Raw genomic sequence first — 55,678 nt, 5'->3', positions numbered from 1 at the left:
TGCTGCGCGCGATGATCCCCGTCTCGGTCCGCGCAGACGCCGAGCACGGCGCGCTCGGCAACCAGGTCGCCGCGATCTGGGCCGGGCTGCCCGTCGGCGTGACCGACCCGATCGAGCGGCTGGAGCTGATCAAGCGCGAGATGGACGGGCTGAAGGAGTCCGGCCAGGCGGTCGGCGCGCGCGTGCTGACGGAGCTGACCGGCTTCGCCCCGCCGACGGTGATGGCGCAGGCCGCGCGGCTGCAGGCGCACCAGCGCTTCTTCAACCTCGTCGTCACGAACGTGCCGGGGCCGCAGCTGCCGCTGTACGTGCTCGGGCGCCGCATGCTGGCGATCTACCCGATGGTCCCGCTCGCGCAGAACCAAGCGCTCGGGATCGCGATCATGAGCTACGACGGGCGGATCTCGTTCGGCCTCAACGCCGACTTCGACGCGCTGCCCGATCTCGAGCTGCTCGCCGGGCAGCTGTCGGAGGCGCTCGAGGAGCTTGCGGAGGCGGCCGGGCTGCCGCCGATCGACAGCCCGCGCAGACGCCGCAACGGCGGTCCCGCCGGCCCAGGCAGCGCGGAGCGTGCTGCCGCCGGCCGCGCCGCCCAATAGCCTCTGCGGGCATGAGCGCCGAGCAGCCCCCTGCCAGACACCGCGCGCTGCGGCGGCTCGGCGGCGGCGTGATCTCGGTCGCGATCGGGCTCGGCGCGGTCGTTCTGCTGCTGCTGTTCCTCAACTCGCGCGACGACGCGCATGTCGACCCGGCCGCGCCGGCCGCCGCGCCCGGCGCGCTGTACAGAACGCCCGAGCAGCTGCTCGACGCGCAGCAGGTGAGACTGCTGCGAACCGGCGACGTCTACATGCTCTACGGCACGGCCAGAGCACCGGTCCAGCTGAGAGCGCTGCAGGATCGGCTGTCGGGCCCGCCCGACCCCGCGCTGGAGGAGGCCGGCCAGGCGGTCGTGCTGCTCAGAAAGCCCGGCACCGACGGTGTCGTCGCGCTCGGCGGCGATCGCATCGTGAGAGTCGCCGACCCCGCCGACGGCAGCCTGGAGACGTTCGCCTCCTACTGGCTCGGCGGCGGACCGGCGGCCTCAGGCGGCTGATCGCGGCGCACGCTGCGATCATGAGCGCCATGACGACGCCCCCAGGCCCCCTCCGCCTGGCGCTCTGCCAGATGAATGCCACGGTCGGCGACATCGCCGGCAACGAGCGCAAGATCCGCGACGGAATCGCCGCCGCGCGCGGCCAGCAGGCGCAGCTGGTGCTGTTCCCGGAGCTGGCGCTGACCGGCTACCCGCCCGAGGACCTGCTGCTGAAGGAGCACTTCCTGCGCGACACGCGCGAGGCGCTGGACCGGATCGCGGAGGAGACGACCGGGATCGTCGCGATCGTCGGCTTCCCCGAGCGCGACGACGACGTCTACAACGCGCTCGCGGTGCTCGCCGACGGCGCGATCCAGGCCGTCTACCGCAAGGTCTATCTGCCGAACTACGGCGTCTTCGACGAGCAGCGCTACTTCGCCGAGGGCGACGGCGGCGCGCTGATCGAGGTCGGCGGGATCAAGATCGGCCTGACGATCTGCGAGGACATATGGGAGCCGGGGCCGCCCGCCTCCGACGAGGCGTACGCGGGCGCGTCGGTGATCGTCAACATCAGCGCCTCCCCGTACCACGCCGGCAAGGGCGCCGAGCGCGAGCGGATGCTGATCCAGCGCGCGCGCGACACGATGTGCGTCGTCGCCTTCTGCGGCCTCGTCGGCGGCCAGGACGAGCTGGTCTTCGACGGCCACTCGCTCGTGCTGGACCACCGCGGCGAGGTTGTCGCGCGCGCCGGCCAGTTCACCGAGGAGCTGCTGGTCGCGACGGTCGACCCGCTCGCTCCGCGCACGTACCGCCTGCGCGACGCGCGCCTGCGCGCGGCCGGGCGCGCCGCCAAGCCGGTCCCGACGATCGCGCGGCTGGAGCTGCCGCCGGCGCCCGAGCCCGAGGAGCAGCTGCGCACCGGCGGGCCGATCGCGCCGATGCTGGAGGGCGACGCGGAGGTCTACGCGGCGCTCGTCGCCGGCCTGCGCGACTACGTCGGCAAGAACGGCTTCAGACGCGTGGTGCTCGGTCTCTCCGGCGGCGTCGACTCGGCGCTCGTCGCCGCGATCGCGGCCGACGCGCTCGGCCCTGGGGGCGTCGCGGTCGCGGTGATGCCGTCGCCGTACTCGTCGAGCGAGACGCAGGCCGACGCGCGGCAGCTGGCCGCCAACCTCGGCGTCGAGCTGTTCGAGTTCGACATCCGCCCGGCGATGGAGGCGTACGAGACGACGCTCGCGGGCGCGTTCGACGGCCATGCACCGGACCTGACGGAGGAGAACCTGCAGGCGCGCATCCGCGGCAACCTGCTGATGGGCCTCTCGAACAAGTTCGGCTGGCTCGTGCTGGCGACCGGCAACAAGTCGGAGATGTCGGTCGGCTACTCGACCCTCTACGGCGACCTCGCCGGCGGCTTCGCGCTGATCAAGGACTGCCCCAAGACGCGCGTCTACGCGCTCACCCGCTACCGCAACGAGCTGGAGGTCGAGACGACCGGCAGGGAGCTGATCCCGGTCGCGATCATCGACCGCCCGCCGAGCGCCGAGCTGCGCCCGGACCAGAAGGACGAGGACTCGCTCCCGCCCTACGCCGTCCTCGACCCGATCCTCGACGGCTACGTCGAGCAGGACCTCGGGCGCGCCCAGCTGATCCAGCGCGGCTTCCGCCCCGAGGACGTCGAGCACGTGATCAGGCTCGTCGACCGCGCCGAGTACAAGCGCCGCCAGGCCCCGCCCGGAATCAAGATCACCGGCCGCGCGTTCGGCCGCGATCGGCGCGTGCCGATCACGAATCGCTACTCCGGCTGACACGAATCTGAAACACCCCAGGTTCGCGAGAAGACGTTCATTTGCGTCGGATCGCGTTGGTTGATTAGGGTCGCACGGACCTAATCGATCACAGACGCGCATGCTTGTACGCGAGCGCGCGTCTGGCGTAGGAGGAGAGAACACCATGCAGCGAACCTCGGTTCGCCGGCTCGGGGGCCGGCGCCGATCGTCCCTGGGCGCGCTCGCCGCGACCGCGGGAACGAGCGCCGCGCTGGCCGCGCTCGCGATCGGCGCCGGCGCCGGCCCGGTGCTCGCAGCCGCACCGCCCCTCTCGATCGATCGCCTCACGGTCGATCGGACCGTCGCCCCGCTCGGGCTCGGCGACAGCGATCCCAACCTCGGCTGGCGGCTGTCCGGCGACGGGCGCGGCCGCGCGCAGTCCGCCTACCGCGTGCTGGTCGCGACCAGCCGCAGCGCGCTCGACGGCAACAGAGGCGACGTGTGGGACAGCGGCCGCATCAACGGCAGCGCTTCCGCGAACGTCGACTACGGCGGCCCGCAGCTGAGATCCGGCACGCGCTACCAGTGGAAGGTGCAGGTCTGGGACGAGCGCGGCCGCGCATCCGGCTGGAGCGCGCCGGCCGCGTTCGAGACCGGGTTGCTGAACCCGTCGGACTGGAGCGCGTCGTGGATCGCCGCCCCGGCCGACTCGCTCGACCTCAGCGGCGCGAACTGGATCTGGTTCGACGAGAACGACCCGACCACCGGCGTGCCGGCCGTCACGCGCTGGCTGCGCGGCACGGTCACGCTGCCGAGCGATCCGATCGCCACCGCGCGCTACCTCTTCAGCGCCGACGACGAGGCCGCGGTCTACGTCAACGGCACGCTCGTCGCCGACACCCACGAGCTGCGCGAGGGCGACCGCGACGCCTGGCAGAAGGCGCAGTCCGTCGACGTCGCGAGATACCTCAGAGCCGGCGCCAACACGATCGCGGTCGCCGCGAAGAACCGCCTCACGCAGGAGGACGGCAGCCCGTCGCCAACCGGCTTCATCGGCCGCCTGCGCGTCACCTACAGCGGCGACGCGACCGCTCCCACGACGTTCGACACCGGCGCGAGCTGGAAGGCGAGCGACACCGAGGCCAGCGGCTGGCAGCAGCCTTCGTTCGACGACAGCGCTTGGAGAGCCGCGCGCGTCGCCGCCGCCTACGGCAGCGGCCCGTGGGGCTCCAACGTCGCGCTGCCAGGCGGCACCTCGCCGTACCTGCGGCGCGAGTTCACGACGCCGAGAACGGTCGTCTCCGCGCGGCTGAACGTCTCCGCGCTCGGCCTCTACGAGATCCGCGTCAACGGCTCCAAGGTCGGCGACGCGCTGCTCGCGCCCGGCTGGACGGAGTACGACAAGCACACGCCCGCGCAGACCTACGACGTGACGGGGATGATCAGACCCGGCGCCAACGCGATCGGCGCGCTGCTGGGCGAGGGCTTCTACGCCGGCCGCCTGCAGGGCGGGCGCAGATGGGGATCGACCCCCGCGCTGCTGGCGCAACTGGAGCTGACCTACGCCGACGGCACGACGCAGCGGATCGTCACCGACGACAGCTGGCATGCCGGCAGCGGCGGCGTGCAGCAGTCGGGTATCTACGACGGCGAGACGTTCGACGCGCGCGCCGAGCCCGCCGGCTGGGACCGCCCCGGCTTCGGCGGCGGCTGGCCCGCCGCGATCAGACGGACCGAGAGAACGGTCGTCTTCCCGTCGCAGGCGCCGCCGATCCGCGTCACGAAGACGATCAGACCGGTCGCGATCACGCAGCCGGCAGCCGGCACGTACATCTTCGACATGGGCCAGAACTTCGCCGGCTGGGCGCGCCTGCACGTTCAGGGCGCCGCGGGCACGAGCGTCCGCCTGCGCTTCGGCGAGGTGCTCGACGACGACGGCTCGCTCTACCGCGCGCACCTGCGCAGCGCGCAGCAGACCGACACCTACACGCTGTCCGGCGCGGCCGACGGCGAGACGTGGGAGCCGCGTTTCACCTACCACGGCTTCCGCTACGTCGAGGTGACCGGCTATCCGGGCACGCCCGACCTCGACGCGCTCGAAGGCCGCGTCGTCACGACGGACGCGCCGAGATACGGCACGTTCAGAACGTCGGATCCGCTCGTCGACCGGATCCAGCAGAACATCGTCTGGGGCCAGTGGAGCAACTTCCTCGCGGTCCCGACAGACGCCTCCCAGCGCGACGAGCGCTTGGGCTGGACCGGCGACATCCAGGCGTTCGCCTCGACCGGCTCGTTCAACGGCGACTACGCCAACTACCTCGAGCAGTGGCTGATGACGCTGCGCGACAGCCAGAGCGACAACGGCGCCTACCCCGACGTGGCGCCGCGCACCTGCTGCGGCGACGGCAGCGCCGGCTGGGGCGACGCGGGCACGGTCGTGCCGTGGGCGCTCTACCAGCACTACGGCGACACGCGGATCCTGTCGGACAACTACGCGGCGATGCTGAGATGGATCGACTACCTGCGCGCGAACTCGACCGCGCTGATCCGCCCGGCGTCCGGCTACGGCGACTGGCTCGCCACCGCCTACACGCCGCTGGACCTGATCGGCACCGCGTTCTTCGCGTACTCGACCGACATCGTGCGCAGATCCGCGCTCGCGCTCGGCAAGGACGCGGACGCCGCGCAGCTGCAGCAGCTGTACGACCAGATCAAGGCGGCGTTCGCGGCGAGGTGGGTGCGCGCCGACGGCCGCGTCGGCTCCGGCAGCCAGACGTCGTACGTGCTGGCGCTGCACTTCGGCCTCGTGCCGGACGCTTTGCGAGGCGCCGCTGGAGACAGACTCGCCGCGAACGTCGCGGCGCGCGACGGACACCTGTCGACCGGCTTCCTCGGCACGCCGTTCCTGCTGTCGGTGCTCGCCGACACGGGCCACACCGCCGAGGCGTACCGGATCCTGCAGCAGAGAACGTACCCCTCGTGGGGCTACGAGATCGGCCTCGGCGCGACGACGATCTGGGAGCGCTGGGACGGCATCAGAGTCGACGGCGGCTTCCAGGACCCGGGCATGAACTCGTTCAACCACTACGGGCTCGGTTCGATCGGCGACTGGCTGTACGGCTCCGTCGGCGGCCTCGCGCCGGACGACGCCGCGCCCGGCTACCGCCGCATCGTCGTGCGCCCGACGCCGGGCGGCACGCTGACCGACGCCAGCGCCTCGCTCGACAGCGACTACGGCGCTGCCCGCAGCGCCTGGCGCCGTGACGGCGCGCGTGTGGAGTTGGATGTCGACGTGCCGGTCAACACGCTCGCCGAGGTGCACGTGCCGGTGTCGGCCGGACAGCGCGTGTGGGAGAACGGGCGTGCCGCGGCCGACCAGGACGGCGTCAGATTCCTGCGCCAGGAGAACGGCGCCGCGGTCTACGCGGTCGGCTCCGGCAGCTACCGCTTCAGCGCGGACACGCCGGCGCCGGGCGGCAGAGACCCGGGCAACCCGAGAGATCCGGGCGGCCCGGGTGGCAGAGATCCGAGAGGGCCGGGGTCGAGAGACAGAACGGCGCCACGCGTCTCGGGCGCGAAGCTGTCCCCCGCGCGGATCGTCGCCGGTCGCGGCGCGACGCTGAGCGTCACGTTGTCGGAGCAGGCGAGCCTGCGGATCGGCGTCGAGCAGCGCGTCGACGGCTGGCGTTCGTCTGCGAGACGCTGCGTGATCGAGGCGCGCGGCGCGTCGAAGCGCCGGGCGGTCAAGACGACGCACGGCACGCGCTGCCACGCGTGGCGCGAGCTGCGCGTCACGACGGTCAGCGCCTCCGCGGGCAAGACCCGCTGGACGCTCGACACCCGCCGCCTCGACGTCGGCGCCCACCGCCTCGCGCTCGTCGCGACCGACAGAGCCGGCAACCGCTCACGCGAGCGCTACGCCGACTTCACGGTCGTGAAGAAGCGCTAGGAGCGCACCTGAGCGGGGCGCGTGACGGTCGCGCCCCGCTCCACTCGCCCGCCCCGCTCTACTCGCGGGACATCATCGCGACGGCTTCGCGTTCGAGGTCGACGTACGGCTCACCGCTGACGTCAACGGCGACGCGCTTGATCGTGCCGCCGCTGAACGACCAGGGCGCGGCGCCCGGGTAGTCCTCCGTGACCGGGTCGCTGCTGTCGCGTCCGACGCACAGCCCCTCCCCGCCGAGCGAGAACTTGCCCGGCTGGGTGCGGATGCGGCCCTCGCCCACCTTCACGTCGCCATGGAACAGCGACAACGTCCCGGCCGCCACCCCGGGGGGATCCTCGCCGTCCTTCTCGAAGGCGGCGGACAGGATCAGGTCCTCACCGGTCGGCAGCTCGCGGTCGGCGACGATCTTCTGCTCGATGCTGCCGACGAAGCTGTAGACGTAGTGCAGGCGGTTGTCCTTGAGGTAGAGGGCGTGGCCGCCGTGGCGCGAGCCGTGTGCGAACAGCACGCCCGTGGCGCCGGGGTCCGGCAGGTCGACAAGCGCGGCGATCGCGTAGGAGCGGTTGCGGACGTTGGCCGCCTGCGACTCGGGCACGTCAGCGAGGTCCGCGTAGTAGACGTACCGGTTGCGGGGCGCGGACAGCACGGGCCGCGGGGTCGTGAGCAGCTCCAAAGGGGAGCGGTCGTCGAGCGGGAACGCGTCGTTGGCCCCCGCTTCGGCGTACCAGAGGTAGATCAGCTCGCGCAGGCGTTCGGGCTCCTGCGCGGCGAGGTCGTGCAGCTCGGAACGGTCGACGTCGGTGTGGTACAGCTCCCAGCTGTCCTGGGCGAAGTGCCCCCAGCCGCTCAGCGTCGGGTGCGTGCTGACGGCCTTCCAGCCGTCGTGCCAGATGCTGCGCGAGCCGAGCATCGAATAGAACTGCGTGGCACGGGCGCTCGGCAGCGGCGCGCTGTCGAAGCTGTAGCGCATGCTGATGCCGTCGAAGCCGCTCTGCTGGTGGCCGGCGATCATCTCTGGCGGCTCGACGCCGAGCACGTCGAGGATCGTCGGGACGAGGTCGATCGCATGGTGGTACTGCTCGCGCGTCTCGCCGCGCGCCGAGATGCCGCTCGGCCAGGAGATGATGCACGGGTCCGACGTGCCGCCGTTGAACTCGTAGCGCTTCCACATCTTGAACGGCGTGTTGAACGCCATCGCCCAGCCGTTGGGGTAGTGGTTGTAGGTCCGCGGGCCGCCGAGCTCGTCGAGCATCGCGAGGTTCTCCGCGATGTCGTCGGGGATCCCGTTGCAGATCTTGTTCTCGTTGACCGACCCGTTGGGCCCGCCCTCGCCGCTGGCGCCGTTGTCGGAGACGACGACCACGAGCGTGTTCTCGCGCTGGCCGCTCTCTTCGAGGTAGTCCAGCAGCCGCCCGAGCTGCGCGTCGGTGTGCGCGAGGAAGCCGGCGTAGACCTCCGCCATGCGGCTGAACAGCCGTTGCTCCTCGGCCGACAGCGAGTCCCACGGTCGGGTGACGTCGAGCGCCGGGAACGGCTCGCCGCCGGGCCCTCTGCGGGTCTCTGTCGTGCCGATCGGGTTCAGCGGCGGCAGCTCGGTCTCGGCCGGCACGAGGCCCATCTCCTTCTGGCGCGCGAGCGTCTGCTCGCGCAGTGCCTCGTAGCCCATGTCGAAGCGGCCCTTGAAGCGGTCGCTCCACTCCTGCGGCGCGTGGTGCGGGGCGTGGCAGGCACCGGGCGCGTAGTAGAGGAAGTATGGCTTGTCGGGCGCGAGCGCCTTCGCGTCCTTGATGAACTCGAGCGCCTTGTCGGTGAGGTCGACCGTCAGGTGATAGCCCTCTTGCGGCGAGCGCGGCGGGTCGACCGGGTGGCTGTCGTAGACCAGCTCCGGATACCACTGGTTGGTCTCGGCGCCGAGGAAGCCGTAGAAGCGCTCGAAGCCGCGGCCGGTCGGCCAGTTGCGCCGCGTCGAGGCGAGGTTCATCTCGGCCTCCGGGCAGAGATGCCACTTGCCGACCATGTACGTGTTCCAGCCGCGCTCGGCCAGAATCTGCTGGATCTGGCCGTTCTCCGGCGGGATCGCCCCGTTGGCGTTGGGGAACCCGCTGGCGCACTCGGTGATGCAGGCCATGCCGTTGCGGGTGTGGTTGCGGCCCGTCAGCAGACAGGAGCGCGTCGGTGAGCAGAGCGCCGTCGTGTGGAACTGCGTGTACCTGACGCCGTCGGCCACGATCCGGTCGATGTTCGGGGTCTCGACCGGACCGCCATAGGAGGCCATCGCGGAGAAGCCGACGTCGTCGAGCACGACGTACATCACGCTCGGCGCGCCGTCAGGCGCTCTTGGCGGCTCGAACGGCGACCAGTCCGGCACCGAGTCGCGGATGTCGACGTTGATCTTGCCCTTGAACGGCTCGCTCATGATCTGGCTCCTTGGCCTTCGCCGCGATTTCGGGCGCTCGGCAGCGCTCCCCGAAGATGTCTCGCACCCGAACACGGTCCTCGCAGCGCGCGGCCCGCGCACCATCCGGATCGGATGAAACGGCGCGCGCCAGCCGACGGAGCCGCAGCGCCCGGACGTCGAGCCCAGCTAACGGGCGGCTTTTCGCTCTGGTCGCCCGCCCGACAGCAGGGTCGCGAGTGCGGCCGCGTCCGTGTCGCCGAGCGGTCGCGAGGTCGTGAGCATGCGGTACCAGGTCGTTCCGAAGACGATGTCGGCGGCCAGTTCGCCGTCGATGCCGGGAGGCAGGTCCCCGCGGGCGTCGGCGCGTTGCACGATCTGCGCGAACGCGGCCCGGCGGCGGTCGAGGAAGCGCTCGCGGAAGCGGGCTCTGAACGCGTGGTCCTGCTGCGCCTCCGCCATCAGGCTGCGCGATGCGCTCACCACACCCGGCTGCGTCAGGACATCGAACGTCTCGCCCAGGAACGACTGCAGGTCGTCCGCGTAGGAGCCCCGATCGAGCGTGGAGATCTGGAGGTCGGCGCGATGCGCGAGCGCCTCCATCAGGACGTCGGCCTTGCTCGGCCACCAGCGGTACACCGTCTGCTTGCTGACCCCCGCCCGCGCGGCGATGCCCGCGATCGAGAAGTCCTGCTGGTCGTCGCTGGCGCCCACGTCGAAGGCGGCGGCCAGGATCGCCAGCCGGGTCTCCTCGCTGCGCGGACGTCCGCGTGGTCTCGGCTCGCTGTCGGCCATGAGCGCGAGTCTAGATGAAAAACGGTGCGCGGCGTCTCGTAAAGCCGATATAGTGGTCGCACAGTCTCGTAAATGGTCGGCGTGCGATCTGCGAGACGCATCGCGGACTCCCACCGAAAGGACGCTGGTCATGGCATCTGAGGCCCTCGACGGAACCGTCGCGCTGATCACCGGCGCATCCAGCGGCCTGGGCCGCGCGGCCGCTCACCGCCTGGCCGGCGCCGGCGCGAAGGTCGCACTCGCCGCCCGCCGGGCGGACAAGCTCGACGAGCTCGCATCGCAGCTGCGCGCCGACGGGCACGACGCGCTCGTGATCGCGGGCGACCTCACCGACGCAGCGGCCGCGCGCGAGGCGGTCGAGCGCACCGTCGCGCAGTTCGGCCGGCTCGACACGCTCGTCAACTCCGCCGGCGTGATGCTCAACGGGCCCTCGGAGGCGTCTCCGCTGGAGGAGTGGGACCGCATGGTCGACATCAACCTGCGCGGTCTCATGTACGTGACCAAGGCGGCGCTTCCACATCTGCTCACGGCCGCGCAGGACAGCCCGCGCGCGGTCGCCGACGTGGTCAACATCTCCTCCGTCGCGGGACGGTTCGCCGCGCCGACGGTCGCGATCTACAACGCGACGAAGTTCGCCGTGACCGGCGCGACCGAGGCATGGCGCCAGGAGTTCACGAAGCGCAACGTCCGCTTCTCCGTGATCGAGCCCGGCCGCACCCAGACAGAGCTGTTCGAGCAGAAGGCCAACTCCGACGCGGACTTCACCGCAGCCTTCGGCGAGGTCGAGCAGCTGCACGCGGACGACATCGCGGACGCAGTCGCGTACGTCGTCACCAACCCGCGCCGCGTCGCCGTCAACGAGATCGTCGTCCGCCCGACCGACCAGCCGTGACCCGATCCGCCGAGCATCCGCTCCACCTCGTCGACTTCGAAGATGGAGGAGCGGGGCGCGTGACGGTCGCGCCCCGCTCCGGTCCTGGTGTGCTGCTCGCAACCAGGAGGCTTGTGCGCTACGCCGCGACGGGCGCCAGCAGGTCGGCGATCTCCACGTTGCCGGCGCGCGTGTTGAGGCCGGCGGCGAGACGGGAGTCGTGCTCCAGCGCGGCCTCGACGCCGCGGTCGGCGAGCTGACGCAGGTACGGCATCGTCGCGTTCGTGAGCGCGCGCGTGGAGGTCGCGGGGACGGCGCCCGGCATGTTCGCGACGCAGTAGTGCAGGACGTCGTCGACGACGTACGTCGGGGCGTCGTGGGTCGTCGGTCTCGACGTCTCCGCGCAGCCGCCCTGATCGATCGCGACGTCGACTATCACCGAGCGCTCGCGCATCTTGCCGAGCAGCTCGCGCGTGATCAGCTTCGGCGCGGCGGCGCCCGCGATCAGGACCGCGCCGATCACGACGTCGGCGTTCGTGACCTCCTCCTCCAGCGAGAGCGGGTCGCTCATCAGCACGCGGATGCGGCCGTCGAAGCGGTCCTCGAGCTCGCGCAGGCGGCGCGGGCTGCGCTCGAGGATCGTCACCTCGGCGCCCATGCCGGCCGCGACGCGGGCGGCGTTGAAGCCGACGACGCCGCCGCCGATCACGACGACACGCGCCGGCGCGACGCCGGGGGCGCCGCCGATCAGCACGCCGCGCCCGCCGAGCGGGTGCTGCAGGAAGTACGCGCCGGCCTGGCCGGCGAGGCGGCCGGCGACCTCGCTCATCGGCGCCAGCAGCGGCAGCGAGCCGTCGGTCTCGGTGACGGTCTCGTAGGCGATCGCGGTCGTGCGGGCGGCGACGAGCGCGTCGGTCAGCGCCGGCTCGGCGGCGAGGTGGAGGTACGTGAAGAGCGCGGTGTCCTCGCTCAGCAGCGGGTACTCCGAAGCGATCGGCTCCTTCACCTTGACGATCAGCTCGGCATCCCCCCAGACCGTCTCGGCGCCCTCGACGAGCGTCGCGCCGGCGGCCGCGTAGGCGTCGTCGGGGAAACCGGAGCCGACGCCGGCACCAGCCTGCACGAGCACGTCGTGGCCCGCGCCCGCCAGCTCGGCTGCACCCGCGGGGGTCAGCGCGACGCGACGCTCCGACGGCTTGATCTCCTTCACGACGCCAACGCGCATCTGCCCAGCTCCTCTTGAATGTGGGTCGCCGCGTGACGGCGGCCACCTCGCTCGTGCCTGTGCGACGTAGGCTCCCGCCCGCAGCGGCCCGAAACAGCGGGACGCAACGTCGCACGTAGTGACAGAAGGGCAGACGTTCTGTCCTGTGATGGTCTGCCACCCTGTGTCGGAGATGACCGCCGCAGACCTTCCCCCGCGGATCACCGTCGCGCAGGCGCTGGCGCTGCCGGCCGTGCAGCGCGGCCTGCCGCTCGTGGTGGCCGGCGAGCGCAACCTCGACCGCCCGATCCGCTGGGTCCACGCGGGCGAGGTCTCCTACATCGCGTCGGTCCTGCTCGGCGGCGAGCTGCTGCTGACGACGGGCATGGGGATCGGGCGCAGAGCGGCCGAGCAGCGGCGCTTCGTGAAGGAGCTGGACGAGGCCGGCGCCGCGGCGCTGTTCGTCGAGTTGGGCGGCGCGCTCGACGACCTCCCGCCCGCGCTCGTCGGCGAGGCCGAGCGGCGCGGGCTGCCGCTCGTCGCCTTCCGCCGCGACGTGCGCTTCATCCCCGTCACCGAGGCGATCCACACCGAACTGGTCAACAGCCGCTACGCGGTGCTGCAGCGCTGCGACGAGATCCACGGCCAGCTGACGCAGATCGTGCTCGACGGCGGCGGCATCCCCGAGGTCCTGCGATTGCTCGCCGAGACGCTCGCGACGCCGGTCGTGCTGGAGGCCGCCAGCGGCCGTGTCCTCGCCCACGCCGTCCCCGGCGGCGACGAGCAGGGCGACGACGCGCTCGATGCGTGGGCGGCGGCGCGCGATCGCGGGGCGGGTGGGCGTACGGGCAGAGCGCGCGCGGCGAGCCGTGGCACGGCTGGACGCAAGACAGGCGGCGGCGCGAGCGGCGAGGGCGCCGCCGCCTGGCAAGCCGGCCTCTCCGCCCCCGTCCCGCTCGGCCACGGCGCGCCCGGCCGGCTCGTCGTGCTGCCGGTCAGCGCGCCGCTGGACGAGCTGGCGCGGCTTGTGCTCGATCGCGCGGCCGGCCTCGTCGCGCTGTCGCTGCTGCGCAGCCGCCAGGAGGAGGAGCTGGTCGCGCGCGAGCGCGGGAGCTTCCTGCTGGCGCTGTCGGGCGGCCGCGTGAAGGCCGCGGCCGCCCGCCGCCAGGCGCAGCTGATCGGCTTCGCCCCCGCCTCCGGGCAGCTGCTGGCGCTCGCCGCCGAGACGAGCGCGCAGGTCGAGCCGGCCGAGTGGAGCCTCGTGCTGCGCGACGCCCAGGTCGAGCTGGAGGGCCGCGGCACCCCCGCGCTGGTCGGCGAGCGCGAGCGGGCCGGCCGGATGCTGGCGCTCGTGGCCCTGCATGACAGCGAGCACGGCGCGAGCGGGCACGGCGCGAGCGGGCACGGCGCGAGCTGGCACGGCGCGAGCCGATCCGGCACGAACGAGCGCGGCCCGGGCGTCGGCGAGCGCGAGCGGGTCGCCGACCTCGCCGCCGCCGCTCTGCGCACGGCGGTCGCTCGTCGGCTCGGCGACGCCGAGCTGACGATCGCGGTCGGGCGGGCGACCGGCTGGGAGGGCGCGGGGCCGGAGCTGCGGCTCGCCGCCGACGGCGCCGCCAGCGCCGCGCCGCTGCCGCCGACCGCCTGGCACGACGCGCGCGCGCTGGAACTGCAGCGGCTGCTGTGGCACTGGCGCGAGGACCGCGAGCTGGCCGCGCTCGTGACGCGCCGGCTCGGCCCGCTGATCGAGCACGACCGCAGACGCAGACACGCCCTCCTCCCCACGCTGCAGACGCTCTGCGCCAACGGCGGCCACAAGGCCGAGACGGCGCGCGCGCTGCACCTCAACCGCCAGGCGCTCTACCACCGGATCGAGCGGATCGAGCGCCTGCTCGGCGTCGACCTGTCCGACCCGACCGAGCTGCTGACGCTGCATCTCGCGGTCGAGGCGCGGCGCTACGTCGGCTGACGCGGATGCGGGCCACGACGCCGCGGTGGCGTGGCACTGCGCCCGCGCTCCAGCTCAGCCGCGCGGATCCCGCACGGCGATCGTCATCCGCGTGACCGCGCAGAGGCGGTCCTCGTCGTCGCGGATCTCGACGTCCCACAGCCACGTCGTGCGGCCGCGGTGGAACGCTCTCGCGTGCGCGTTGACGTGGCCGGACGTGATCGGGCGCAGGAAGCTCGTGCTGTTCGACAGGCCCATCGCCTGTTTGCCGTCTTCGTGGACGCCGATGTAGGTGCCGAGCGACGCGAGCGTCTCCGCGACGCTGGCGTAGACGCCGCCGTGGACGAGGCCGAACGGTTGCAGCAGCTCCGGTCTGACGGGTATGCGCGCGCGCACTTCGCCGTCGCCGTGCAGCAGCTCCGAGTAGCCGAAGAGGCTGTCGAGGCCGCGATCGGGGAGTGGCAGTGGTCTGAGGCTCACGCGCGCAGACGTTAGTAGGCTTGGCAGTCGATGAGCGCCTTTCAGTCGCTTCCCCCAGATCAGCGTGCCGTCCTCCAGCTGATCCTCAAGCAGGGCCGCGGCTACGCCGACCTCTCCGGACTGTTGAGAATCGACGAGGCGGCCGTGCGCGCGCGTGCCCACGCGGGCCTCGAGGCGCTCGCGCCCGCCGGCACCGGCGCGGCGCTGTCGCCCGAGCGCCGCGGCCAGATCGCCGACTACCTGCTCGGCCAGCAGGACGACGCCGAGCGCGCCGTCACGCTCCAGCACCTCGACGACTCGCGCGCCGCGCGCCGCTGGGCCGGCGCCCTCCACGAGCGTCTCGCCCCGCTCGCCGACGTCGCGCTGCCGGATCTGCCGGCGCGCAACGGAAGCGCGCCGAGGCTCTCGCCCGCACCGCTCGAGCCAGCCGACGACGCGGACGGCGACGCGCTCGACGCCGACACCACCGACCTCGACGGCCTCGCGCGCACGACCGCGACGGATGCGGAGACCGACGACGCAGCCCGCGACGGCGCCTCCAACGCCGCCGCCGCACAGGCCTTCGGCTGGGACGAGCCGGACCGGCCGCGCCGCTCCTCCAAGCTCGGCGGCGCGCTGCTGCTGATCGGCATCGCCGCGCTCGTCGCGGTCGTGCTGATCGTCGTGCTGAACGGCGGCAGCGACGACGACTCGCCGTCGGCCAGTTCGGGCGCCGCGCCGCAGACGCAGGCGCAGACGCAGAGAACGACCGCTGACAGAGCCGCGGCGAACGAACCGACGTTCCTGCAGCAGGTCAACCTCAGACCGCCCGGCGGCGGCGAGAGACCGCTCGGAGTCGCGTTCATCCTGCTGAGAGACAACAGACCGGTCGTGGCGGTGCAGGTCCAGGACATCGCCGCCAACGGCGCGGACGACGTCTACGCCGCATGGCTGCGCCAGAGCAGCGACGGCAACGCCAGATTCCTCGGCTATTTCCCCGGTCGCGTCGGCCCCGACAGCAGATTCGCCGTCAGCGCGGACCTGCCGAGAGACACCGCGGACTACGACCAGGTCGTGATCTCGCGCGAGCCGCTGCCGCAGAGAGAGATCCCCGCCAGACCGGCCGAGATCCTGCTCGAGGGCCCGCTCAGAGTCAACAGAACGGGCTAGGTTGAGGAGCACCGTAGGCTTCGGCCGCGGAGCGACCGCTCGCTAACGACGACGAAGGAGCACGACATGCCTGCAAGAGGAACTGCTGAGTGGAAGGGCGACCTGAGAGCCGGCTCCGGCACCTTCACCGCCGGGGACACGATCAGCGGCGACTACTCGTTCAAGTCGCGCTTCGAGGACGGCCCGGGCGCGAACCCGGAGCAGCTGATCGCCGCCGCGCACGCCTCATGCTTCTCGATGGCGCTGTCGAACGCGCTCGCCACGGCCGGCACGCCGGTCGACTCGGTGCAGACGAGAGCGGTCGTGACACTGCGCCCGGTCGACGGCGCGCCGACGATCACGAAGATCGAGCTGACCGTCGTCGGCGTCGTCCCCGGCATCGACGAGGCCGCCTTCAAGGAGGCCGCCGCCGGCGCCAAGGCCGGTTGCCCGGTCAGCCGCGCGCTCGCCGGCGTGCCCGAGATCACGCTCGAAGCGACGCTCGCCAGCTGAGCTGATCCACCGCCGCGGGCCGGCTCCAAACCGGCCCGCGCTCAGCGGCTCACGCGACCGCCGCTTCGAGCCCGTCCAGCGCCTCGCCCAACTGCCGCTTCGCCGCGCCCTTGAAGAGGAAGGGCGCCAGTCGCGACCAGCCGCGCAGGCGCTGGACGTACTCGACGCTCACGAGCGTCGTCGTGGCGTCCGCGCCGTCCGCCCCGGGCGCGAGCTTGAAGGTCGTCACGGCCTCCTCCATCAGGCGCTCGAACGGCGAGCCCTCCAGCTCCTGCGACCACTGCAGCAGCTGCTCCTCGTCGCGCGCGAGGATCGCGAAGTCGGCCCGCACGCCCTTGCCTCTCTGCGTCCCCAGCACCTGCGTGAAGCGGTCCAGGTCGACGTCCTCGACGCGCCGCACGCGCGGCCACCAGCGCTGCTGCTGGTAGGGGTCGTTCAGCACCCGCCAGACGGCCGCGGGTGCGGCCGGGAGCGTGCGCTGGAGTCGGGTGGTCGGCATCGGAAGGAGCGAGCGAGCGTCGGGCGCTACTCCGCCTCGCTCGCGTACTGCACGAGCGCGTGGACGTCGTAGGGCGCGAGCCGCTCGCGGCCGCCGAGGAAGCTCAGCTCGGCGAGGAACGCGCAGCCGACCACGACGCCGCCGAGCTGCTGCACGAGGTCGCACAGCGCGCGCGCCGTGCCGCCGGTCGCGAGCAGGTCGTCGTGCACGAGCACGCGCGCGCCGTGGGCGAGCGCGTCGGCGTGCATCTCCAGCGCGTCGACGCCGTATTCGAGGATGTACTCGGCGCTGATCGTGCGCGCCGGCAGCTTGCCCGGCTTGCGCGCCGGCACGAAGCCCGCGCTCAGCTCGCGCGCGACCGCGCCGCCGAGGATGAAGCCGCGCGCCTCGGCCGCGACGACGAAGTCGATCCCGCCGCGGCCGGCGCCGTAGGCCGCGATCCGCCTGACGGCCTCCGAGACCGCCGCGGAGTCCAGCAGCAGCGGCGTGATGTCGCGAAAGACGATCCCCGGCTTGGGATAGTCCGGGATCTCGCGGATGCGGCTGCGCAATTCGACGCTCATCGTGGAAGAACGAGCCTCTAGGCGAGTTCTTCCGACCGGGTCAAGGCCGCGGGCCGCAGCATCCGGCGTGCTCAAGGCCCGGAGATTCTGCGCAGGTCGCGAATCAGCAGCAGGTGCTTGAGGTAGGTCGCGACCGCGGCGAGGTTCTCGAGCGTCTCGACGGCCTCTCTGCGGCGCTCCGGGTTGCGCGAGCGCAGTGCCGGGGCGAGGATCTGCTGCAGCAGCGCCGACTCGCGGTCGGCGGAGGTGCGGAAGACGCGCAGGTTGCGGCCGGCGACGCCGTATCTGGCCAGCTCGGTCGTCGCGCGGACGATCTCGCGGTCGGTCTCGTCGTAGTACTTCACGCCCGCGCGCTGCTCGCCGCGGATCACGCCGAACTCCTCCAGCTCGTAGACGAGTCTCGGCTCGGCGCCGGTCTCCTCGACGACGTCGTCGAGCGAGTAGAGCGCGCCGGGGCCTCTGACGGCGACCGCGGTGCGGCGCAGGTGGCGCACGTCGGGTCTGGACGGGCCGGGCGCGACGTCGTTCTCGGCGCGGCCGCCGGCCAGCTCCTGGCGGATCACTCTCAGCGGCAGGAACTCGTCGCGCTGCAGCCGCAGGATCGTCCGCAGCCGCTGCACGTCGGTCTGCTGGTAGACGCGGTAGCCGCCCTGCGTGCGGCGCGGCGTCAGCAGCTTCTGATCCTCGAGGTAGCGGATCTTCGAGATCGAGATGTCCGGGAACTCCTGCTTCAGCGCCTTGCAGACCGCGCCGATCGTGAGCGCCTTCTGTCGCGCCGGGCGCTTCTGCTCGGGCGCGTTGCCCGGCGTCGCGGGCACGGTTGCCGGCACGGCGACCGTCGCCGACCCACCGGCCTCGGCGACCGCGCCGTCCACAGCGACCGTCGCCGGCTCGCCGTCCGGCGGCGGCACGGCGCCTGCCGTCGCAGCCTCTGGCTCGACGTCGGGGTGAGGGATCTGTGAGGCCATCGTCGTCACCGGGAGAGATACGCCAGCTTGTACTTGCCGACCTGCAACTCGTCGCCGTCTTCGAGCTTGTGCGACTCGATCCGCTCACGGTTGACGTAGGTGCCGTTGAGCGAGCCGCAGTCGTCGAGGTACCACTCGTGGCCGCGCCGCACCAGCAGCGCGTGATCGCGCGAGACCGTCACGTCGTCGAGGAAGATGTCGCTGTCGGGACGACGCCCGATCGTCAGCTTCTCGCCGTCGACGACGAACGACTCGCCCGTGCGACCGCCGCCGGCGCGGATCACCAGCGCGGCGCCGCGCGCGACGACGTCCTCCAACTCGACCGGCTCGATCTCGCCGGTCTCGCCGATCCGGTAGGTCGCCGTCGTGTCAGCGGCCGCCGGCTCGGAGGTAGCGAGGAACGCGCCGCAGCGTTGGCAGTAGTTCGCTCCGACCGCATTGGCGAAGCCGCATTCAGGGCAGTGGAGCGCCACGTGCCTCTCCTTCGCCGACGAAGGTCAGCTTCCCTCTTGTCCCGGCAGTCGGCCGGACAAGATGTCGGTCAGCTTCTCGACGTCGGCACCGGAGATCACGTCTTCGCCGCCGTCGTGCTTCTTGCGCAGACGGTTGACGAGCTCGGCCCGGAGAATGTCGATCTTTCCATGCAGGATGCGCCGTTTGTAGGAGACCTCGATCTCCTCCTCGGTCATCTGCTGGATGAGATCCTTCAGCTCCTGATCCGTCAGTGAGCCGAGATCCGGGAAGGTGTCCATCACTGAGGTTGCTCCGTTCCAGGGTGCGCGCGGTGGCGAGACCGATCAGTATAGCCCTGCACGGGCCGGGTCTCAAGCTGAGCTTGAGGGTCAGCCCGTTGCCCGCCGCGCACGCAGCTGCGCACGGCCGCTGCGAACGTACAGGGCCGTCGCCGTTAGCGCCAGCGCGAGGCCGATGTAGAGCAGCACCTCGCCGAGCAGTTGCAGCCCGCACATCGGGAAGAACAGGCCGCCCATCACCGGCGCGACCGCAAGCCGCCCAGGCCAGTTGATCGCCAGGTCGATGCCGTGCCGCAGGCCCCATTGCGCGATCGACAGCATCGCGACCTCACGCGCGACCAGCAGCGCGATCGCCCAGCGCGGCAGCAGCTCGAAGTTCCACGCCACGATCACGCCGGAGATCACCAGCAGGCGGTCGGTGACCGGGTCCATCAGCGCGCCCAGGCGCGAGTACTGCCGCGTCACGCGCGCGGCGATCCCGTCGGCATAGTCGCCCCAGCCGATCACGCCGAACAGGAACGCGGGCCAGAAGCCGACGCCGTCGTCGCTCGACAGCGCGACGACGAGGAAGACCGGGATCAGCGCGATCCGCAAGAAGCCGATCGCATTCGGGATCGTCCACGGGTTCAGCGGCGCGCCGGCGACCGTCGCCGGCTGCGGCGGGCCCGAGCGGTCCAGGCCCGAGAGGCGCTTGAACGTGAGGCGCTGCCGCGGCGGGCGGTCGCCGCCGGGGACGCCGGGGGCGCCGCCGGCCGAGCGCGGCGGCTCGTCGCCGGAGCCGCCCCCGTCCGGGCGCCCTACGGGAGCGTCCGCCACAGCTCGCGCACCGCCTCCGCGGCACCGTCGAGCGGGATCGAGCGCGACTCGCGGCCGCGCCGCAGCTGCACCTCCAGCTCGCCCGCCGCGAGCGTGCGCCGGCCGACCGTCACGCGCAGCGGCGCGCCGAGCAGCTCGGCGTCGGCGAACTTCTCGCCGGGACCCGCGTCGCGGTCGTCGTAGAGCACGTCGAGGCCGATCTCCCTCAGCTGCTCGTAGAGGCCGTCGGCGTACGTGCGCTCCTCCGACTCGCCTCTGGAGATCACGACCAACTCGACGTCGAACGGCGCGAGCGCGCGCGGCCAGGCGATCCCGGCCTCGTCGTGGAACTGCTCGACGGCGGCGGCGGCGATCCGCGCCGGGCCGATCCCGTAGCAGCCCATCACGATCGGCTGCTGTCTGCCGCTCTCGTCGAGGTAATGCGCGCCGAGCGCCGTCGAGTATCTGGTGCCGAGCTTGAAGATGTTCCCGATCTCGATCGCCTTCTCGATCCGGATCGGGTTGCCGTTGACCGTGTCGCCCGGCTCGACCGCGCGCACGTCGGCGCGCTCGAACGGGAAGTCGCGGCCCGGCTCGACGCCGCGCAGGTGGTGGTCGGCGCGGTTGGCGCCGGTCACGTAGCCGCCGTCGCCGACGGCGTCGTCGAGCACGATCGGCGCGTTCGCGCCGACCGGGCCGATGAAGCCGGCCGGCCCGATCTTGCGCGCGAACTCGTCGGCCGTCGCGGGGCGGCATTCCGATCTCAGCGCGTTGCGCAGCTTCGTCTCGTTGACGCGGTGGTCGCCGCGCACCAGCACGAGCACCAGCCCGCGGCCCTCGGCGATCACCGGGTACGCCTTCAGCACTCCGCCGGCCGGCACGCTGAGGCGGCGCGCGACGTCCTCGACGGTCGTGATGCCGGGCGTGTGCTCCTCCTGCGGCTGCGGCAGCGGCGCGGGCAGCTCGACCGGCTGCGGGTCGGCGCTGGCGATCTCGACGTTGGCGGCGTAGCCGGGCGCCAACGCGACCTCGTCCTCGCCGGCCGCGCAGGGCGCCATGTACTCGTGCGCGGCGGTGCCGCCCATCATCCCGACGTCGGACTCGACGCGGTACCACTCCAGCCCGCTGCGGTCGAAGATGCGGTCGTACGCCGTGATGTGCGCCGCGTAGCTGCGCTCCAGACCCTCCTCGTCGCGGTCGAACGAGTAGGAGTCCTTCATGCGGAACTCGCGCGTGCGCAGGACGCCCGCGCGCGGGCGCGCCTCGTCGCGTTCCTTGACCTGTATCTGGTAGAGGATCTGCGGCAGATCGCGATAGGAGCGCACCACCTGCGCCACGTGCGTGGTGATGATCTCCTCGTGCGTCATCGCGAGCACCATCTCGGTGCCCTTGCGGTCGGCCAGCTTGAAGATCTCCTCGATCTCGATGCGGCCGGTGCGACGCCACGGCTCGGCGGGGTTCAGCAGCGGCATCAGCAGCTCCTGGCCGCCGATCGCGTCCATCTCCTCGCGGATGATCTGCTCGATCTTGCGGTGGATCTTCCAGCCGGCCGGCAGGTAGGTCCACAGTCCGGCGCCGAGCTGACGGATCAGCCCGGCCCGGACCATCAGCTTGTGCGAGATCGCCTCGGCGTCAGCCGGGGCCTGCTTCTCGGTCGGAAGGAGATAGGCGCTCAGACGGGTCATGGGCGCGGAAGCCTACCGGCCGGCCCCTCCGCGCCCGTCTCCCGCGACGTCAGCCGAAGTAGCGTCTGTACTTCAGCAGCGTGTCGTAGACCGGCCGCGGCTGGCCGTTGACGTCGAGCACGCCGGAGTCCCAGCGGTTGGAGATGCCGGCGCCGAACCAGTGGTAGATGTAGATCCGGTCGATCCGGCTGCGGTATTTGATCGCCTGCTTGAAGACCGCGTCCATCGCTCTCGCCTGCCGCTTGAGGTCGGGGCGGAACGTCTGCCGCGCGTTCTGCGGCTGGAAGCGGTAGAGACCGCCCGTCTCGGTCAGCCAGACCTTGCCCGGGAGTATCTTCAGCAGCTTCTTGACGCTGCTGTTGGCGTCCTGCACGAAGCGGTTGGCGTCGGTGTAGTTGTGCATCCCCCACACCTTCGGCGTCGGGATGCGGCGTCTTCTGAAGTTGTCCAGCAGCGCTCTGGTGTACGTGACCATGTTCGGCAGGTCCTGGATGTCGGCGCCGAGGATCGTGCAGCCGCGGCAGTTTCTGCGCACGATGTCGTAGTACGTGACGACCGCGTCGGGTCTGTAGACGGTCGGCTGCGTGAGGTTGTTGACCTCGTTCCAGGGCTGGAACAGGCGCACGTACGGGTACGCCTTGCGGAACGCCTTGAAGGCCTTCGTGTAGCTGGCGGAGCTGACCGGTCTGCAGCTCTTGGAGCCGTTCAGGTTCGGGCACGCCATCGTCGAGGGCGGGTTGAACGCGACGAGGATCTCCTGGCCCGCGGAGCGCGCGGCTCTCATCCACAGGTCGAGGCCGGCCTTCTCGTCCCTGTGCAGCACGCTGTCGTAGTTGACGATCAGGCGCGTGCGCTCGGAGCCGAGCGGGGTCAGCCACTCGTTCGTGAAGAGGTTCGGACTCTGGTCGCCGACTCCCACTACGAGGGCGCTGCTCGAAGCAGGCGCGAGCAGCAGGACGGCCAAGAGCAGGCCCGCCACTGTGGCGGCCAGCGAACGACGGGGCTTCACGTCGAAGTTTCCTTTCGGGGAATGAGCCGGGGGCCCGCGATACCTGGTCTGCATACGGACACCCCGAAACGGATCGGGGGACTGTAGCTGCTAACCCAGCGGCGCCGGTGACGATGCGGTTGCGGCGGGGATCCGCCGCCACGCGGCGGGCGCCGGCTGCACGCGGCGGGCGCAGGGCGCCCGCTTCAGGCGCCGCTGGAGCTGGCGACGCGCAGCAGCGCCGCGACGGCTTCTGGGTCGTCGCCCATCGGCAGGTGGCCGCAGCCGTCCAGCGGGACATGGCGGGCGTGCGGCAGCGCCGCCCTCGCGCGCGCCGGCTGGGTCGCGGCGATCAACAGCCGGTCGCGCGTGCCCCAGCCGATCGTGACCGGGATCGGATCGAGCTGCTCCCCGTGCGCGAACTGGTATCTCGCCAGCTCGGGCAGCGTCGCGTCCCAGCCGCTGGCGCCGACGAGTCTGTCGATGTCCATCCGCGCCGCGTCCGGATCGACGCGCGCCGGACGGCCGCGCATCTGGCCCAGCAGCAGCTGCCGGCCGAGTGCGCTGCCCATCCCACGCTTCAGCAGCCCGCCCGCGTGGACGGAGAAGAAGCGCGTGATCTTCAGCGCCGCGCGGCTGTACCGCTTCTCGGCCTCGTTCCAGAAGCCGATCGGCGACAGCGCGGTCGCGCTCGCGACGCAGCCGCGGCGCGCCAGCTCCAGCGCGATCCCACCGCCCATCGAGTTGCCCGCGACGTGCGGTCTGTCGAGCCCGGCGTCGGCGAAGAACTGCTCGACCGCGTCGAGGTAGGCCTCGATCGTCGGCACCGTGCCGGCCGGCAGCGGCGGCGAGTCGCCGAAGCCCGGCAGGTCGATCGCGATCGTCTCGCGCTCGGCGGCGAGCAGCTCGACGACCGGATCCCACGCCCCACGCCGCGCGCCGATCCCGTGGATCAGGACGAGCGGCGGCCCAGAGCCGCGACGGTCGTGGACGAGCATGGGCCGAGCCTAACCGACCTCCGTCGGACCCTGCGCCACCTTCATGGTCGTCTGAGACGCCGGATCGCGCCCAGCTCCGCGAGCCCGTGCTCTCAGGCGATCACGAGCGCGTGAAGCGACGGCCCGCCGTGGGCGACGCTTCCTCGTCCAACCGCGCCTTCGCGGCGACCACATCCAGCAGGCTGCCCGACATCTCCTCCAGCGAGTTGGAGTCGACCGCGTCGCTGGCGGCCTTCTCCAGCGCCGCGAGGCGCTCGGGCGTCATCTCGCCGGCGTTCTCCTCTTCGATCGCCTGCAGCCAAGCGGCGCCCTCGGCGGCCTCGCCGGCGTCGACGTCGATCTGCTTGCCGCGCGCGACGTACTTGTCGATCTCGGCGAAGAGGGTGTCGACGAGCTGCTCGGTCGGGACCTTGCGCAGCGCTCTGCCGCGGCTGAAGATCAGGCCCTCGTTCTTCGCCCCCGTGATGCCGAAGTCGGCGTGCGACGCCTCGCCGATGCCGTTGACGGCGCAGCCGAGCACGGCGACCTCGATCGGGTCCTCGTACGCCTCCAGCCGCTTCTCGATGTCGGCGACGACGGTGTCCATGTCGAACTGCAGGCGGCCACAGGTCGGGCAGGCGATCAGGACCGGGCCGCGCTCGCGCAGCTGCAGCGCCTTGAGGATCTCCCAAGCCACCTTGACCTCTTCCTCCGCGTGGAAGGTCGACAAGGAGATCCGGATCGTGTCGCCGATGCCGTCCGCGAGCAGCGTCCCGAGGCCCACCGACGACTTCAGCGAGCCCGACCACTTCGTCCCCGCCTCGGTGATGCCGAGGTGCAGCGGGTACGGGATCCGCTGCGACAGCAGGCGGTTGGAGGCGATCGTGTTCGGCACGTTGGTCGACTTGATCGAGACCTTGAAGTCCTCGAACTGCAGCGACTCCATCAGCGCGACGAACTCGGTCGCGGCGGTCACGAGCGCCTCGACGCTGTTCTCGCGCTCGAGCGCGTGGAGGTGTCTGGGCAGCGAGCCGGAGTTGACGCCGATGCGGATCGGCACGCCCGCCGCTCTCGCCTTCGCGGCGACGAGCGCGACCTTGTCGGGACCGCCGATGTTGCCCGGGTTGAGGCGGATGCAATGGGCGCCCGCATCGATCGCCTTCAGCGCGAGCGTGTAGTTGAAGTGGATGTCGGCGATGATCGGGATCGGCGACTCTCTGACGATCGTCTTGAGCGCCTCGACGTCGTCGTCGCGCGGCACCGCGCAGCGCACGATGTCCGCCCCGGCCTCCGCGACACGATGGATCTGCGCCATCGTCGCCTGCAGGTCGGCGGTCTCCGTCTTCGTCATCGTCTGGATCGCGACGGGTGCGCCGCCGCCGATCGGCACGCCGCCGACGTGGATCTGCCGCTTCGAGGCCATGCCCCCAGTGTAGGAGACGTCCGGCGACGAAGCCGTCGCCGGACTGTCTACGGATCAATATCCCGCGCCGGCGTGCCCGTCGGACACACTGCGCGGGAAGGTCTCCGGCGCTACCCATATGTCGGTCGAGTCGGTCGGCAGTCTCCTGCGACGCCGAGCCCACGCCTTCAGCCGGATGACGGGGTTGAGCTCCTCGTCGCGTGAACCGCCGCTCGCGATCACGAGCCGGTCGACGATCTGCTCGACGCCCTCCTGAGACTCGCCGCGCTCGGCGACGAACCTCAGGAAGCTGGCGACCGGCAGCGCATGCGACGCCCGCTGCAGCGGCATCGGCCCCCAGGGACAGTCCGCATCGGCGAGCAGCGCGACGACGCGCCGCTCCTTCGCGTCTGGCTCGGTCATCCCATCGACGTCACAAGGGCGCCGCCCGCGCCGAAGAGGCACGAGGCGAGTCGTCCGCCGGGGGTCACGGTCATCCGCACGGCGTCGGCTGCCTGCCGTCCAGATCCTGCAGGTTGAACGGGTGCTGGTCGACGTCGTGCGCTGGTGACCGCCGCGCCAGCCGTTGGCAGGCGTGCCCCGCGCGTCGACAGCGCCTGCGCCTCGCTCGCGGCGCCACTCCCGAACGCGAGCGCCCACTGGCGGTTGGCCGCTGTCAGGGCACGGATCACGTTGCCGTCGGCGTCGTGCTCGGCTGTGTCGATCGCGCCGCCCGGCTCGGCGACGTTGACGACGCGCCCCTGCAGCCCGATGTAGTGGATCGTCGCTCTCAAGTAATCCGTCGCTCTCGCGGGTGGAACCGTGTCCTCGGGGAAGATCGCGACGGCGTCCCACGGGAGGTCGTCGACCTGGCCCATCTGCTCGTCGCGGCGTACGAGAGGTCGTACGGCGCCTGTTCTCGCCTCAGTGCCCCGCGTACATCGCCTCGATCTCGGCAGCGTACTTGTCGCCGATCGGGCGGCGCTTGAGCTTCATCGTCGGGGTCAGCTCGTCGCCGCCGGGGAGCCAGTCGCCGCGCACGAGCGTGAAGCGCTTTATCTGCTCGACGCGCGAGAGTCTCTCGTTGGCGGTGTCGACGCCGGCTTGGACCGCCGCGCGCACGCGCTCATCGACCGCCAGCGCGGCCAGCTCCGCCTCGTCGCCGAGCCCCTGCTGTCTCGCCCACGCCGGGCCGAAGTCGGTGTCGAGCACGATCAGCGCGGTGTTGTACGGTCGCGCGTCGCCGATCACGCACGCCTGGCCGATCAGCGGCGAGGCGCCCTTCAGCGTCGCCTCGATGTTCGCCGGCGACATGTTCTTGCCGCCCGCGGAGATGATCAGCTCCTTCTTGCGGTCGACGATCTTGACGTAGCCGTCGGCGTCGATCTGCGCGATGTCGCCGGTGTGCAGCCAGCCGTCCGCGTCGATCGTCTCGGCCGTCTTGTCCGGTCTGCCGCGGTAGCCGCGCATCACGCAGGCGCCGCGCACCAGCAGCTCGCCGTCCTGCGCCAGCCTCGCCTCGACGCCCGGCGACGGCGGCCCGACGGTGCCGATCCGCACCTGCCCCGGCCGGTTGACGGTGCCGGCGCCGCACGTCTCCGACATCCCCCACAGCTCCGCCAGCTCGATCCCGAGCGCGTGGAAGAACTCGATCACGTCGGGCGGCGTCGGCGCGGCGCCGACGTTGACGGTGACGACCTGGTCGAGGCCGAGCATCGTCCGCAGGTTGGAGAAGATCGCCGCGTCGGCGGCCGCGACCGCCTGCTCCAGCTCCTGCGGCACCGCGACGCCCTTCTGCTGCAGCCCGATCCGCTGCCGCGCGGCCGCGAGCGCGCCCTCGACTCTCGCGCGCGCCTCCTCCGGCTGCGACGCGAGCATCGCCTCCAGGCCCGCCTTCAGCTTCTCCCAGATCCGCGGCACGGCGAAGAACCAGTTCGGCCGCACCTGCGGGAGCGTCTGCATGATCGCTCTGGGATCCGGCGACGTGGTGATCGTCGCGGCGTAGACGACCGGGATGTAGTGGTGCGCGGCGCGCTCGGCGATGTGCGCCGCCGGCAGCCACGAGATCACGCGCGCCCCCGGCTCCAGCTGGATGATCTCCTGCACGGCGCGGACCGCGCCGAGGATGTTGCGGTGCGCCAGCTCGACGCCCTTCGGCGGCCCGGTCGTGCCGGAGGTGTAGATCAGCGTCGCGACGTCATCGGGCGCGACGGCGGCGAGCGCGCGGTCGACGTCGAACGACGGGTTGGAGCCTTCGACGTCGGAGAGCGTCAGCAGCCCGGCCGCGGAATCGCCCCCGGGCGGTTGCGCGACGGAGTCGGCGCCAGCCGCGTCAACGACGATCACGTGCTCCAGCTCCGGCAGTCTCTTGCGCGCCTCCAGCAGCCGCGCCAGGAACGCCTGCTCGACGACCGCGATGCGCGCGCTCGCGTCGCCGACGACGTACTCGATCTGCTGCGGCGTGGAGGTCAGGTAGATCGAGAACGGCGCCGCCCCGAGCGTCACGGCGGCGAGGTCGGCGAGGTGGAACTCGGGCCGGTTGGAGAGCATCAGCGCGACGGTGTCGCCGGGGCCGACGCCGAGCCGCGCGAGGCCGCCGGCGAGCGCGTCGACGCGCTCGCGCAGCTGCGACCAGGTCAGCGCGACGCCGTCGTCGAGCGTGCGCACCGCGACCAGGTCGGGGTGCGCGGCGGCGGTCCGCCGCAGTGCCTCGCCGAGCGTCGCCGCATCGACGGCGTGCGATGTCGTGGCCGCGATCGAGCTGCCTTCCATCTCTCGTCCTCCTCCGCTGACGTGGACAGCCGTCGGGGCCATGCAGACGCTACACGAGGCTTACCCGCTCGCGGGGAGGTGCAACGCGGCGGGGCGGCGGGCGCGCGGCGCGGGCGCGGGCCGACGTCCCGCCCGCCGTCGCGCTCAGCGCCCGATGTCGCCGAGCGTGCCGTCGCCGATCCGGCCGATGTCGTTGGACAGCCCGATCAGGAACAGCATTATCACGAGCACGAAGCCGACCGCCCCGGCCTTCTCCATGATCGAGAACGGGACCGGCCGGCCGCCGCGCAGCTTCTCGACCAGCGCCCAGAAGATGTGGCCGCCGTCGAGCGGCAGGAACGGGAACAGGTTGATGATCGCCAGCGACAGCGAGATCAGCGCGAGCACGTAGAGCGCGAGCGTCGTCGAGAACTCGAACGACTGCCGCAGCGTCTCCGACGTGCCGACGACGCCGGACAGCTGCTTGCGCTCTCTCGCCTCGAACAGCTTGCCGAACGTCGAGACGGTCCGTCTGGCGACGTCCCACATGCCGGTCACGCTGACGCCGGCCGCGTCGACCGGCCCGACGGTGCGGGTCGCGTTCTCGTAGCTGAAGCCGAGGCGCGCGCGCTCGATCCCTCTCGTCGCGTCGTAGCGCGGGGTGATCTGGAACGTCTGCAGTCTGCCGTTGCGCTCCACGACGACGGTCGCCGCGGTCGCGGCCGTGCAGCCGTTCACCTGTCTGCCGGCGCATCTGTGCGTCGCGACCTGTCTGGCGATCGCGGTCGGGTCGCCTCTGACGCCGTCGACGCTGATGATCCTGTCGTTCGGCTGCAGGAACTGCGCGGCCGGCTGGCCGAGGTCCTGCTTGGAGACGACCGGCTGATCGGTCGCCTGGCCGTTGGCGAGCAGCAGCGCCCAGATGATCAGGAACGCGATCACGACGTTGACGGCCGGACCCGCGGCGATCACGACGATCCGCTTCCAGACCGGCATCCGGTAGTAGGCGCGGTCCTCGACCTCCGGCGGGATCTCCTCCGTCGGGTTCATGCCGGTGATGCGCACGTAGCCGCCAGCCGGGATCCAGCCGATCGCGTACTCGGTCTCGCCGCGCTGGACCTTCGCGAGCGGGCGGCCGAAGAACAGCGAGAACTTCTCGACGCGCATGCCGACGAGCTTCGCGGCCGTGAAGTGGCCCGCCTCGTGCAGGATGATCAGGGCGCAGAAGCCCAGGAACGCGAGCAGTATCGGGATCATGCGGTCGCGCGCTCCTCGATCAGCTCGTGCGCGGCGTCGCGCGCGGCGCGGTCGGCGCGGTAGAGCGTCTCGAACGCGTGGATCATGCCCGTCTCGACGGTGTCGAGCGCGTGCTGGATCACCTCGGCGATCTCGAGGAAGCGCAGTCTGCCGGACAGGAACGCGTGCACGGCGACCTCGTTGGCGGCGTTCAGGACGCACGGCGCGGTGCCGCCGGCGATTCCGACCTCGCGCGCGAGCCGCAGACAGGCGAAGGTGTCGCTGTCGACCGGCTCGAAGCTGAGCGTGCCGACGGCGGCGAAGTCGAGCGCTCTCAGCGGCACGTCGACGCGCTCCGGGTAGTGCAGGCCGTAGGAGATCGGCACGCGCATGTCCGGGTAGCCGAGGTGCGCGAGCGTCGAGCCGTCGCACAGCTGGATCATGCTGTGGACGATCGACTGCGGATGGACGATCACCTCGAGCTGGCTGTACGGCGTGCCGAACAGGTGGTGCGCCTCGATCAGCTCCAGGCCCTTGTTCATCAGCGTCGCGGAGTCGATCGTGATCTTGCCGCCCATCGCCCAGGTCGGGTGCGCGAGCGCCTGCGCGACGGTCACCTCGCGCAGCTCCGCCGCGGTTCTGCCGCGAAACGGTCCGCCGGAGGCGGTCAGCACGATTCTGTCGACGACGCCGGGCTCCTCGCCGGCCAGCAACTGGTGGATCGCGGAGTGCTCGGAGTCGACCGGGATGATCTGCGCGCCGGTCGCCTCCGCGAGCTGGTTGACGAGCTCGCCGCCGACGACGAGCGACTCCTTGTTGGCGAGCGCGAGGTCGATCCCCTCGCCGAGCGCGGCGACGGTCGGGCCGAGGCCGGCGGAGCCGACGAGCGCGTTCAGCACGAGGTCGGCCTCGGATTCGACGACGAGCCGCACGAGCCCCTCGGGCCCGCTCAGCACCTCGCCGTCGGTCCACGCCTCCGCGGCGCGCGCGCCGGCGTCGGCGTCGGCGAGCGCGATCCGCTCGACGCCGTGCTCACGGGCCTGCGCGACGACCGCCTCCCACGAGCGCTGGGCGGACAGTCCGACGAGTTCCAGTTCCTCAGAGCGCGCGACGATGTCGAGCGCCTGCGTTCCGATCGACCCGGTCGAGCCGAGGATGAGCAGGCGGCGTGGCATGCGGAGGATTGTAGGTCTCCTCGATTTCGGACAGCTAAGCGGGTCGTCTGGCGCACGGCGGCACGGCGCCGGCCGCGCAGCATCCGTGCCGCGCCGACCGCTCCGCCCTCAGCGCCGCAGCGTCACCGCCAAGCGCGCCCGCTTCTGGTCATCCGCCGTCACGACCGCGTCTGCCCGCACCGTGCGCCCGATCCGCAGCCGGTGCCGCACGCTCGCGCTCAGCTGCAGCGCGACCGTGCGGCTGGCGCCGCCGGGAACCGCCGCCGGCACCGTCGATGCGAGCGATCCGCTGCCGCCGCGGGCGCGCAGCGTGGCGCTGGTCGTGCAGAAGCGGCCGGGCACGGCGTCGCAGCGGACCTGCAGCCAGAGCGTCGGCCCCGATCGGGCGACGACCCGCAGCGGGCGCGCGCCGCCACGGGACGGGACCGCGGTGCGCGGCACGATCCGCAGCAGGCGCGTCGCGCCCCACGGCGGCGGTGCGCCGTCGGCAGGCCAGGTCGAGTCGGAGATCCAGACGGCCCCGTCCGGGCCGGCGGTCACCGACGGTGCGTTGTACACGTCGCGCACCCGGCCGAGCAGGCCGTCGAGCGACTGCGCGGTTCCCCCGCTGCTGTCCACGACGCCGTACGACAGATCTCTCGGGCCCCGCCCTTCCTTGGAACCCATGACCACGTAGCGGTTGAACCACAGCCGTCCGTCCGGACCGATCGCCGCGTTGTGGACCGGGCGACCGTCCGCGCTGGAATCGACGACGTTCGTGCGTCTCCCATCGGCGGCGCGGCGCCACAGCGTGGTGCCGCTCTGGTACCACGTGCTGCCGTCGGGGGCGGCGACATCCAGCAGGTCCGGCGAGGCGGAGACGAGCTTTCCGCGCGGCCCGATCCGACCGCCGGCGACACCCGAGAACCCGAACGAGAGACCGCCGTCGTCACGCGGCACCGCCGCGAGACTGACGCCGACATCCGCGAGCTCCTCCGTGCCGCATGCCTGCTCGCGCGCCCGTACACGCCAACGGCGCTGGCTCCCATCGACCGCGACCCGCGCGATCCGACCGCCGCAGAGGTCCACGACCCAGGTCGTGCCGTCACCGCCGAACGCGAACCGTTGAACTCCGACGTTCGCGAGACATCCCTTCCAACCGAGCCGGATTCTGCGCACCCGTCCCCGCGTGTCCATGCGCTGCAGCAGGTCGCACTCCAGCATCTGCCACGTGGTCCCGTCGGGCGCCAGACCGACCGCTCCCGGACCGACCAGCCGACGTTTCGTCAACGGCCCGCCCGCCACGGCAGTGAACTCCTCGTGCGCGAGCCCTTCGCTGCCCCGGTCGTTGCGGAGGAAGCCGATACGACCGCCGGTCAGCGACGTGATCCCCTGATCCAGCGACATCGTCGGCAACGTCTGCCGCGACTCGACCCCCGCCGCGGTGATCCGCAACAGCTCCGCGTCGTCGGGGCGAAGACTGAAAGCCCACATGCGTCCATCCGGCCCCACCACGGGCCCCGAGGCCGCAACGCCGACCTCGACCGGCTCGACCGTGTACGCGTCCGCCGGCTCCTTCGCTGCTGTCGCCGTACCCGGCGCCGCCGTCGCCAGCAGCGCCAGCGCGATTGCGCCCCGTAGCAGTCGCCGGCCGTGCGGCCGCGCATTCCCCGTCATCGTGACAATCCCTTCGTCCGTCCCTGGGTCTGCGCGTTCAAACGCGCTCCCGGGGTGGAAGGTTGCGATTGAGCGACGCGTTCGCGCTAGGAGAGCGCGTACCAGATGTAGTAGCCGACGACCGCGGCGAACAGCGCCGCGTCGATGCGGTCCAGCGCGCCGCCGTGGGCGCCGAACGCGCGACCGGTGTCCTTCGTGCCGACGTCGCGCTTGACGAACGACTCGAACAGGTCGCCGATCGGGGCGGCGATCGCGACGCCGACGCCGAGCAGCAGCGCGTCGACCGTCGTCAGCCAATCCTGGTAGAGGCCGGCGCAGACGACCGCGGCGACCGCGCACAGCATCCCGATCGCGAGGCCCTCGACGGTCTTGTTCGGCGAGATCCGCGGCGCCAGCTTGCGGCGGCCGAACATGCGCCCGCCGAAGTAGGCGCCGGTGTCGCCGATGAAGGTGCCGACCAGCACGTCGATCACGATCGCGTTGCCATGCGGCAGCTCGCGCAGCAGGACCGCGTGCGCGAGCGCGAAGCCGATCCAGTAGATCCCGAGGATCGTCGTCGACATCGACAGCGTCGCATGCTCGCGCACCGGGCCGGCCGCCGTCAGCACGAACAGCACCGGCACGATCGAGACGGCCGCCAGCAGGATGTGGAACTGCGTGCCGTAGAGCGCCGCGGCGAGCATCGCCGCCAGCGCTATGAAGCCGGCGACGGCGACCGGCTGGACCGGTCTCAGCAGCGTGTACAGCTCGTGCATCGCGAGTATCCCGACGCCGAGCAGCGCGAGCGCCCATATCGGGCCGCCGAACGCGTTGACCGCGATGACGGCGATCGCGGCGGGCACCGCGACCAGCACGCGGCCGCCGAGGTCGGAGCCGCTGCGCGCGCCCACAGCGCCGCCCGCGCCGGCGCCGTCGCCGCTCCCGCCGCCCGCTCCGTCGGACCCGCTCGGCCCGCGCCCGCCGCCGGCGCGCGCGCCGGCTCTGCGGCCGATCCCGCGGCGTCCGCGACCGCCGCGACCGCGTCTCGCGCCGGACGCTCTCGACGACCCGCCCGCGGCCGCCGCCTCGGCACGGCGCGCGCGCGAGCGCGCGAGGCCGTCGTCGTCGTCCCCGAAGCGGTCGAAGAGGTCGCCGTCGCCGCTGCTCATGCGCCCGCGCGCCCTCCGTAGCGGCGTCTGCGCGTCGCGTACTCGGCGAGCGTCTGCTCGAACACACCGCGGTCGAAGTCCGGCCACAGCTCGTCGCGCACGACGAACTCCGAGTAGGCCGTCTGCCAGACGAGGTAGTTCGACAGCCGCTGCTCGCCGCTGGTGCGGATCACGAGGTCGGGATCCTCCAGGTCGGGCGCGTACAGGTGCTGGCGGAACTCCTCCTCGGTCGTTCCGGTGAAGCTGCGCGCGGCATCGACGATCTCGGCCCGTCCGCCGTAGTTGAACGGGATGAAGAACGTGATCTGCCTGTTGTCGGCCGTGAGCCGCTCGGCCCACTCCATCTGCTCGATGATGTCGGGCGGGATCGGGTCGCCGCGGCGGCCGACGAAGCGCATCCGCACGCCCTCCTCGTGCAGCTCGGGCGTCTCGCGCTCTATGTACTCGCGAAACAGCTCCATCAGCCCGGCCACCTCGGCGTCCGAGCGCGACCAGTTCTCGGTCGAGAAGGCGTAGATCGCGAGCTGCTCGATGCCCAGCTCGACGGCGTCCCTCAGCCGCGCCTTGACGTTCTCCGCGCCCGCGCGGTGACCTTCGGTCACGTCGAGGCCGCGTTGCTCCGCCCAACGGCCGTTGCCGTCTGTGATGATCGCGACGCGCCGAGCCCGCCGGCCGGAGTCGTCGCTCTGGTCAGTCGCCACGTCGGCGAGCCGCTCCACGAGGCGTCAGACCTCGAGGATCTCTTCTTCCTTGTGCTTCAGGAAGGTGTCCAGCTCACCGATCTTCTCGTCGGTCAGCTTCTGCAGCTCGGACTCGGCGCGATGTTCGTCGTCGGCGCCGACCTCGCCGGCGTCGCGCAGCTCGCGCAGGTCCTGCATCGTGTCGCGGCGGACGTTGCGGATGCCGATGCGGCCGTCCTCGGCGATCGTGCGCACGACCTTGACGAGCTGTCTGCGGCGCTCCTCCGTCAGCTCGGGGATCGACAGGCGGATCATGTTGCCGTCGTTGTTCGGCGTGAGGCCGACGTCGGACTCCATGATCGCCTTCTCGATCGCCTTGATCGAGCTCTTGTCGAACGGCTGGACCGTCAGCATCCGCGCCTCGGGGGCGCCGACGCTGGCGAGCTGCTTCAGCGGCGTGGAGGCGCCGTAGTAGTCGACCATGATGCGATCCAGCAGCGCCGTCGAGGCGCGGCCGGTGCGAACGGACCCGAATTCGTTGCGGGTCGCGTCGACGGACTTCAACATGCGCTCGCGCGCGTCCTGCAGCAGCTCTTCGATCATGTCCTCACCAAGGTCCCGACTCGTTCCCCGGAAACTATCCGATCGATGTTCAGCTCGTCGCCCATGTTGAAGACGACGATCGGCAGCCTGTTCTCCATGCACAGCGTCAGCGCGGTCGAGTCCATCACGCGCAGGCGTCTCTCGATCGCCTCCATGTGGGTGATCTCGGGGATGAACGTGGCGTCGGGATCGGTCGCCGGATCGGCGGTGTAGACGCCTTCGACGCCGTTCTTCGCCATCAGGATGATCTCCGCGTGCATCTCGATCGCACGCAGCGCTGCGGCCGTGTCGGTCGTGAAGAACGGGTTGCCCGTCCCGGCCGCGAAGATCACGATCCTCTGCTTCTCGAGGTGACGCATCGCGCGCCGGCGGATGTACGGCTCGGCAACCTCGGAGATCGCTATCGCCGACTGAACGCGCGTCGGCACGCCCTGCTTCTCGAGCGCGTCCTGCAGCGCGAGCGCGTTCAGGACGGTCGCGAGCATGCCCATGTAGTCGCCGGTCGCACGGTCCATGCCGGACGCCTGCGCGGCCAGCCCGCGGAAGATGTTGCCGCCGCCGACGACGACGGCGACCTCGACCCCGCGGGCGTGGACCAACGCGAGCTGACGGGCGATCGCACCGATCCGCTCGGGATCGGTGCCGTAGTCGAGCTCGCCCATCAGCGATTCGCCCGAGACCTTCACGAGGACGCGTCTGTAAGCAGGCGCGCCCTCTCGGTGCGGGGGCTCAGTCGCCAACGGCGAACCGCGAGAAGCGGCGGATGACGACGTTCTCGCCGGTTCTCTGCGAGACCTCGGCGCGGATCTGCTCGATCGAGCGACCCTCGTACTTGTCGGCGTTGACATGCGCCTGACGCAGCAGCACGACGTCCTTCAGCCACGAGTCGATCTTGCCCTGGACGATTCTCGGGCGGATCGCCTCCGGCTTGTCGGCGTACTGCTCCTCGGCGATGCGGCGCTCGCGCTCGACGTCCTCGGCCGGGACGCCGTCGTCGTCGACCGAGACCGGCGCGGCGGCGGCGACGTGCAGCGCCAGATCCTTCGCGAAGCCGATGAAGTCGTCGTTGCGGGCGACGAAGTCGGTCTCGCAGTCGACCTCGACCAGCACGCCGATCTTGCCGTTGGCGTGGATGTAGGACTGGACCGTGCCCTCGGAGGTGCCGCGGTCGCCGCGCTTCTCGGCCTTCGCCATGCCCTTGATGCGCAGCGCCTCGATCGCCTTCTCGATGTCGCCGTCGGCCTCTACGAGGGCCTTCTTACAGTCCATCATGCCGGCGCCGGTGCGTTCGCGCAGCGCCTTCACGTCCTGGGCGGAAATGCTCATGCGGTGGGCTCCCCCTCGGAGCCGGAGTCAGTGGTGGTGGCGGTGGTGGTGTCTGCGGGCGCCGTGGCGGCGTCGGCCGGCTTGGCGTCCTCAGCGGGGGCGGCGGGCGCGGCCTCGGCCGGGGCGGCCTCAGCGGGCGCAGCCTCGGCGGGCGCGGCCGGAGCGGCAGCCTCGGCGGGCGCGGCCTCAGCCGGCGCGGCCGGAGCGGGGGCGTCGGCCGGCGCAGCCTCAGCCGGCGCAGCGGCGGCGGTCGCGGCCGGAGCGGCAGCCTCAGCGGGCGCGGCCTCAGCCGGAGCGGGCGCGGCGGCGGCCTGAGCGGCCTGCGCCTGCTGCGCTGCCTGCGCCTGCTGCGCCTCCTGGGCGGCCTGCGCGGCCTGGGCCTGCTGCGCGGCGGCGGCGGCCTCGGCCTCACGTCTGGCGGCCTGCTCGGCCTCGCGACGGGCGGCGTCCTCGGCGTCGCGACGGGCGCGATCCTCGGCCTCGCGTCTGGCACGCTCCTCGGCCTCGCGGCGGGCCTTCTCCTCGGCCTCCTTGCGCGCGGCCTCCTCCTGCGCGCGGAAGACCTCGCGGCCCTCGGCGATGACGGCGCCGAGCGCTCTCGTGATCACGAGGCACGACTTGATCGCGTCGTCGTTGCCCGGGACGACGTAGTCGACCTCGTCCGGGTCGCAGTTGGTGTCGACCAGACCTATGATCGGGATCCGCAGGCGTCTGGCCTCCTTGACGGCGATCGCCTCGACCTTGAGGTCGATCACGAACATCGCGTCAGGCACGCGCTGCATGTTCTTGACGCCGCCGAGGTTCGCCTGCAGCTTCAGCAGGTCGGCTCTCGCGGCGAGCCGCTCACGCGTCGGGAGCAGGTCGAGCTGACCCTCTCTCTCGTAGCGCTCGAGGTCGTGCAGACGCCGGATGCGGTTGGTTATCGTGCCGAAGTTCGTCAGCAGGCCGCCGAGCCAACGGTGGTTGACGTAGGGCATCCCGGCCGCCTCGGCGACCTCCTTGATGCCGTCTCTGGCCTGCTTCTTGGTGCCGACGAAGAGCACCGTGCCACCGCGGTGAGCGACCTGCGAAGCGAACTCGGCGGCGTCGTTCAGCAGCTCCTGCGTTCTGAGCAGGTCGATGATGTAGATGCCCGCGCGCTCACCGTGGATGAAGCGACGCATCTTCGGGTTCCAACGGCGCGTCTGATGGCCGAAGTGAACGCCGTTCACGAGCAGGTCTCTGAGGTCAACCGGTGCGGTCGCCATGTGCTGGTACTCCCTTGTGGTGGTGGTCACTGCTCCCGGTCGCGAGCCGCGCTGATCCCGACGTCAGGGCGTCGAGCAGGGCAGCGGACCCTGTGCTGCGTCCGGGTTCGTTTGACTGCGTACGAAGGTAAGTCTACGCGAGATCGGCGCACGCGCCGTCTCGCGCCCGGCCGCGGCTCAGTCGAGCTGCGACTCCAGCTGTGCCAGGACCGCGGCGAGGTCCGGCGGCAGCGGCGAGCTGACGTCGATCTGCTCGCCCGTGAGCGGATGCGTGAAGGCGAGCCGCGTCGCATGCAGGAACTGCCGCTGCAGCCCGAAGCGACCGGCTCTGCCGTAGTCGGGATCGCCCGCGACGGGGAAGCCGATCGCCTGCAGATGGACGCGGATCTGGTGCGTGCGGCCGGTCTCCAGCACGACCCGCAGCAGCGCCGAGTCGGGCAGCGCCCGCTCCAGCGTGAAGTGCGTGCGCGCGTCGCGCGGGTCGTCGGTCTCGGTCGACATCCTCGTGCGCACGCGGCGGTCGCGGCCGATCGGCGCGTCGATCGTGCCGGTCCGTGCCGGCGGCGTCCCCTCCACCAGCGCGAGGTATTCGCGGCGCACCTCGCGCGCCTCGATCATCGCCTTCAGCTCGCGGTGCGCCTGCTCGGACTTCGCGACGACGAGCAGCCCCGAGGTGTCGCGGTCGAGCCGGTGGACGATCCCGGCGCGGCCGGGGTCCTCGCCGCCCGCCGCGGCTCCGCTCGTGCGGCCGGCGAGCGCCTGCGACAGCGTGCCGCTGCGATGGCCGGGCGCGGGGTGCACGACGACGCCGGCGGGCTTGTCGACCAGCAGCAGGTGCTCGTCCTCGTAGACGATCGTGAAGGGCGCGTCGCCGGCCGGCTCCTGCTCCACGTGCGGCTCCGGCGCGACCTCGATCCGCTCGCCGGCGGCGACCTTGTGGCGCTTGGGCTGCGCCTTGCCGTCGACGGTCACGAGGCCGGCGTCGAGCAGCCGCTGCGCCTTCGCGCGCGAGCCGAGCGGGCCGGCGAGGAAGCTGTCCAGCCGCTCTCCCGCGGCCTCGGGTGAGACGTCAAGCAGCAGCGGGTCGGGCATTTCGCTCCAGCACGAAGACGAGCACGAGCACACCGCACGTGATCGAGATGTCGGCGACGTTGAACGAGGGCCAGTGCGGCAGCTCGATGAAATCGGTCACGTAGCCCTGGCGGATGCGGTCGATCAGGTTGCCGATCGCGCCGCCGATCAGCATCCCGGTCGGCAGCCACAGCAGCGGCCGGCCCGGGTTGCGGGCGAAGAAGCCGATCAGCAGCGCAAGCGCCGCGAACGTCACGATCAGGACGATCGCGCCGCCGCCGCCGAGAAAGCCGAACGCGACGCCGTCGTTGTGGACGTGGCCGATGTCGAGAAACGGCAGCACCTCGTTCTTCTCGCCGACCGCGACGTCGGCGCGCACGAGCGCCTTCGTCAGCTGGTCCAGCACGAGCACGACGGCCGCGACGAGCGCGACGCGCAGCCAGCTGGCGCCGGCGGTCCTCCCGCCGCCCATCAGCCGCGGATCAGGCCGACGACGATCCGCCAGACGATGATCAGCACGATCGTCGCCACCATCGGGCTGAGATCGAACGGACCGAAGTTCGGCAGGAATCTGCGGAAGACGTTGAGGTACGGCTCGACGACCTGTCTGAGGAAGTCGAAGATCGCGTTCGTCCAGCGTGAGTACGGCACGCGCAGGCCGACCGAGAAGACGATCGAGACGACTATGTACGCGAAGATCAGGATCAGGTAGACCGTGAAGACCGCGTCGACGTAGTCCGCGATCGTCCCGCGCGTGTCTCCGAACACCAGCGTCGGGCTCATCGTCTGCCTCCGTGCACGACCGCGTCCGCGGCCTCCTGGAACGCTGTGCGCACGCCGCCGGCGTCGAGCGCGGCGAGGCCGCGAGCGGTCGAGCCGCCGGGCGACGTGACCGCGCGGCGAACCGCGAGCGTGTCGTTGTCTCTTGCCGCGAGCAGCTCGACGGTGCCGGCCATCGTCTCGGTCACGAGCGTCGCGGCGACCGGCGCCGGCAGCCCCAGCCGCACGACGGCGTCGACCTGCGCCTCGACCAGCAGCGCGACGTACGCGGGGCCGACGCCCATCGCGGCGGTCGCGGCGTCGATCAGTCTGTCGTCGAGCCTGACGACCGTCGCGACGCGCTCAAGCAGCGTCAGCACGCGGTCGGCGAGCTGCGTGTCGATCGCGGGATCGTGCGCGAGGCAGATCACGCCGCGTCTGACCTCGACCGCGACGTTCGGCATCAGGCGGAAGACGGGCTGGCCGGGGTAGGTCTCCTGCAGCTTCGCGAGCGGGACGCCGCCGAGGATCGAGACGATCGGCTGCTCGGGCTTCGCGCCCGCGACCTCGGCCGCGACCTCGGCCAACTGGTCGGGCTTGTGGCAGAGGACGACGAGGTCGGCGCGCTGCGCCAGCTCGCGGTTGCTCGCGATCGCCTCGCCGCCCAGCTCGGCGGCAAGGTCCTCCGCGCGGCCGAACAGCGCGTCGGTGCAGAGCACGGGGTCGCCCCAGCCGCGCGCGAGCGCGCTGGCCATGTTCCCCGATCCGATCAGTCCGACCTGCATGGGCGCAAGCGTATCGACCGGACCCCGCGGGACGGCTCGCGCCTCGCGGCGAGCGCCGTCGCGACACGCCGCGGCGCGGCGCGTCCCGCCGGCTCAGCTCTGGTTGAAGAAGCCCTTCTCGATCAGCCTCGCGCGCTCCTCGGCGGAGACCTCGACGTTGCGGGGCGTGAGCAGGAAGACCTTGTCGGCGATCCGCTGCATGCCGCCGTCGAGCGCGTAGGTGAGACCTGACGAGAAGTCGATCAGCCGCTTGGAGAGGTCCGTGTCGGACCCCTGCAGGTTGAGGATGACCGGGATCGAGTCCTTGAACTTGTCCGCCACGTCCTGGGCGTCGTTGAACGACTTCGGTACGACGAGATGCACGCGGACCTCCCCGCTGCGACCGTTGCGGACACCCGCACCGCTACTGCTGCTGTTGCCGCTCCCGCTGCCGCCGACCGGGCGCAGCACGCTCGTGCGCCGCTCGGCCGGAGCGTCGTCCGCGAAGATGTCGTCGATCTCGTCACGACGCCGGCGGCTGCTGCTGAGCCGGCGCACGTTCGGACGCTCGCGGTACTGATCTTCGAGCTCGGCTTCTGGTTCGGGTTCGGTGTACTGCCGCTCACGCTCGCGTCCCCGACCGCGATCGCGGTCGCGATCGTAATCGGGTTCGTCGTCGTAGTCGTGCTCGACGGCGAGGCCGAAGTAGACGAGCGCGCGGTGCCAGGTGTCGCGAAATGCCATGACGGTGAGTGGTTCGCGCAGGCTCGGTGAATCCCTGCACGCCGATCCATTATGCGCTTCGGCAACATTTCGCGCGCCCCGCTGGCACAGAAGCGCCGGATGTCAGCTGTACAGGGTCGAGCCGAGGCGCACGATCGTGGCGCCCTCCTCGACCGCGACCTCGTAGTCCTGCGAGGTCCCCATCGAGAGGCGCTGGAGCCCGTGCTGCTCCGCCAGCTCCCGCAATGCGGCGAAATGGCGGCGATTGTCCTCCGCGCGCGGCGCCAGCGGCGGCATCGTCATCAGGCCGGTGACGGGCACAGGGCAGCGCGCGGCGAACGCGGCCAGATCCGCTGGCGCGACGCCGCTCTTGGACGCCTCGCCCGCGACGTTGACCTCGATCAGCACCTCCAGCTGCGGCCCCGCCAGCGCCTTGTGGCGGCCGAGCTGCTCCAGCACCGAGTCGCTGGAGACGGAGTGGATCAGCCGCACCCACGGCAGCACCTGCTTGACCTTGCGACTCTGCAGGTGGCCGATGAAATCCCACGTGAAGAGGCCGGGATGGGCGCCCGCCTTCGCCTCCAGATCCTGCGCGCGGTTCTCGCCGACGAGCGTGACGCCGGCCTGCGCGAGCACCGCGATCGACTCCAGCGGCACGTACTTGACCGCCGCCAGCAGCTCGACCTCCTCCGGTCCGCGCCCCGACAGCGCCGCCGCCACCGCGATCCGCTCCTGCGCCTCGACGAGGTTCGCGCGCACGCGATCGGCGTCGAGGCCGTAGACGGGTTCAACCATCGTCGCTCCGTCGTCCGCGCTCGCCGCTCGCCGCCGCGGGCGCGCCGCGCAGGTCGCGGCTCACGCCAGCCACGCGACGCCCGCCTGGCGGCCGGTGACGCCGCCGTCGCGGCGGTGGGAGAAGAACAGCGCCGGGTCGCTGCAGATCGTGCAGAGCGCGACGTCGTGGACCTCCGCGACGCCGGCCGCGCGCAGCTCGCGCCGCGCGATCGCCTTCAGGTCGACGTGGTCGCCGACGCGCACCGAGTCGCCGTGCCGCGCGAACGCCGCGTGCACCTCGGCGCCGGTCTCGTAGCAGCAGACCCCGGCCCCGGGCCCGATCGCGGCGGCGATCGGGCCGCTCGCGCCCAGCTCGCGCAGCGCCCGCACGCCCTCCTCCAGCACGCCGCCCGCGAGCCCGCGCCAACCGGCGTGGACCATCGCGACGGCGCCGCAGGAGATCAGCGCGACCGGCAGGCAGTCGGCGGCGAGCACGAGCGTCGCGACGCCCGCGAGCGCGGTCGCCTGCCCGTCGGCGGGCGCGGGTCTGGCGATCGGCTCCGGCGGCGTCGTGACGCGCCGCACGGCGGCCTCGTGCACCTGAAAGCCCTGCGCGATCGCCTCCTGCCGCATGCAGATCGCGGCCGCGAGCCGATCGCGGTTCTCTTCGACGGCCGCGGGCTCGTCATCGGTCCAGCGGCCCAGGTTGAGCGAGTCGTACGGCCCGCGCGAGACCCCGCCGCGGCGCGTCGTGAACAGCGCCCGCCCACCGGGCAGCTCGATCCCGACGTGCTCGCGATGCCACTCGAAGGGGGCGGGAAGCTTCATTGGCCGGATGGTAGCCGCGGCGAGACGGTCAGCCCACGTTCGCCGCCGCCACCGCCACGCTCAGCTCCGCGTCGCGCCCGTCCGCCTCGCCGTCGAGCTTCGCGCGCAGCGCCGCAGCCAGACCGCGCCCGACCGCCTCGCCCTGCGGGACCCCGGCCGCGCGCAGGTCGTCGCCGTCGATCGCCAGCCGCACCCCGCGCAGCTCGTCGCGCCAGCGGGCCGCAGCGACGGCGGCTGTCTCGCCCCCGAGCGCGCCCGCGAGAGCGGCCAGCTCGGGGCTCGCGCCGCGCAGCGCGTCCACGATCGCCGACGGGCGCTCGTCGCCACCGCTTCGCGCTACCCCCGCGCCCGCGCGCGCAGCCGCGCCGTCGCCCGCGTCGGGTCGGCGCGCGCCCGTCCCTGCCGCCGCCAGCCGCTCCCCCGCCCGCGCGGCTCCATGCGCCGCGGCGACGACCGTGTCGCGTGCCCGCGCGGAGAAGCCGAGGTCGCCGAGCCAGGCGGCCAGCGGGGCGCCGACACGCAGCGTCGCGACGGCCAGCAGGAGCAGGTCCGGGCGGCCGTCGGGGGCGAGCAGGGCGCGGGCCCGCGCGGCCAGCTCGGGATCGAACGAGAGCCTCGGCACGAGCGCGTCGCCGCCGCCCCAGCCGGCGATCCACGCGAGCGCGGCCGCGGCCTCGGGCTCGCGCAGCAGCAGCCGCAGCTCGTTGCCGATCCGCGTGCTTGTGACAGTCCGCAGCGCGCCGTCGGCGATCGCCTCGTCGGCGAGGCGCGACGTCGCTGGCTCGACGCCGAAGCCGAGCCGCGTCGCGTAGCGGACGAGCCGCAGCAGCCGCGTCGGGTCCTCGCGGAAGCTCTCCGCGTGCAGGACGCGCAACTGCCGCTGCGCGAGGTCCTCGAACGCGTGCTCGACCGCCGCGACGCGCCCGTCGAAGGCGACCGCGATCGCGTTGACGCTGAAGTCGCGCCGCCGCAGATCCTGTTCCAGCGTGCCGGGCTGCACATCGGGCAGCGCGCCCGGCCGCGCGTAACGCTCGGTGCGAGCCCGCGCCAGGTCGTAGGAACGCCCGTCGGCGACGACGGTCGCGGTACCGAAGCGGTCGTGCAGCTGCACGGTCCCGGCGAGTCCCTCGGCCAAGCGAGCCGCGACCTCGCCCGCGTCGCCTTCGACGACGAGGTCGAGGTCGAGCGGCGCATCCCCCAGCAGCACATCGCGCACCGCTCCACCAACCACGAACACGCGTGGATCGCCGCCCAGCACGCGCAGCAGCGGAGCCGCAGCGGGCAGCGTTCGCAGGCGCTCGGAGAGGTCGCTGGGCGAGTTCTTCACAGCGCTGTACTACCATGCGCGGCCGATGCCGAGCCCCAAGCCACGCCGTCGGCGCGGTCTGCTCGTCGCCCTCGCCGCCGCCCTGGTGCTGATCGTTGCAGGCGGCGCGACCGCCTTCCTGCTGCTGCGGGAGCCTGGCGACGTGTCCAATCCGGACGTCGCGTTCACCGCGACCAGCGAGACGACGACGCAGCCGCCGCCCGCCCCACCGAGACCCAGAGCGAGACCGGTCGACACGTTCTCGTGGCCGACCTACGGCCTCAACGAGGCGCGCACGCGCACCTGGAGCAACTCGCCCGCGTACCTCAGACCGCCGTTCAAGCGCGGCTGGACCTACCGCGGCGACGTGCTGATCGAGTTCCCGCCCGTGATCAGAGGCCCCGACCTGTTCGTCTTCGACGACGACGGCTGGCTGCGCTCGCTGAACAAGCTGACGGGCGAGATCCAGTGGCGCCAGCACGTCGGCAAGCTCGCCGCGGCCTCGCCCGCGATCGGCGACGGCAACGTCTACGTCGTCGCGCTGCAGCGGCTCGACGGCACCAACGCCGGCAGAGTCGCCGCCTTCCGCGAGACCGACGGCAAGCCGCTGTGGTCAAAGGACCTGCCCAGCCGCGCCGAGTCCTCGCCCCTGCTGCGCGACGGCACGCTCTACTTCGGCACCGAGAACGGGACCGTCTTCGCGCTCGACGCCAGAAACGGGCGCACGAAGTGGACCTACCAGGCGGCCGGCGCGGTCAAGGGCGCGCCGGCCTACGACGGCGGCAACCTCTACTTCGGCGACTACGGCGGCAAGGTCCAGGCCGTGCGGGCGCGCGACGGCAGGCGCGTCTGGCAGGTCGGCACCAACGGGACGAAGTTCGGCTTCGGCTCCGGCCAGTTCTACTCGACCCCCGCGATCGCGTTCGGCCGCGTCTACCTCGGCAACACCGACAGCCGCGTCTACTCGTTCTCGACGAAGGACGGCGCGCTCGGCTGGGCGACCGGGACCGGTGGCTACGTCTACGCGGCGCCCGCGGTGGCGAACATCAGAGGCCTCGGCCCGACCGTCTACGCCGGCTCCTACGATGGCAACTTCTACGCCTTCGACGCGCGCACCGGCGCCGTCCGCTGGAAGTTCGCCAGCGGCAACCGCATCTCCGGCTCGCCGACGGTGCTCGACGACATCGTCTACTTCTCCAACCTCGGCGCCTACGACTCGCACGGGCTCAACGCGCGCACCGGCAAGCCGGTCTTCAAGTTCCCCGAGGGCTCCTACACCCCGGTCGTCGCCGACCGCCGCGCGGTCTACCTCGTCGGCTACAACAACATCTTCGAGCTGCTGCCGACGCGCAGACCGAGAGCGTGGAGAGCCGCGCAGGCCGCGCTGGTCGAGGCCGTTCGGATCGCGCGCGTCGAAGCCCGCAGAGCGGCTGCGAGGGACGCCGCCACGCCTGCCGTCAGAAGAGCCGCGAGAACCGCGAGAAGAGCCGGCAGAAGAGCAAGACGGAGCGCGAGAAGAGCTGTCAGAAGAGCAAGACGGAGCGCGAGAAGAGCAAGAAGGGCCGTGCGCAGAGCCAGACGGGCCGTGCGCAGAGCGAGAACGGGAAGAGCGAAGGGCTAGTCGACCGCGCGGATCGAGACGCCGGCCGCGGCCAGGTGCGCCTTGATCTGCGGCACGGTGAATCTGCCGTAGTGCAGGATCGACGCGCACAGGACGGCGTCGGCACCCGCTTCCAGCGCCTGCGTCAGGTGGTCCAGCTCGCCGGCGCCGCCGGAGGCGATCACCGGGACGTTGACGGCCGCCGCGACGGCAGCCGTCAGCGGCAGGTCGTAGCCGACGTTGCTGCCGTCCCTGTCCATCGAGGTCAGGAGGATCTCCCCCGCCCCGCGCTCGGCCCCCTCGCGCGCCCACTCGACCGCGTCGAGCCCGGTCGCCTTGCGCCCACCGGCGACGAAGACCTCCCAATGCTTTCGCGAGCCGGACGAGCTCTGCTCGATCGGATCGGGAAAGCACTGCTTCGCGTCGATCGCGAGCACGACGCACTGCGCGCCGAACTGCTCCGCCATCTCGTCGATCAGCTCGGGCCGCGCGACCGCGGCCGAGTTGACCGCGACCTTGTCGGCGCCCGCGTCGAGCACCGCCTGCGCGTCCTCGACGGAGCGGATCCCGCCGCCGATCGTGAACGGGATGAAGACGTTGTCGGCCGTGCGCCGCGCCAGTTCGACGACCGTGTCGCGCTGCGAGGAGGTCGCCGTGATGTCGAGGAAGACCAGCTCGTCGGCGCCGGCGGCGTCGTAGCGCTCGGCCAGCTCGATCGGATCGCCGGCGTCTCTGATGTCGACGAACGCCGTGCCCTTCACGACACGGCCGGCGTCGACGTCGAGGCAGGGGATGACGCGCTTGGCGTGCACGCGAGCGGCCCGCCCCTACGCCTTCGCCGTCGGCTTCAGCGCGTCGAGCGCCTCGGCGACGGTGAACTTCCGCTCGTACAGCGCCTTGCCGACGATCACGCCGTTGAGGTTGACCTGGCGCAGGCTCGCGAGCGCGGCGAGGTGGTCGAGCGTGCCGATCCCGCCCGAGTAGATGAACGCGCCTCTGACGACGGTCGCGATCCGCGCGACCTCGTCGAGGTCGGGGCCGTTCAGCATGCCGTCGCGCTCGATGCTGGAGTAGACGAGCTTCTTCACGCCGCGGCGCTGCAGATGGTCGATGACCGCGGTCGCCTCCATCTCCGTCTGCTCGGTCCAGCCGGCGCTGGCGACCTTGCCGCCGCGCACGTCGACGGAGACGACGACGCGCTCGCCGTAGGCGGCGACGGCGTCGTCGAGGAAGTCGACGTCGTTGAAGGCGGCGGTGCCGAGGATGACGCGCTCGGCGCCGGCCTCGATCGCGGCGTCGACGGCCGCGCGCGAGCGCAGCCCGCCGCCGAACTCGACCGGCACGCCCAGCTCGCCGGCGATCCGGCGCAGGTGCTCGAGGTTGGCCGGTCTGCCGTCGCGGGCGCCGTCGAGGTCGACGACGTGCAGCCATCTGGCGCCGCCCTCGACCCACGCGCGCGCGGCGCTGAGCGGGTCGGCGTCGTAGACGGTCTCGTCGGCGAAGTCGCCCTGTCTGAGGCGGACGGCGCTGCCGCCGCGGATGTCGATTGCGGGGTAGAGGATCATGCGTGAGATTGGGATTGCACTCGGTCGGGGTCGGTGGCGTGCGCGTCGGTGCCGCCGCACGCGGCGCTGAAGCTGGCCAGCAGCGTCAGCCCGAAGCGGGAGGACTTCTCGGGGTGGAACTGCACGCCGAAGACGTTGTCGCGCGCGACGGCGCTGACGAAGCGCTCGCCGTAGACGGCGGTGCCGAGCGCGTCGGAGGGATCGGTCGGCGAGACCACGTACGAGTGCACGTGGTAGAAGGCGACCGCCTGCGGCAGCGCGGCGTTGAGGCGCGTGGCGCGCTCGAAGCGCACGACGTTCCAGCCGATGTGCGGCACGCGCTCGCCCTTCGCGTCGAGCGGTCGCACCTCGCCCGCGAGCAGCCCGAGGCCCGTCGCCGGCTCGACCTCGCTGGAGGACTCGAACAGCAGCTGCATGCCGAGGCAGATCCCCAGCACGGGCACGCCGGCGCCCGCGCGCTCGCGGATCACCTCGTCGAGCCCCAGCTCGCGCAGGTTGCGCATCGCGCGCGGGAAGGCGCCGACGCCCGGCACGACGACGCCGTCGGCGGCGCGGATCGCGTCGTGGTCGCGCGTCACCAGCGGCCGCGCGCCGACGTGCGCGAACGCCTTCTCGACCGAGCGGCGGTTGCCCATCCCGTAGTCGAGGATCGCGATCGTGGGCGAAGCTGCGGCCTGCGGCCTTGCGTCGCCTTCGAAGAACTCGCCCGGGGGGCTCGTTCTTCGGGTTGGCGGCGTGCCGGTCACGAGGTGAGCGTTCCCTTGGTGCTCGGGACGCCCGTCTCGGTCGGGTCGATCGCGACGGCGCCGCGCAGCGCGCGCGCGAACGCCTTGAAGAGCGCCTCGACGATGTGGTGCACGTTGGTGCCGGCCTCGACCGTCAGGTGCAGCGCCATTCTGGCGTTGCCGGCGACGGCGCGGAAGAACTCCTCGGCCAGCTCGTGGTCGAAGTTGCCGATCGTGCCGGGCGGCAGCGCGACCTCCCAGGCGACGTAGGCGCGGCCGGAGATGTCGATCGCGACGGCGGCGCGCGCCTCGTCCATCGGCACCGTCGCCTGCCCGTAGCGGTGGATCCCGCGGCGGTCGGCGAGCGCGCGGTCGATCGCCTGCCCGAGGCAGATGCCGACGTCCTCGACGGTGTGGTGCGCGCCCGTCTGCAGGTCGCCGGTGGCGGCGACCGCGAGGTCGAGCCGGCCGTGGCGCGCGAGCAGGTCGAGCATGTGGTCGAAGAAGCCGACGCCGGTCGTGCGCTCGCCGGCGCCCGCGCCGTCGAGGTCCAGCGTCAGGTGGATCTCGGTCTCGCCCGTCGTGCGGTCGATCGTCGCGGTGCGCTCGCTCATGAGGAGGGATTCTCCCGCATGCGGGCCTCCATCGACTCCGCGTGCAGCTCGAATCCCTCCGCACGGGCGATCGCGGCACCCGCGGGCGCCAGCGTCGCGGCCGCCGCGGCGGGGATCCGCACCTCCGCCATGCGGCGCCGGAAGTGCCGCGCGGACAGCCCGGAGGCGAAGCGCGCGGCGCCGTCGGTCGGCAGCGTGTGGTTGGAGCCGGCGACGTAGTCGCCGAACGCGGTCGCGCCGTTGGCGCCGACGAACAGGCAGCCGGCGTTGCGGACCTCGTCGGCGAGCGCCTCGGCGCCGGCGCCGATCAGCTCCAGGTGCTCGGGCGCGAAGGCGTTGGCGAGCGCCAGCGCGTCGTCGAGGTCGCGCGTCTGCACGAGCGCGCCGACCCCGGGCTCGGGCACGACCGAGAGCCCGTCGGAGAGCGCTTCGAGCGCGTCCCCGTCCGGCGAGACCGCGATCACGAGGCTGTCGCCGCCGTGCTCCGCCTGCGCGCGCAGGTCGAGCGCGACGAGGCGGATGTCGGCGCCGCGGTCGAACAGCACGAGCACGTCGCTCGGTCCCGCGAAGCCGTCGATCCCGACGCGGCCGGCGCCCTGCACCTGGCGCTTGGCCTCCTGCACCCACAGGCTGCCGGGGCCGACGATCACGTCGACCGGCGCCACCGTCTCGGTGCCGTAGGCGAGCGCGGCGATCGCCTGCGCGCCGCCCATCCGGTAGACCTCGTCCGCGCCGGCCAGCGCGGCCGCCGCGAGGATCGCCGGGTGCACGTCGCCGTCGGGGCCGGGCGGCGCGCACAGCACGACCTGCTCGACACCGGCCGTCACGGCCGTCACGACGCCCATCAGGACCGTGCTCGGGTACGGCGCGCGGCCGCCGGGCACGTAGACGGCGGCCCGTCGCACCGGGACCTCGCGCAGGCGCACGCTCTGGCCGTGGCCGAGCGTCACCTCGCGGGTCTCGTCGAGCCCGATCGCGGCGACGACGCCGATGTTCTGCGCCGCGACCTCAAGGCCAGCGCGGACGTCGGGCGCCAGCGAGTCGAGCGCCGCCTGCAACTCCGCGTCGGTGACGCGCAGCGGCTTCGGCTCCGCGCCGCCGGTGTCGTGCTTGCGCGTCAGCTCGACGACTGCCGCGTCGCCGCGCGCCCGCACGTTGGCGAGGATCGCGGCGACCGGCTCGGTGACCGAGGCACCGGTCGGGACGAGCGCGCGCAGCTGCTCGGCGAGGGCGGGAGCTGCGGCGGCGTCGGGCAGCGTGAGGCGCTCAAGCCGCACGCAGCCGCTCCACTATCGCGTCGATCGCGGCGGCCTTGAGCTTGTGCGCGACCGGGTTGGCGATCAGCCGCGCCGTCGTCACCGCGATCTCCTCGCGCACGACGAGTCCGTTCTCGCGCAGTGTCGTGCCGGTCGCGGTCAGGTCGACGATCGCGTCGACCATGCCGGTCAGCGGCGCCAGCTCGACCGATCCCTTCACCTCGACGATCTCGGCCTGGCGGCCGGTGCGCTCGAAGTGGTTCATCGCGATCTTGCGGTACTTCGTCGCGATCCGCATCACGCCCAGGCGCCGCAGCGCCTCCGCGCCGGCGTCGTCGCCTGCGACCGACGCGAGCACCATCACGCAGCGGCCGAAGCCGAGGTCGAGCAGCTCGTAGACCTCGCGCTCGGACTGCTCCATCAGCACGTCCTTGCCGGTGATGCCGATGTCGGCGGCGCCGGACTCGACGTACGTCGGCACGTCCGAGGGCCGCATCGTGACGATCCCGACGTCTCTGAACAGCAGCTTGCGGTCGTTGGCGCGGATCTCGCTGGTGTCGATCCCGAGCCGGTCGAGCAGGTCAAGCGACTCGTTCATCAGCGCGCCGCGCGGCACCGCGATCGTCAGGCCGCCGTTGGGAAGCGCGCTCATCAGGATGCCTCCTCGCCGCAAGAGCGAGCCGCCAGGCGAGTTCTTCCAAGGGAATCCGAGCCGCCACGCGAGGATTCCCCGGCCAGCGCGATGTGCAGACGGTCGACGGTCAGCGCCCAGCCGACGGCTGGCAGCGGGCGCCCGAAGCGCCCGAGCAGGTCGTCGTAGCGCCCGCCGCCGCCGAGCGGCACGCCCAGCTTCGGGTCGTAGACCTGGAAGATCGCGCCGGTGTAGTAGCCGAGGTCGCGCACGAGGCCGAGGTCGAAGATGACCCGCTCGGCGACGCGCGGCTCCAGCAGCGCGTGGATTCTGCGCAGCCCCTCGGCCGCCTGGCTGGCGACGCCGTCGAGCGTCTCGAGCAGCTCCGGGCCGCCGCGCAGCTGCGGCGTGCGCTTCAGCTGGCGGATCGCGTTCGCGTCGCTCAGGCGCAGCGCGTCGACCTCACGCTCCAGCCCGACGAAGTCGCGCGTGACGAGCTCGTGCAGCATCCGCTCGCGCGGCTCGCCGACGACGTCGAGGCTGTCGAGCAGCGCCTGATACAGCGCCACGTCGCCGAGCCCGATCCGGTAGCTCTTGAGCCCGACCGCGTCGAGCGTGTCGCAGAGCAGCGTCAGCGCCTCCGCCGTGCCGTCGGGCGCGGCCGCGCCGATCAGCTCGATGCCGGCCTGCAGGAACTCGCGCGACTGGCCGCGCTGCGGCTTGATGCCACGGTAGGCGGCCGCGAAGTAGCACAGCCGCACGGGCGGCTCCGCGGTCGCGAAGCGCGTCGCGACCAGGCGCGCGATCGGCACCGTCATGTCGGAGCGCAGCGTCAGCACGTTGCCGGCCTCGTCGAACAGGCGGTAGACCGGCAGCGCGCCGCCGACCCCGCCGATCGCGAGCGTGTCCTCGTACTCGAGCGCAGGTGTGGAGACCTCGCCGTAGCCGGCGCGGTCGAAGACGTCGTAGGCGGCGGCGAGGATCGCGCGCAGCTCTCGCATCTCGTCGGGCAGCACGTCGCGCGTGCCGCTGGGGATCGGATGGATCACGGGTGGACCGGGCCGGCTAGTGGGCGTGGATGCGGTCGCCGTCTTCGACGCGCTCGATGCGGGCGCCGAGCGCGCGCAGGCGCTCGTCGATCCGCTCGTAGCCGCGGTCGATCTGGCGGATGTTGCCGATCTCGGTCGTCCCCTGCGCGGCCAGGGCGGCGATCAGCATCGCCATGCCGGCGCGGATGTCGGGCGACTCGACGCGCTCGCCGCGCAAGCGGCGCGGGCCGACGACGAGCGCGCGGTGCGGATCGCAGATCGTGATCGCGGCGCCCATCAGCTGCAGCTTATCGGTGAAGAAGAGCCGGTTCTCGAACATCTTCTCGTGGATGATCACCGATCCCTCCGACTGTGTCGCGAGCGCGAGCGCGATCGAGGTGAGGTCGGCGGGGAAGGCCGGCCACGGGCCGTCCTCGACCTTCGGCTGGTAGCCGCCGGCATCGTTGGTGATGACGAGCTTCTGGTTGCCCGGCACGAACATGTCGTTGCCGCGCATCTCGGTCTCAAGGCCGATGCGGGCGAAGATCAGCCGCACCATCCGCAGGTCCTCGGGATACGTGTCCTTGATCAGCAGCTCGCCGCCGGTCACGCCGGCGAGCGCCATGAAGGAGCCGATCTCGATGTGGTCAGGGCCGATCCGGTGCTCGCAGCCGTGCAGCCTGTCGACGCCGTGGACGGTCATCACGTTGGAGCCGATCCCGTCGATCTGCGCGCCCATCTTCACGAGCATGCGCGCGAGGTCCTGCACGTGCGGCTCGGAGGCGGCGTTGCGGATGATCGTCGAGCCGGGCGTCAGCGCGGCGGCCATCAGCGCGTTCTCGGTCGCCATCACGGACGGCTCGTCCATCAGGAAGTCGCAGGCGGTCAGGCCGCGCGGGGCCGTCAGCAGGATGTCGCGGTCCTGCTCGATCGTCGCGCCGAGCGCCTTGAAGGCGTCGAGATGCGGATCGAGGCGGCGGCGGCCGATCACGTCGCCGCCCGGCGGCGGCATCAGCGCGCGGCCGTAACGGGCGAGCAGCGGACCGGCGAGCAGGAACGACGCGCGGATGCGCTCGGACAGGCTGCGGTCGAGGTCGGTCTTGGTGACCCCGTCAGCGCGTATCGCGACGTCGTTGTCGCCGATCCAGTCGGCCTTCGCGCCGAGATCCGCGAGCAGCTCGATCTGCGACTGCACGTCGCTGATGCGCGGCACGTTGCGCAGCACGACCTCGTCGTCGGTCAGGAGGGTGGCGGCAAGGATCGGCAAAGCGCCGTTCTTGTTGCCCGCGGGCGTGAACGTACCGGAAAGCGGCACGCCGCCTTGTATGACGAACTTCTCCATAAGAGGGGGATGGCGTCGGCCCCGCAGATCGGTCACGGAGATGGGGTCGGAGCCGGAACGCTGAGCTAGGGTAACAGCCATGCCAGGGGGGATTTCGCGCGACATGGCCTGGACCCTCTTTTGCGAGTGGACCGAGTCCGATTCCCTGCGCCGTCACGTGCTCGCCGTCGAAGCCGCCATGCGAGCGTACGCGCGCCATTTCGGCGAGGACGAAGAATTGTGGGGCATCACCGGGCTGCTTCACGATCTGGACTACGAGCGGTTCCCGTCGCTGGAGGACGGCCATCCGCGGATCGCGATGCGGGAGCTGGAGCGCCGCGGCTATCCGGATGAGATCATTCGAGCAATCGGATCGCACGCGGACGAAATGGGACTGACGCGCGATTCGCAGCTGGAGCGCGCGTTGTACGCCGTCGACGAGCTGAGCGGGTTCGTCCTCGCGTGCGCATACGTACGACCCGAGGGCCTTCAGGGCATGACGCCGAAGTCGGTCAAGAAGAAGATGAAGACGGCGAGCTTCGCCGCCGCCGTCGACCGCGACCAGCTGCGCAGCGGCGCAGCCGCCCTCGGCGTCGACTTCGACGAGCACGTCGCCTTCGTGATCGCCGCGCTCGCCGAGCAGTCCGACACGCTGCTTCCGCCGCGCGATCCCGACCCGACCGCCTGATGCTCGACGCCTACCGGGTCCTGCTGCAGCCCCCCGGGACTGCGCGGCTGATCGTCTCGCTGCTGATCGGCCGGATCCCGATCGGCATCTTCTCGCTCGCGATCGTGCTGCTGGTGCGCGCCGAGACCGGCTCGTTCGCCCAGGCGGGCGCGGCCAGCGCCGCATGGGCGATCGGCGCCGGCTTCCTCGCGCCGATCCAGGGCCGACTCGTCGACCGCTTCGGCCAAGCGCCGGTGCTGATCCCCTCGACGCTCGCCAACGCGCTCGCGGTGATCGGCGTGATCACCTGCGCGCGCAACGATTCGCCGACGTGGGCGCTGTGCCTGTTCGCGTTCGTCGGCGGCGCCGCGCTGCCGCCACTGGGCGCCTGCATGCGTTCCGTCTGGGCGCAGGTGTTCGAGCACGACGCCGACGCGCGCAACACCGCCTACACGTTCGAGGGCATCGTCGCGGAGGCGTTCTTCATCGTCGGGCCGGTCATCACGACGGTGCTGATCGCCATAAGCTCGACGCCCGTCGCGCTGATCGTCGCGATCGCGCTGAGCCTGACCGGCACGCTCTGGTTCGCGACCGCCCCGCTGGCGCGCTCGTGGAGAAGCCCGCCGTACGAGCGCACGCGCGCGGGCGCGCTCGGCTCCCCCGGCATGCGCACGATGATGCTCGCGATCGTGCCGACGGGGATCTCGTTCGGCGCGCTGGAGGTCGCGCTGCCGGCGTTCGCGGTCGAGCATGGCCAGGAGGCTGAGCTGGCGGGGATCCTGTTGTCGCTGATGGCGGTCGGCAGCGTGCTCGGCGGTGTCTGGTACGGCGCGCGGCAGTGGTCGAGCCCGGTCGTCTCGCGCTTCATCGTCCTGCACGTCGTGCTCGCGCTGACGACGCTGCCGCTGCTGATCGCCAACTCGATCCCGCTGATGGGCGTGATGGCGGTGATCGCCGGGCTCGCGCTGGCACCGTCGGCCGCAGCCGCCTACCTGCTGATCGACCACGTCGCCCCGCCCGGCACGACGACCGAGGCGACCACCTGGATGATGACCGCCAACGTCGCGGGCGCCGCCGCCGGCGCCGCGCTCGCGGGCATCATCGTCGAGGCGACCAACGCGCGCTGGGGCATCGCGCTCGCGTGCATCGGCCCGGTGATCGGAGCGCTGATCTCGATCGCCCTGCGCGGGACGCTGTATCCCGCCTATGAGCCTCCGGTCGAGCAGACGCGGCGGGAGGCGGTCTAGCCGCTCACTGCCAACGGCCGCCCGCGGTCGCCCAGGCGCGCAGGTGGTCGGTCGTGCAGAAGGCGTCGGCAATGCGGTACTCGCCGCGATGGCGGACGAGCAGCACACGCGTGTCGTCGAGCGGTTCGCCGCAGTGGGCGCACGCTCTCAGCGCGGGCTCCTCGCGCGGCTGCGGCGTCAGCGTGCCGGCGCCCCAGTGCGGTCCCTGGATCGCCCACGGCACGACGTGCTCCAGCCGGCAGAAGGCGGCGAGCCGCTCTCCCGCCTGCTCGGCCGCGCGGTAGCCGTCATCCGGCTCGATCGCGGCGCCACACCAGCTGCATCTCACATCGGTCACGCGCGAGACCCTAGCGCCGGGCCGCGCCACAGGTATCCGGGGCGATCTCCTCGGCTATCGTCCGGCGCATGTCCGAGCCGCTGAAGATCACCATCCTCGAAGGCGACGAGACGGGTCAGGAACTGCTCGACCAGGCCGTTCGCGTGCTCGACCCCGAGGTGACGGGTCTGGCGCTTGAACTCGAGCATTTCGACCTCTCGCTCGCAAATCGCCGCGCGACCCAGAACGGCGTCGTGCACGAAGCCGCGATCGCGATGCGCAAGTCCGGCTTCGGCATCAAGGCCGCGACGATCACGCCCGAGGGCGCCGACGACGTCGGCTCGCCGAACCGGATCCTCCGCGAGGAGGTCGACGGCAAGGTGATCATCCGCACCGGCCGCCGGATCCCGGGCGTGACGCCGATCGCCGGCGTCCACTACCCGATCTCGATCGTGCGGATGGCGATCGAGGACGCCTACGGCGCGAAGCAATGGCGCGAGGGCGACGCCGGCGCCGCCGACGAGGTCGCCTACCGCACCGAGCACGTCACGCGCTCGACCTGTCGCGCCGTCTCCGAGTACGCCTTCCGCGCCGCGCGTGCGATGCAGGCGCGCGTCTACGGCGGCCCGAAGTGGACCGTCTCCCCGATCTACGAAGGGATGCTCAAGGAGGAGATGGACGCCGCGGCCCTGCGCCACGCCGACGTCGCCTACGAGCCGGTCCTGATCGACGCGACGTACGCCGGGCTCGTCAGCGGCGCGGCCGACCAGCCGCTCGTCGTCCCCGCGCTCAACCGCGACGGCGACTGCCTCTCCGATCTCGTGCTGCCGATGTTCGGCTCGATCGCCGGCGCCGAGTCGGTGCTGCTGTCGTTCGACGACCAGTACCAGACGAAGGTCGCGATGGTCGAGGCGCCCCACGGCACCGCGCCCGCGCTGAGAGGCAAGGACGTCGCGAACCCGATGGCGATGCTGCTGGCGACCGGCGCCGTCCTGCGCCACGCCGCCGAGCGCGACCACCCCGGCGCCGAGCGCGCCTCGCGCGCGATCTACGAGTCGGTGCTCGAGGCGACCGCGACCGGCGTCAAGACGCCGGACCTCGGCGGCCACGCCGGCACGACCGAGTTCACCGACGCAGTGATCGACCGGGTCCGGACCAAGATCGAGGTCTGGTCCACGCTCGGGTCCAACTGACCCGCAGTTTCGGCCAGGCCCACCGCGCCGGGCCCGCAGCACCGCGCCGGGGCCCGGCAGCGCGAGGACCGAAGGATTACTACTACTCTGCAGTCGCAATCCTTCGGTCCTCCGGCGCGAGCCGCCGCCCCTCGCGGATCCCGGTCGCCGACACGAACATGCTTTCGTGTCGGCAGACCCTCGCTGCAACTTTCATTGCAGCCGATGCGTCGCTTTCACCCGTAAAGACGGCGCATTCTGCGATCTCTTCGCATCTGGAGCGGATGCAGTGCGGTTCCATCCGAGAAGGTGGCTACCTTACCGAACACATGTTCTCTTCTCGTGTACCCAGGCTGATCGGCGCGGCGCTGATGGATCTCGCCGAGGCGATGCTCCGTCCCGTCGACCACGAGGCGGCCGCGGCGAGCGACCGCGACTGGCTCACCGAGCCGCTGTTCGAACTCGAGCCGACGCAGGAGCAGACGTACCCGCACCGCCGCCCCGCCCGCATCGAGCGCCGGCGTCGCCCGGGCACCGTCGATCGCGCGACCCAACCGTGCAGCTCTCCGCTCCCGCAACGCCACCCGGCGCTCCGCGCCGGCGAACGCACCGCTCGCTAGCCCCGCTCTGCCTGGCGTGTGGGTCGAGTTCTGGCTTGGTGGTTGCGGCGTGGTGTGGGTTGTTAAAGGGGTGTGGCCCCGTCATCGGCGGATGACGGGGCCACACACATGTGCTACGG

56 protein-coding genes (1 of these 56 cut by a window edge) are annotated in these 55,678 nt (G+C 71.9%); 13 read left to right on the top strand and 43 right to left on the bottom strand.

Annotated features, from left to right (window positions below):
• From Q7L65_RS08575 to Q7L65_RS08560, 4 genes are all read left to right on the top strand, one after another.
• Positions 1–599 carry the end of a wax ester/triacylglycerol synthase family O-acyltransferase gene (locus tag Q7L65_RS08575; RefSeq protein ID WP_304720396.1) on the top strand. 895 nt of this gene lie to the left of the window's left edge, so 599 of the gene's 1,494 nt are visible here — the last part of the coding sequence; the start codon falls outside the window, past its left edge; its stop codon occupies positions 597–599.
• Between the two features lie 11 nt (positions 600–610).
• Positions 611–1,093 carry a hypothetical protein gene (locus tag Q7L65_RS08570; RefSeq protein ID WP_304720393.1) on the top strand — a complete coding sequence of 161 codons (483 nt, stop codon included), beginning with the start codon at positions 611–613 and terminating at the stop codon, positions 1,091–1,093.
• Between the two features lie 20 nt (positions 1,094–1,113).
• Positions 1,114–2,877 (top strand): NAD+ synthase, encoded by a 1,764-nt coding sequence (locus Q7L65_RS08565; RefSeq protein ID WP_370552533.1) that lies wholly within the window; start codon positions 1,114–1,116, stop codon positions 2,875–2,877.
• A gap of 145 nt (positions 2,878–3,022) precedes the next feature.
• Positions 3,023–6,787: a family 78 glycoside hydrolase catalytic domain gene (locus tag Q7L65_RS08560; RefSeq protein ID WP_304720389.1), complete on the top strand. Its 3,765-nt coding sequence runs from the start codon at positions 3,023–3,025 to the stop codon at positions 6,785–6,787.
• A gap of 58 nt (positions 6,788–6,845) precedes the next feature.
• Here Q7L65_RS08560 and Q7L65_RS08555 read toward each other — a convergent pair whose 3' ends face one another.
• Both Q7L65_RS08555 and Q7L65_RS08550 read right to left on the bottom strand, forming a co-directional pair.
• Complete coding sequence (locus tag Q7L65_RS08555; protein ID WP_304720387.1) at positions 6,846–9,203, bottom strand: arylsulfatase; 2,358 nt, start codon at positions 9,201–9,203, stop codon at positions 6,846–6,848.
• 168 nt (positions 9,204–9,371) lie between these two features.
• Positions 9,372–9,977, bottom strand: a complete 606-nt coding sequence (locus Q7L65_RS08550) for a TetR/AcrR family transcriptional regulator (protein WP_304720385.1) — start codon at positions 9,975–9,977, stop codon at positions 9,372–9,374.
• 130 nt (positions 9,978–10,107) lie between these two features.
• Between Q7L65_RS08550 and Q7L65_RS08545 the strand changes: the two genes are divergently transcribed.
• Positions 10,108–10,869, top strand: coding sequence for an SDR family NAD(P)-dependent oxidoreductase (locus Q7L65_RS08545; RefSeq protein WP_304720383.1), 762 nt, complete (start codon positions 10,108–10,110; stop codon positions 10,867–10,869).
• Positions 10,870–10,987: 118 nt separating this feature from the next.
• On the opposite strand, the gene ald is transcribed toward Q7L65_RS08545, so the two are convergent.
• On the bottom strand, positions 10,988–12,073 hold the full coding sequence (gene ald, locus Q7L65_RS08540; protein ID WP_304720379.1) for an alanine dehydrogenase: 1,086 nt from the start codon (positions 12,071–12,073) through the stop codon (positions 10,988–10,990).
• Between the two features lie 172 nt (positions 12,074–12,245).
• On the opposite strand from ald, the gene Q7L65_RS08535 reads away from it, so the two are divergent.
• Entirely contained in the window at positions 12,246–14,021 is a 1,776-nt protein-coding gene (locus Q7L65_RS08535) for a PucR family transcriptional regulator (RefSeq protein ID WP_304720378.1), read from the top strand.
• 54 nt (positions 14,022–14,075) lie between these two features.
• Here the strand turns inward: Q7L65_RS08535 and Q7L65_RS08530 are convergent, their stop codons facing one another.
• A complete protein-coding gene (locus tag Q7L65_RS08530) occupies positions 14,076–14,480 on the bottom strand; it encodes a PaaI family thioesterase (RefSeq protein ID WP_304720376.1) in 405 nt (134 codons plus the stop codon).
• 30 nt (positions 14,481–14,510) lie between these two features.
• Between Q7L65_RS08530 and Q7L65_RS08525 the strand changes: the two genes are divergently transcribed.
• Positions 14,511–15,629 (top strand): RNA polymerase sigma factor, encoded by a 1,119-nt coding sequence (locus Q7L65_RS08525; RefSeq protein WP_304720374.1) that lies wholly within the window; start codon positions 14,511–14,513, stop codon positions 15,627–15,629.
• Between the two features lie 66 nt (positions 15,630–15,695).
• Entirely contained in the window at positions 15,696–16,121 is a 426-nt protein-coding gene (locus Q7L65_RS08520) for an OsmC family peroxiredoxin (protein WP_304720373.1), read from the top strand.
• Positions 16,122–16,170: 49 nt separating this feature from the next.
• Here Q7L65_RS08520 and Q7L65_RS08515 read toward each other — a convergent pair whose 3' ends face one another.
• The 30 genes from Q7L65_RS08515 to Q7L65_RS08370 all read right to left on the bottom strand — a co-directional run bounded on the left by Q7L65_RS08515 (position 16,171) and on the right by Q7L65_RS08370 (position 42,818).
• Positions 16,171–16,620, bottom strand: a complete 450-nt coding sequence (locus Q7L65_RS08515; protein WP_304720372.1) for an SRPBCC domain-containing protein — start codon at positions 16,618–16,620, stop codon at positions 16,171–16,173.
• A 26-nt stretch (positions 16,621–16,646) separates the two neighbouring features.
• On the bottom strand, positions 16,647–17,183 hold the full coding sequence (locus Q7L65_RS08510) for an adenine phosphoribosyltransferase (RefSeq protein ID WP_304720371.1): 537 nt from the start codon (positions 17,181–17,183) through the stop codon (positions 16,647–16,649).
• Between the two features lie 71 nt (positions 17,184–17,254).
• Positions 17,255–18,151, bottom strand: a complete 897-nt coding sequence (locus Q7L65_RS08505; RefSeq protein ID WP_304720370.1) for a MerR family transcriptional regulator — start codon at positions 18,149–18,151, stop codon at positions 17,255–17,257.
• A gap of 5 nt (positions 18,152–18,156) precedes the next feature.
• On the bottom strand, positions 18,157–18,624 hold the full coding sequence (locus Q7L65_RS08500) for an FHA domain-containing protein (protein WP_304720369.1): 468 nt from the start codon (positions 18,622–18,624) through the stop codon (positions 18,157–18,159).
• A gap of 24 nt (positions 18,625–18,648) precedes the next feature.
• Positions 18,649–18,903, bottom strand: a complete 255-nt coding sequence (locus Q7L65_RS08495) for a hypothetical protein (RefSeq protein ID WP_304720367.1) — start codon at positions 18,901–18,903, stop codon at positions 18,649–18,651.
• Positions 18,904–18,993: 90 nt separating this feature from the next.
• The gene (locus Q7L65_RS08490; RefSeq protein WP_304720364.1) at positions 18,994–19,719 is read right to left on the bottom strand and encodes a CDP-alcohol phosphatidyltransferase family protein; all 726 of its coding nucleotides are present in this window, start codon (positions 19,717–19,719) and stop codon (positions 18,994–18,996) included.
• Positions 19,701–21,383, bottom strand: a complete 1,683-nt coding sequence (locus Q7L65_RS08485; protein WP_304720361.1) for a proline--tRNA ligase — start codon at positions 21,381–21,383, stop codon at positions 19,701–19,703. The genes Q7L65_RS08490 and Q7L65_RS08485 overlap by 19 nt, the downstream gene beginning before the upstream one ends.
• 49 nt (positions 21,384–21,432) lie before the next feature.
• Positions 21,433–22,392, bottom strand: a complete 960-nt coding sequence (locus Q7L65_RS08480; RefSeq protein ID WP_304720359.1) for a hypothetical protein — start codon at positions 22,390–22,392, stop codon at positions 21,433–21,435.
• A gap of 185 nt (positions 22,393–22,577) precedes the next feature.
• The gene (locus Q7L65_RS08475) at positions 22,578–23,369 is read right to left on the bottom strand and encodes an alpha/beta fold hydrolase (RefSeq protein WP_304720357.1); all 792 of its coding nucleotides are present in this window, start codon (positions 23,367–23,369) and stop codon (positions 22,578–22,580) included.
• A gap of 100 nt (positions 23,370–23,469) precedes the next feature.
• Positions 23,470–24,771 carry a flavodoxin-dependent (E)-4-hydroxy-3-methylbut-2-enyl-diphosphate synthase gene (gene ispG / locus Q7L65_RS08470; RefSeq protein WP_304720354.1) on the bottom strand — a complete coding sequence of 434 codons (1,302 nt, stop codon included), beginning with the start codon at positions 24,769–24,771 and terminating at the stop codon, positions 23,470–23,472.
• 54 nt (positions 24,772–24,825) lie between these two features.
• A complete protein-coding gene (locus Q7L65_RS08465) occupies positions 24,826–25,173 on the bottom strand; it encodes a hypothetical protein (protein WP_304720351.1) in 348 nt (115 codons plus the stop codon).
• A complete protein-coding gene (locus Q7L65_RS08460) occupies positions 25,170–25,628 on the bottom strand; it encodes a hypothetical protein (RefSeq protein WP_304720348.1) in 459 nt (152 codons plus the stop codon). The genes Q7L65_RS08465 and Q7L65_RS08460 overlap by 4 nt, the downstream gene beginning before the upstream one ends.
• Before the next feature lie 46 nt (positions 25,629–25,674).
• On the bottom strand, positions 25,675–27,522 hold the full coding sequence (locus Q7L65_RS08455; protein WP_304720346.1) for a long-chain fatty acid--CoA ligase: 1,848 nt from the start codon (positions 27,520–27,522) through the stop codon (positions 25,675–25,677).
• Positions 27,523–27,666: 144 nt separating this feature from the next.
• Entirely contained in the window at positions 27,667–28,758 is a 1,092-nt protein-coding gene (locus Q7L65_RS08450) for an RIP metalloprotease (protein WP_304720343.1), read from the bottom strand.
• The gene (dxr, locus tag Q7L65_RS08445; RefSeq protein WP_304720341.1) at positions 28,755–29,912 is read right to left on the bottom strand and encodes a 1-deoxy-D-xylulose-5-phosphate reductoisomerase; all 1,158 of its coding nucleotides are present in this window, start codon (positions 29,910–29,912) and stop codon (positions 28,755–28,757) included. The genes Q7L65_RS08450 and dxr overlap by 4 nt, the downstream gene beginning before the upstream one ends.
• Positions 29,913–30,020: 108 nt before the next feature.
• Positions 30,021–31,568 (bottom strand): hypothetical protein, encoded by a 1,548-nt coding sequence (locus Q7L65_RS08440; protein ID WP_304720339.1) that lies wholly within the window; start codon positions 31,566–31,568, stop codon positions 30,021–30,023.
• A gap of 86 nt (positions 31,569–31,654) precedes the next feature.
• Positions 31,655–32,716 (bottom strand): phosphatidate cytidylyltransferase, encoded by a 1,062-nt coding sequence (locus Q7L65_RS08435; RefSeq protein ID WP_304720338.1) that lies wholly within the window; start codon positions 32,714–32,716, stop codon positions 31,655–31,657.
• Positions 32,713–33,417, bottom strand: a complete 705-nt coding sequence (gene uppS, locus Q7L65_RS08430) for a polyprenyl diphosphate synthase (protein ID WP_304720336.1) — start codon at positions 33,415–33,417, stop codon at positions 32,713–32,715. Before uppS ends, Q7L65_RS08435 begins: the two co-directional genes overlap by 4 nt.
• Before the next feature lie 24 nt (positions 33,418–33,441).
• Entirely contained in the window at positions 33,442–33,999 is a 558-nt protein-coding gene (frr, locus tag Q7L65_RS08425; protein WP_304720333.1) for a ribosome recycling factor, read from the bottom strand.
• Positions 33,996–34,739 carry a UMP kinase gene (gene pyrH, locus Q7L65_RS08420; RefSeq protein WP_304720331.1) on the bottom strand — a complete coding sequence of 248 codons (744 nt, stop codon included), beginning with the start codon at positions 34,737–34,739 and terminating at the stop codon, positions 33,996–33,998. The genes frr and pyrH overlap by 4 nt, the downstream gene beginning before the upstream one ends.
• The gene (gene tsf, locus Q7L65_RS08415) at positions 34,729–35,325 is read right to left on the bottom strand and encodes a translation elongation factor Ts (RefSeq protein ID WP_304720329.1); all 597 of its coding nucleotides are present in this window, start codon (positions 35,323–35,325) and stop codon (positions 34,729–34,731) included. Before tsf ends, pyrH begins: the two co-directional genes overlap by 11 nt.
• Complete coding sequence (rpsB, locus tag Q7L65_RS08410) at positions 35,322–36,572, bottom strand: 30S ribosomal protein S2 (RefSeq protein ID WP_304720327.1); 1,251 nt, start codon at positions 36,570–36,572, stop codon at positions 35,322–35,324. Before rpsB ends, tsf begins: the two co-directional genes overlap by 4 nt.
• Before the next feature lie 177 nt (positions 36,573–36,749).
• Complete coding sequence (locus Q7L65_RS08405) at positions 36,750–37,664, bottom strand: RluA family pseudouridine synthase (RefSeq protein ID WP_304720325.1); 915 nt, start codon at positions 37,662–37,664, stop codon at positions 36,750–36,752.
• Positions 37,642–38,115 carry a signal peptidase II gene (gene lspA, locus Q7L65_RS08400; protein ID WP_304720323.1) on the bottom strand — a complete coding sequence of 158 codons (474 nt, stop codon included), beginning with the start codon at positions 38,113–38,115 and terminating at the stop codon, positions 37,642–37,644. The genes Q7L65_RS08405 and lspA overlap by 23 nt, the downstream gene beginning before the upstream one ends.
• Entirely contained in the window at positions 38,115–38,426 is a 312-nt protein-coding gene (locus tag Q7L65_RS08395; RefSeq protein ID WP_304720321.1) for a YggT family protein, read from the bottom strand. The genes lspA and Q7L65_RS08395 overlap by 1 nt, the downstream gene beginning before the upstream one ends.
• Positions 38,423–39,187: a pyrroline-5-carboxylate reductase gene (locus Q7L65_RS08390; protein ID WP_304720319.1), complete on the bottom strand. Its 765-nt coding sequence runs from the start codon at positions 39,185–39,187 to the stop codon at positions 38,423–38,425. Before Q7L65_RS08390 ends, Q7L65_RS08395 begins: the two co-directional genes overlap by 4 nt.
• Before the next feature lie 93 nt (positions 39,188–39,280).
• Positions 39,281–39,910, bottom strand: a complete 630-nt coding sequence (locus Q7L65_RS08385) for a cell division protein SepF (RefSeq protein WP_304720317.1) — start codon at positions 39,908–39,910, stop codon at positions 39,281–39,283.
• 102 nt (positions 39,911–40,012) lie between these two features.
• Positions 40,013–40,684 carry a YggS family pyridoxal phosphate-dependent enzyme gene (locus Q7L65_RS08380; RefSeq protein ID WP_304720314.1) on the bottom strand — a complete coding sequence of 224 codons (672 nt, stop codon included), beginning with the start codon at positions 40,682–40,684 and terminating at the stop codon, positions 40,013–40,015.
• A gap of 60 nt (positions 40,685–40,744) precedes the next feature.
• Positions 40,745–41,491, bottom strand: a complete 747-nt coding sequence (locus Q7L65_RS08375; protein WP_304720313.1) for a polyphenol oxidase family protein — start codon at positions 41,489–41,491, stop codon at positions 40,745–40,747.
• A gap of 28 nt (positions 41,492–41,519) precedes the next feature.
• Positions 41,520–42,818 (bottom strand): hypothetical protein, encoded by a 1,299-nt coding sequence (locus tag Q7L65_RS08370; protein ID WP_304720312.1) that lies wholly within the window; start codon positions 42,816–42,818, stop codon positions 41,520–41,522.
• A gap of 25 nt (positions 42,819–42,843) precedes the next feature.
• On the opposite strand from Q7L65_RS08370, the gene Q7L65_RS08365 reads away from it, so the two are divergent.
• A complete protein-coding gene (locus Q7L65_RS08365; protein WP_304720310.1) occupies positions 42,844–44,418 on the top strand; it encodes a PQQ-like beta-propeller repeat protein in 1,575 nt (524 codons plus the stop codon).
• Here Q7L65_RS08365 and hisF read toward each other — a convergent pair.
• Genes hisF through murA form a run of 8 tightly spaced genes read right to left on the bottom strand, consistent with a single transcriptional unit; the run spans position 44,415 to position 51,558 of the window.
• A complete protein-coding gene (gene hisF / locus Q7L65_RS08360) occupies positions 44,415–45,209 on the bottom strand; it encodes an imidazole glycerol phosphate synthase subunit HisF (RefSeq protein ID WP_304720309.1) in 795 nt (264 codons plus the stop codon). The two genes, Q7L65_RS08365 and hisF, sit on opposite strands and share 4 nt — an antisense overlap.
• 15 nt (positions 45,210–45,224) lie before the next feature.
• On the bottom strand, positions 45,225–45,962 hold the full coding sequence (gene hisA, locus Q7L65_RS08355) for a 1-(5-phosphoribosyl)-5-[(5-phosphoribosylamino)methylideneamino]imidazole-4-carboxamide isomerase (RefSeq protein ID WP_304720308.1): 738 nt from the start codon (positions 45,960–45,962) through the stop codon (positions 45,225–45,227).
• On the bottom strand, positions 45,959–46,708 hold the full coding sequence (gene hisH / locus Q7L65_RS08350) for an imidazole glycerol phosphate synthase subunit HisH (RefSeq protein ID WP_304720306.1): 750 nt from the start codon (positions 46,706–46,708) through the stop codon (positions 45,959–45,961). Before hisH ends, hisA begins: the two co-directional genes overlap by 4 nt.
• Complete coding sequence (gene hisB, locus Q7L65_RS08345; RefSeq protein WP_304720305.1) at positions 46,705–47,301, bottom strand: imidazoleglycerol-phosphate dehydratase HisB; 597 nt, start codon at positions 47,299–47,301, stop codon at positions 46,705–46,707. The genes hisH and hisB overlap by 4 nt, the downstream gene beginning before the upstream one ends.
• The gene (gene hisD, locus Q7L65_RS08340) at positions 47,298–48,578 is read right to left on the bottom strand and encodes a histidinol dehydrogenase (protein WP_304720303.1); all 1,281 of its coding nucleotides are present in this window, start codon (positions 48,576–48,578) and stop codon (positions 47,298–47,300) included. The genes hisB and hisD overlap by 4 nt, the downstream gene beginning before the upstream one ends.
• Positions 48,568–49,209 (bottom strand): ATP phosphoribosyltransferase, encoded by a 642-nt coding sequence (gene hisG / locus Q7L65_RS08335; RefSeq protein WP_304720301.1) that lies wholly within the window; start codon positions 49,207–49,209, stop codon positions 48,568–48,570. The genes hisD and hisG overlap by 11 nt, the downstream gene beginning before the upstream one ends.
• On the bottom strand, positions 49,209–50,237 hold the full coding sequence (hisZ, locus tag Q7L65_RS08330) for an ATP phosphoribosyltransferase regulatory subunit (RefSeq protein WP_304720298.1): 1,029 nt from the start codon (positions 50,235–50,237) through the stop codon (positions 49,209–49,211). The genes hisG and hisZ overlap by 1 nt, the downstream gene beginning before the upstream one ends.
• A gap of 16 nt (positions 50,238–50,253) precedes the next feature.
• Positions 50,254–51,558 (bottom strand): UDP-N-acetylglucosamine 1-carboxyvinyltransferase, encoded by a 1,305-nt coding sequence (gene murA, locus Q7L65_RS08325; RefSeq protein ID WP_304720296.1) that lies wholly within the window; start codon positions 51,556–51,558, stop codon positions 50,254–50,256.
• Positions 51,559–51,637: 79 nt separating this feature from the next.
• Between murA and Q7L65_RS08320 the strand changes: the two genes are divergently transcribed.
• A complete protein-coding gene (locus Q7L65_RS08320; RefSeq protein ID WP_304720294.1) occupies positions 51,638–52,225 on the top strand; it encodes an HD domain-containing protein in 588 nt (195 codons plus the stop codon).
• Entirely contained in the window at positions 52,225–53,451 is a 1,227-nt protein-coding gene (locus tag Q7L65_RS08315; RefSeq protein ID WP_304720293.1) for an MFS transporter, read from the top strand. Before Q7L65_RS08320 ends, Q7L65_RS08315 begins: the two co-directional genes overlap by 1 nt.
• A gap of 4 nt (positions 53,452–53,455) precedes the next feature.
• Here the strand turns inward: Q7L65_RS08315 and Q7L65_RS08310 are convergent, their stop codons facing one another.
• On the bottom strand, positions 53,456–53,788 hold the full coding sequence (locus Q7L65_RS08310) for a hypothetical protein (protein WP_304720292.1): 333 nt from the start codon (positions 53,786–53,788) through the stop codon (positions 53,456–53,458).
• A gap of 68 nt (positions 53,789–53,856) precedes the next feature.
• Between Q7L65_RS08310 and Q7L65_RS08305 the strand changes: the two genes are divergently transcribed.
• Together Q7L65_RS08305 and Q7L65_RS08300 are read left to right on the top strand one after the other, a co-directional pair.
• Complete coding sequence (locus Q7L65_RS08305; protein WP_304720290.1) at positions 53,857–54,960, top strand: isocitrate/isopropylmalate family dehydrogenase; 1,104 nt, start codon at positions 53,857–53,859, stop codon at positions 54,958–54,960.
• 308 nt (positions 54,961–55,268) lie between these two features.
• Positions 55,269–55,559: a hypothetical protein gene (locus Q7L65_RS08300; RefSeq protein ID WP_304720288.1), complete on the top strand. Its 291-nt coding sequence runs from the start codon at positions 55,269–55,271 to the stop codon at positions 55,557–55,559.
• The last annotated feature ends 119 nt before the right edge of the window (positions 55,560–55,678 follow it).

It is taken from the genome of Conexibacter sp. CPCC 206217 (assembly GCF_030646165.1).
In the GTDB taxonomy this organism is placed as follows: Bacteria; Actinomycetota; Thermoleophilia; order Solirubrobacterales; family Solirubrobacteraceae; genus Conexibacter.
The sequence above is the reverse complement of the archived record's forward strand: the minus strand, read 5'-3'. Positions and strand labels throughout refer to the sequence as shown.

Bases quoted from the DNA above. Each gene is read 5' to 3' on its own strand.
- Q7L65_RS08570 (WP_304720393.1), top strand. From the start codon at position 611: ATGAGCGCCGAGCAGCCCCCTGCCAGACACCGCGCGCTGCGGCGGCTC.
- Q7L65_RS08565 (WP_370552533.1), top strand. From the start codon at position 1,114: ATGAGCGCCATGACGACGCCCCCAGGCCCCCTCCGCCTGGCGCTCTGC.
- Q7L65_RS08560 (WP_304720389.1), top strand. From the start codon at position 3,023: ATGCAGCGAACCTCGGTTCGCCGGCTCGGGGGCCGGCGCCGATCGTCC.
- Q7L65_RS08555 (WP_304720387.1), bottom strand. From the start codon at position 9,203: ATGAGCGAGCCGTTCAAGGGCAAGATCAACGTCGACATCCGCGACTCG.
- Q7L65_RS08550 (WP_304720385.1), bottom strand. From the start codon at position 9,977: ATGGCCGACAGCGAGCCGAGACCACGCGGACGTCCGCGCAGCGAGGAG.
- Q7L65_RS08545 (WP_304720383.1), top strand. From the start codon at position 10,108: ATGGCATCTGAGGCCCTCGACGGAACCGTCGCGCTGATCACCGGCGCA.
- ald (WP_304720379.1), bottom strand. From the start codon at position 12,073: ATGCGCGTTGGCGTCGTGAAGGAGATCAAGCCGTCGGAGCGTCGCGTC.
- Q7L65_RS08535 (WP_304720378.1), top strand. From the start codon at position 12,246: ATGACCGCCGCAGACCTTCCCCCGCGGATCACCGTCGCGCAGGCGCTG.
- Q7L65_RS08525 (WP_304720374.1), top strand. From the start codon at position 14,511: ATGAGCGCCTTTCAGTCGCTTCCCCCAGATCAGCGTGCCGTCCTCCAG.
- Q7L65_RS08520 (WP_304720373.1), top strand. From the start codon at position 15,696: ATGCCTGCAAGAGGAACTGCTGAGTGGAAGGGCGACCTGAGAGCCGGC.
- Q7L65_RS08515 (WP_304720372.1), bottom strand. From the start codon at position 16,620: ATGCCGACCACCCGACTCCAGCGCACGCTCCCGGCCGCACCCGCGGCC.
- Q7L65_RS08510 (WP_304720371.1), bottom strand. From the start codon at position 17,183: ATGAGCGTCGAATTGCGCAGCCGCATCCGCGAGATCCCGGACTATCCC.
- Q7L65_RS08505 (WP_304720370.1), bottom strand. From the start codon at position 18,151: ATGGCCTCACAGATCCCTCACCCCGACGTCGAGCCAGAGGCTGCGACG.
- Q7L65_RS08495 (WP_304720367.1), bottom strand. From the start codon at position 18,903: ATGGACACCTTCCCGGATCTCGGCTCACTGACGGATCAGGAGCTGAAG.
- Q7L65_RS08485 (WP_304720361.1), bottom strand. From the start codon at position 21,383: ATGACCCGTCTGAGCGCCTATCTCCTTCCGACCGAGAAGCAGGCCCCG.
- Q7L65_RS08475 (WP_304720357.1), bottom strand. From the start codon at position 23,369: ATGCTCGTCCACGACCGTCGCGGCTCTGGGCCGCCGCTCGTCCTGATC.
- ispG (WP_304720354.1), bottom strand. From the start codon at position 24,771: ATGGCCTCGAAGCGGCAGATCCACGTCGGCGGCGTGCCGATCGGCGGC.
- Q7L65_RS08465 (WP_304720351.1), bottom strand. From the start codon at position 25,173: ATGACCGAGCCAGACGCGAAGGAGCGGCGCGTCGTCGCGCTGCTCGCC.
- Q7L65_RS08460 (WP_304720348.1), bottom strand. From the start codon at position 25,628: ATGGGCCAGGTCGACGACCTCCCGTGGGACGCCGTCGCGATCTTCCCC.
- Q7L65_RS08455 (WP_304720346.1), bottom strand. From the start codon at position 27,522: ATGGAAGGCAGCTCGATCGCGGCCACGACATCGCACGCCGTCGATGCG.
- Q7L65_RS08450 (WP_304720343.1), bottom strand. From the start codon at position 28,758: ATGATCCCGATACTGCTCGCGTTCCTGGGCTTCTGCGCCCTGATCATC.
- dxr (WP_304720341.1), bottom strand. From the start codon at position 29,912: ATGCCACGCCGCCTGCTCATCCTCGGCTCGACCGGGTCGATCGGAACG.
- Q7L65_RS08440 (WP_304720339.1), bottom strand. From the start codon at position 31,568: ATGACGGGGAATGCGCGGCCGCACGGCCGGCGACTGCTACGGGGCGCA.
- Q7L65_RS08435 (WP_304720338.1), bottom strand. From the start codon at position 32,716: ATGAGCAGCGGCGACGGCGACCTCTTCGACCGCTTCGGGGACGACGAC.
- frr (WP_304720333.1), bottom strand. From the start codon at position 33,999: ATGATCGAAGAGCTGCTGCAGGACGCGCGCGAGCGCATGTTGAAGTCC.
- tsf (WP_304720329.1), bottom strand. From the start codon at position 35,325: ATGAGCATTTCCGCCCAGGACGTGAAGGCGCTGCGCGAACGCACCGGC.
- rpsB (WP_304720327.1), bottom strand. From the start codon at position 36,572: ATGGCGACCGCACCGGTTGACCTCAGAGACCTGCTCGTGAACGGCGTT.
- Q7L65_RS08405 (WP_304720325.1), bottom strand. From the start codon at position 37,664: ATGCCCGACCCGCTGCTGCTTGACGTCTCACCCGAGGCCGCGGGAGAG.
- lspA (WP_304720323.1), bottom strand. From the start codon at position 38,115: ATGGGCGGCGGGAGGACCGCCGGCGCCAGCTGGCTGCGCGTCGCGCTC.
- Q7L65_RS08395 (WP_304720321.1), bottom strand. From the start codon at position 38,426: ATGAGCCCGACGCTGGTGTTCGGAGACACGCGCGGGACGATCGCGGAC.
- Q7L65_RS08390 (WP_304720319.1), bottom strand. From the start codon at position 39,187: ATGCAGGTCGGACTGATCGGATCGGGGAACATGGCCAGCGCGCTCGCG.
- Q7L65_RS08385 (WP_304720317.1), bottom strand. From the start codon at position 39,910: ATGGCATTTCGCGACACCTGGCACCGCGCGCTCGTCTACTTCGGCCTC.
- Q7L65_RS08380 (WP_304720314.1), bottom strand. From the start codon at position 40,684: ATGGTTGAACCCGTCTACGGCCTCGACGCCGATCGCGTGCGCGCGAAC.
- Q7L65_RS08375 (WP_304720313.1), bottom strand. From the start codon at position 41,491: ATGAAGCTTCCCGCCCCCTTCGAGTGGCATCGCGAGCACGTCGGGATC.
- Q7L65_RS08365 (WP_304720310.1), top strand. From the start codon at position 42,844: ATGCCGAGCCCCAAGCCACGCCGTCGGCGCGGTCTGCTCGTCGCCCTC.
- hisA (WP_304720308.1), bottom strand. From the start codon at position 45,962: ATGATCCTCTACCCCGCAATCGACATCCGCGGCGGCAGCGCCGTCCGC.
- hisB (WP_304720305.1), bottom strand. From the start codon at position 47,301: ATGAGCGAGCGCACCGCGACGATCGACCGCACGACGGGCGAGACCGAG.
- hisG (WP_304720301.1), bottom strand. From the start codon at position 49,209: ATGAGCGCGCTTCCCAACGGCGGCCTGACGATCGCGGTGCCGCGCGGC.
- murA (WP_304720296.1), bottom strand. From the start codon at position 51,558: ATGGAGAAGTTCGTCATACAAGGCGGCGTGCCGCTTTCCGGTACGTTC.
- Q7L65_RS08320 (WP_304720294.1), top strand. From the start codon at position 51,638: ATGCCAGGGGGGATTTCGCGCGACATGGCCTGGACCCTCTTTTGCGAG.
- Q7L65_RS08315 (WP_304720293.1), top strand. From the start codon at position 52,225: ATGCTCGACGCCTACCGGGTCCTGCTGCAGCCCCCCGGGACTGCGCGG.
- Q7L65_RS08305 (WP_304720290.1), top strand. From the start codon at position 53,857: ATGTCCGAGCCGCTGAAGATCACCATCCTCGAAGGCGACGAGACGGGT.
- Q7L65_RS08300 (WP_304720288.1), top strand. From the start codon at position 55,269: ATGTTCTCTTCTCGTGTACCCAGGCTGATCGGCGCGGCGCTGATGGAT.